The organism is Gramella sp. MT6 (assembly GCF_019357415.1).
In the GTDB taxonomy this organism is placed as follows: domain Bacteria; phylum Bacteroidota; class Bacteroidia; order Flavobacteriales; family Flavobacteriaceae; genus Christiangramia.
In genome coordinates this window covers 3,269,215-3,326,885 of record NZ_CP048410.1, presented here as the reverse complement: position 1 = coordinate 3,326,885, position 57,671 = coordinate 3,269,215, and the positions used below count along the sequence as shown (strand labels likewise).

Here is a 57,671-nt window from a genome sequence, read left to right as displayed (position 1 = left end):
CCAGGAAAGGCTCAAGTTTGAATAGCTCGATAAGCCTCAGGTCATCAGCTTTTTTATAGGATCTAAGGTCTTTGATCATGCGAATTAATTCCCGAACTGTAAGGTTTCCTGGAAAATTCGCGATCTGGGGCAGATAATCAATATTATTTCGGTATTTCCAGTCGTTTTTTACTGATTTTCCATTGATTTTGATACTTCCCGAATTTGGAACTACCATCCCTAAAATACTTTTTATCAGGGTGGTCTTTCCGGAGCCATTAGGCCCAAGCACGGCAAATATGCCTCCCTGTTCGATGTTAAGATCAATGCCTTTCAGGACTTCGTTCTTGCCGAATTTTTTGTGAAGGTTTTCAATTGATATCATGAGAGACGGGTTTTAATAATGGATTTTGATCCATCAGGTTATCTGGTGTAAATACCGGGGAAACCTTTTCCGAAAAATCGATAATGTCGATGAACAGACTTCTTAAAAGGATGATGGTTTCCGGGGTTCGGTTTACGATGTAGGAAAACAGCTTTACTGGTCGGTACGGGACATCGCCCAGGCCGTCCTTGTTGAGGTCATAACCCGTATAGCTGCTCCAGTAATTTCTGTCAAAACTGTTATCATTTAGCTTGCTGTTATAGGAAATGTCGAATGAATTGTTGAAGAAGTTATTCTTTGTGAAAATGTTCGAATAGCAGGCGCCGCGCACTTTTACAGCCCAGCCGTTATTTCTGAAATCATTATTGTTATAGTTGATGCGGTTCGAGCCTTCGATATTGATACCTACTGTATTTTCTTCAAAATTATTATTGCTTATTTCTGAATCATTGATCTCTTTGAGCAGCAATCCGAAGGAAGCCGGTCCCCAATTCTTGCGGAAGATATTTCCCTTCATCGTAATGAACTTGGAGAACATCACAGCTACGCCTGCACCATTATTTTCAAAAATGTTGTTTTCATAGGAATCATTATTAGAAAACATAAAATGAAGTCCGTAACGAAGGTTGTCCTTGCTAAGATTATCCTCTATGAGGATGTCATCTGAAAACTCCAGGTAAATCCCATCACGTACTTTTTGGATCTTATTGCCGGTCACTTCTATATCTTCGCAGTACCAGAGCTGTATGCCATTACCGGAACTGTACTCCTCAACCGCGTCACCCAGAATTGTATTGTTTATCACCTTGCCCTTTTTGGCTTTTTCAAGATATATTCCGAAAAACAGCTTTTCCAGCTGGAGGTTTTGAATAAGAAAGTTTTCGCTTTTCACCACCCGCACAGCAGCATAATCGGTTGTATAGCTGGTACCTACATTGATGATCTTAAGTCCGTCGATGGTCACATTATCGGATTCTATAGTAATGATCTCGCCTCGGTCCTCACCGTCTATAACGGGATGATCCTCCCCGATAATAGTGAGCGGTTTGGTGATCTGTAAATTGAATTCCCGGTAGGTACCCTTTTTTATCACGACGGTATCACCGGCCGCAGCACTTTTAATAGCAGTCTTAATATTTTTATACTCACAGCTATTGCATACTTCAAGCTGTTCTGCCTTTGCATTACTGAAGGAAAGTGCCAAAAGGATCAATATGAAAACAGGGAGTCTCAAAGGTTAGTTTTTACCGATAAATGGTTGAATTTCATGCCAGTCATATATTTCTCCTCCATGAGTTGATTGGATCTCTCTAGCAGCAGATTCATCATAAAAAGCTGAAAGATTTGCGCCCATTGGACTCGAAATATTTTCACTGATCAGGAATGTAGATATAGTAGCATCTACAAGCTCTCCCGGATTACTGAAATCAGTAACCAGGTAAAGAGCATATTGAATATCCTTGTGATCTTTCCTGAAATTGACCATGCATTCAATCGCATCGAATTTATAAACCTTGCCTTTACTGGTAACCAGTTCGGCAGCATGCTGTCGATCAACGATGGTCATTTTGCAGTATTCGCAGCCATCTTCTCCATAATGGATGGGTTCTGGACCTATTTCGCAGGAGATCAGGCTTAAGGCTAAAATGAGTATGTAAATTGAACTTTTCATGATCTAAATTTTTTGAGTTTTCCATTCTCTTTTTCCAACGAAGAATGCAATGAGAGTAAGTAGCATTCCAGCAAACAGCATATAGCCTCCTGTATGCGGATAGGAATCCACGTCAAAATTCAGCATTTTCTGGTGCCCGAACAGAGGTGGCTTGTAGGTCATTGGCGATCCGTCTGGATGTGTCATTTTCATGATGGCATTCGGGTCCAGGTCGGTACCATATTCGGTAAGCCAGAGATTGAAGTCATACATTCCAAGAACTCCAAGGATGCTCATCAGGATAAGCCAGCCCAGGAACCACCTAAAGCTTAGTTTTTTGAAAATGCCTAAAAGACCTATTACCACTCCCAGGATCACCATTCCCAAAATCACCTTTGGAAATACATCAAACTCCCACATTTCTTCAGGTTTAGGGATCTTTTTCATCCCTATATAATGGTTAAGGCCATCTATGTTTTGAATATCGAACTCGTGAACTCCTTTAATCCCCGTTATGTGGATATTCATTCCAAGAGGATCAGGATATTGCGGAGCACCCAGCATGATATTCCACAGAGGGAACTTAAACAGGCCCAGCAAAAGCAGAGAGCCAATGATCATTATTATTCCGGCTTTTTTCATCGTTATATATTTTAAGAGAAAGGCGAGAGCTCATCAACCTCCCGCCTTACGGAAACACACGCCGTCTCATTCATGCATTTCCAATCTAACTAAACATCAATCTTCACCTAGTGACCAGCTTAGTTCTATGTTTGAGTCAGCAGGAGAGACTCTAACATATCCCTGCATTTCCTGGTGCAGTGCTGAACAGAAGTCGGTACAGTAGAATGGCCACACTCCGGGTTGTTTTGGTTCCCAGACGAAGGTTTCGGTCTGTCCGGGCATAATCAACAATTCAGAGGTGTTGGCACCGATCATACTGATTCCGTGGGGCACATCGTAATCCTGTTCGTGATTGGTAACGTGGAAGTACACTTTATCTCCAACTTTGATACCTTCAATATTGTCAGGTGTAAAGTGGCTTCTAATCATGGTCATATAAACATGAACCTCATTCCCGTCTCTTTCCACGCGGGCATCTCCGTTAGAAAGGGTTGCGTGTTCGTGTTTGTTCTCATCCAGTTTATAGATCTTCTTGGAATTAGGTTTGATAATATCTGCCGGAATACCTGCCGCGTAATGCGGTTCTCCAATAGTTGGAAAATCAAGTAGTAACTCCATTTTTTCTCCAGAGATATCATAAAGCTGTGCAGAATGAGTTACCTCAGGACCTGTAGGCAGATAACGATCTTTAGTGATTTTGTTCATTGAAACAACATACTTACCGAATGGTTCAGCAGAGTTTCCTCCTGGAATCATTACGTGCCCTACAGAGTAATAACTAGGTTTTCTGTCTATTACCTCCTGGGTTTCAACGTTCCACTTTACAACTTCAGAAGAGATGAAGAAAGAAGTATATCCGTTTCCTTTACCGTCAAATTCTGTATGAAGTGGTCCCAGACCTGCCTGTTTAACAGTTCCTGCAAGAACGTCCTCAAATTTCAGGATCGGAATTCCGTATGCATCTCCGTCAAATTTTTCATTCTCTATTGCATCTATCATCTTAGAATAGGAGTGAACGGTAAGGTCGGCTGATAGTTTACCGTTCCCAATGATATACTCTCCTGTTGGATCCACATCACAACCGTGAGGGGATTTAGGAGTAGGTAAAAGGAATACTGCTCCAGGAACTTCCAGAGGATCTACTGTAAGCACCTCTTTCTTCATTGTTGAGGTTGCCGTATGAGTTTCCTCGTCGTAGATATTATGAGCATAATTTGCCGGCACTTTATTACCACCGCCGTTATTCACATATTCTTCGATCTTCTTCCAATTAACCGCCGCGATAAAGTCCTTATCGTTCTGTGAAGAGTTAACTTCCATAAGGGTGTTGGCCTCTTCGGTGTTATAAGTAGAGAAAAAGAACCAGCCGTGGGATTTTCCACGTCCCGGATGAGCAAGATCATAATCAAATCCAGGCATCATTAGTTGGAATTTGATGTCCATATGCCCTTCTTCGGGTTCTACGCTAATGAATGTAAGCGCACCTTTAAAATTACCTTTGTATTCATTTATAGGCATGTCGCGCTGAGGTACTGGTACAGAGAACCTGGTTCCTGCGACAACATATTCAGTATTTTCAGTAACGAAAGATGAACTGTGGTTTCCTGCAGAGTTTGGTACTTCAATGATCTCTGTAGTCTCGAAAGTAGTAAGGTCTATCTTGGCAATTCTCGGCGTATTGTTACCGTTAATAAATACCCAGCGTCCATCCAGTTTTCCAGCGGTTTGGGAAATGTCGGGGTGGTGAGCATCATCCCATGGGATAAATCCGTGGGAAGTGTTTAACATAGGTTTTGTTTCCTCGTTATATCCCCAGGCCTTTTCAGCGTCCTGAGAAAATACAGGAATAACCTTTAATAACCTTCCGGAAGGCAGACCGTAGACAGATAACTGTCCGCTAAACCCTCCTGAGATGAACGCGTAGAACTCATCATGTTCTCCGGGCGCCACGTATGTTTTTTCAGCGGCACTGGATGCTAAGGCTCCACGATCTCCATTTTTGGAGTTTTCACTGTTATTACAGCTAATGAAAGTTGCTGACATGAACAGCGATATTATAAATAAAACTGATTTTTTCATGATTGTAAGATTGATTTATAGGCTTATTAATTTTCGGGAATTATTACTTTGTCAACCACGTGTACAATCCCGTTGCCGGCAGGCACACTAGCAATTATTTTAGCTCCACCCACATACACATCTTCACCTTTGACTTCCACGGGGACGCTAAGGTCACTGGCCTGTCCCAGTTTTTTGAACTTCTTGAGAAACTCCTTATCGTATTTTCCCGGCGTTACATGGTGTTTTAGTATAAGTGAGAGCTTATTTTTATTCTCAGGTTTTAAAAGATCATCCACGGTACCTTCAGGTAGTGCTTCAAACGCTTCATCGGTAGGGGCAAAGACCATTAATGGCCCTGCGTTAACCAAGGCATTTTCCAGTTCGGCGGTCTGTACGGCTGCCACCAGGGTCGAGTGGTCTTCAGACTGTATTGCAATGTCGAGAACAGTAGGCTCTGAAACATCATCCTTTACAAAAGCCTGGCCCTGCCTTTCTTCACTGGCTTGTTCTGTTGAAGCAGAAATATCCTCTTCTTCTGCTTCGCTGCTATTTCTGCATGCGGAAATACCCGCAATGAGAATTGTCAATAGAAAAAATTTGATAATTGCTTTCATATTTAATTGATTTAGTTAGCTGTTTCTAGGCTTTAGTCAAGCGTCCTAAAGTATTCCAGAAGCTGTCTGGCATCTTCCTCGGTCAGGTTTTGATTGGCCATGGGAGAGCCGTTGTGTTCTATTAATAATTGTTTTGCGATAGGATCTTTAAGGATCATTTCCTCAGGATTGAGCATCATGTTCATCACCCATTCCGGGGACCTTCTGTCCAGAACTCCTTTTGGGGCAGGACCGATGAATTTCTTATCGGGTTTATGGCAGGCCATACATTTGGAATCGAAGATGGCTTTACCCTTAGCTGCCATTTCATGGTCTATCTCATCAGGAATTTCTATTTTTTTGATAGGCCCGATCCCTTTGTTGCTCATGTCATTCATGTCAACATTAGCAGATGATGCTTCAGGCTTTTTCACTTCTTCTTTTTTAGCGTAGTTTCCCAGCTGAATTTCATCAGATTCCTTCTTTTCTTCTTTTCCGCCACAGCTAATGATTATTAACAAAATCAGTAGACCAAGAGTTTTTAGTACATATTTCATGGTGATAGATATTTAAATGTTAAATCAAAAATATAGTGGAAGGGAATCAGAAAATATGACAAATATCATATAAAGGACAATTTTGTCCTTTATATGATATTTATTTTTAATTGCTTTATTATTGGAAACTGAAAATTGGGAAATTACTCTGATCTAATTGGTGGGAAAATCCAATAAAATTAGGAAATAAAGCTCAGCAAATTGCCGCTGCATTTCGCTAAACAGCTACATTTCGGGCAAAGAGCTTCGCTTTAAAAGTCTTGGACACCATCCCCGATCTTAGGCCTACATTTCGCAAATCCAAACCTATTAAATAAATTGGATTACTCCCTTCCATCCACAATCGAGAATGGAGTCCGCTTAAGCGGAATTCCATTTAAATATTTGAGGTGGCTTCCCATATTATCATATTTCACATCGTCCTTTAGAAAAACTTCCACGCCTTCACTGTCTCACTCTTTTTTTTGACAGCAAAATACCAACATTTGGAAATTGACGGACTGCATAAGCCAGTCGCAAGCTCCTTTTTATAAGTCCTTTTCAATTCCAAATATTGAAAACTGTATAGCAACAAAAAAAAGGTAACAGCGAAGGCGCTACGGGAAGTAAATCTAAAATGGACATCATGAAATCATACGATAACATATCAATGGAAGCCGCCTCAAAAACAACAAAAAAGGAAAACGCTCCAGATACAAAAAGTAAATCATATAAAAGCAAAAGCCTGAAAGGTTCAGGTAAATTATTAATCTTAAATATTATAATCATGAGCACTTTAAGAAATCATGTACAGTTGATCGGGAATGTGGGCCAGGAGCCACAAATCACGAACCTTGAAAGCGGAAAGAAAGTTGCCCGTTTTTCACTTGCCACCAATGAGTTTTACAAAAATGAACAGGGTGAGAAAGTTCAGAACACCGAATGGCATACCATAGTAGCCTGGGGAAGAACCGCGGAAATTATCGAGAAATATGCCAGCAAGGGAAAAGAGATAGGGGTAAGCGGAAAACTGAAGTCCAGAAGCTACGAGGATAACGAAGGCGTAAAGCGATACGTTACTGAAGTGGAAGCCAATGAAATCCTTCTATTAGGTGCAAGAAATGACGAATCAGTCAGGTAGTTAAAAAATAAGAGGGCGGGTACTTGTTCACGGTAACGCCCTCTTTTCACTTAACCCTTAAATACGATTAATATGAAAACTAAAGTTAATGAAATATCGATAAAATATAGAGGTAGTTTTAAAATTACAGAGGCTCCAAAGATCACCTCTTCTGAAGATGCAACCGCGGTTTTTTACAAGACCTGGAATAAAGATAAAATTGGGCTACAGGAATGTTTTAAGATTATGTTACTCAATAACGCCAATAGGGTTAAAGGTATTTATGAGGTTTCCAGCGGTGGAATCACCGGAACTATGGTAGATCTTAGAATAGTTTTCGCCGTTATACTTAAGAGTTTAACAACGGCAGTAATTCTATCTCATAATCATCCCAGCGGAACATTAAAGCCTAGTGAGGCAGACAAAAGGTTAACCGAAAAGATCATAAAGGCTGCCATACTTTTGGATATAAAAGTTTTGGATCACCTGATCTTAACTCCAGACGGCCAGTTCTTCAGTTTTGCAGATGAAGGACTTTTATAAACCATAATGATCTAATTATAAGACCTGATAAACTCAGGTCTTTTTTATTCCTTAATTTATAAAAATCGTATATTTAGAAAGCTGTAAACCAGCGAATTTAAATACTATGTTGAGCCTACTATTCTGACTTTCGCTGCTCAACATCATTATCAAAATTTTTATTTAATAAGATGCAATTCACCCTTGCCGGGTTTGTATGAAATTTTTGTCACGCCTGCGCGTGACGGAAATGGAATAGCAAGAGGATAACACGCTACGCGATGTTACATGTTCCATTTTCTTTCTAAACGCCAGGTTTTTCAGTTGATTTCAAATTCGGGGAATTTTGATTTTTCATCGATTTGCGGCAAATCGATTCGAAAGCCCTGTAAACAGGCATCGATTTGCGGCAAATTTCATAATAAAGTGAAAATATGGAGCCTTTTAAAAACATTCGATTTAAGAAAGAAACCGCGGAACGTTTTCAGGAATTTTCCCGTACCCATTTCAAAACCCATACAGAAGCACTTTCTACCATGCTCGATTTTTTCTTCTTTAACGAGATTTCTCCAAAGGAAAGATTGGGTCCTACAGGAAGAAAAATAGAAAACTCCCTGAAAAAAAGAACCAATGCGATCATTGCGATCATGAAGAATGTAGAGAAGAATAAAGCAAATCCTACCTTGGCTATTTTGCAATCGCTACTGGAAGAAAATGAACCCAAAAAGAAACCCCTGATCCTGGAAAAAAGGGATCCAACTTTACCTGAAAAGAAGTTATAATATCAAGACCATTAAAATGTATATCACCATCACCCCTCAGAAATTAGGAAGTACTTTTTCTCAAAGTGCAGCCGATTATGTGGAATACTTGGAGAAGGAAAACCAGAATCTCGAAATAGAAGAAATGGAACATTTCTTTAACCAGAGTGGGGAAAAGCTAAGCGCCCATGAAGTTGTTAGAGAGATAGATGCCAATACTTCAAAATTAAAAAAAGTAGAACCTAAATTCTATTCCATCACGGTGAGCCCGTCGCAGTATGAGCTTCGAAGATTACAAAATCATAGCCTGGACCTAAAGACCTATACCCGTGAGATCATGAAAGATTATGCGGCCAGTTTTAACAGGGAAATCAATGGAAAAGCTATAAGCGTTCAAGACATAAAGTATTATGCGAAAATAGAACACCAGAGGACTTTTAAAGGTACCGATGTTCAGGTCCGGGAAAATCAGCCGTATGCTACAAGAATATTGAAGTGTAAGGATGAAATTCAAAAAATCAAACGCGGAGAAATAAGTGGAGATGTCTCAAAACTGGAAAAAATGATAGCCCGACTTGAGAAGGAGGCGCCGCATCAGTTAAATGGACAGCGAATTACCCAAGGCATGTTAAAAGCGGGAAACCAAAGCCATATCCATATCATCGTTAGCCGAAAGGATATGTCTAATTCCTTTAGCCTTTCCCCGGGAAGTAAATACAAATCTTCTGAAGTCGAGTTTAACGGAAAACTTGTAAAACGGGGTTTTGACAGAGACGCCTTTTTCAACAGGGCAGAGCAAAGCTTTGACCGCCTATTCAAATATGAACGAAATTTTGTGGAAACTTATGAGGCCAGGAAACAATTTATTAAAGATCCCAAGATCTATTTTTCCGTGCTGCTGGGTTTACCTGCGAATGAAAAAGCGATTGCTTTTAAAATGCTAAGAGAAAGGGGAGTGCCTATGATTCCTGCTATCCCGGTCAATAAAGCGCAACTGGCACTTAAAATCTTCAATAAGCTGAAGCGCGGAATAGATACAGCGATAAGTTCCGGTTCCATCGGGGTTTAATTAATAATGTTATGACAGCCATTAATATTATACTAGTTGTATTCGGACTTTACCTCCTGTTTTTCCTGAATTTCCGGATCTTTAAAATGGCTTATTTATTCAACCTGATCATTAGTTTTTGTCTTCTTGTTTACCTTGTTTATCCAGAGCTGGATCTAAATTATATTTCAGAATTAAGCTTATACCTTGGATGTCCTTTGCTCTTAGGAAATACCATATTTTATGTTTTCCATCAGGATAAAAGGAAGGAGAACGTGGACATGAAATACCAGGTGACTTTTAAGACAAATAAGGGTGAATTCTCGATCAATAATATTCGGAGGGGAGTTTCCATAATAGGTTCAGCTGGTAGCGGGAAAACTGAAAGCCTTGTACATGGTTTTCTTAAACATTTCAGTAACTATTCATTCAGCGGGGTTATACATGATTACAAAGATTTTGAACTGACCGAAATGGCTTATCCCGTTTTTAAAAGATCACAGATTCCTTTTTATATAGTTTCCTTCGATAAGATCGTTCATCGGGTCAATCCCATTGCTCCAAGGTATCTTGAGAATGAGGAAAGCGTAAACGAAATTTCCAGGGTGCTCATTGGAAATCTTCTGGAGCAAAAAGAAACAGGGGCCACGGGAACCAATAAGTTCTTTAACGATGCGGCTGAGGGTTTGATTGGTGGATTGATCTGGAAACTGAAAACCTCCTATCCCCAGTTATGTACCCTGCCTCACCTGATCATGATCTTTCAATTACTGGATACCGAAAGCCTGATCGCTTTCCTGGATACAAATCCTATCTCAAGAACCATGGCCAATGCCTTTATTAGCGGAAAGGATTCTGAAAGACAAACTGCCGGCGTGAAAAGTACCTTGTCTAATGCCCTGAAGAAAATCAGCACCAAGCACATATTTATGGTCCTTTCGGCAGATGAAATCCCGCTGAATATCAACCACCCGGAAAATCCGGCGGTAATAAGCCTGGTGAACAATCCCAAATATGAAACCGCCTATTCGCCTGTGATCGCGACCATCATGCATACCATCACCAAACAAATGAGCGTTAGGAGGTCCAATCCTTCTTTTCTCCTGATGGAAGAAGCTCCTACCATCAGGCTACTCAATATGCATCGTATCCCGGCCACTTTAAGGAGCTACGATATCGCGACTGTTTATGTTATGCAGGATAAGATCCAGAATGATATGATGTACGGTGATAAGGCAAGCAAGGCGATCCTGGCTAACCTTTCTTATCAGTTCTTCGGAAAGGTGAACGACCCTGATACCGCCAAATATTATGAACGCTTTTTTGAGATCATCAAGGATCCTACGCGAAGTATCAGCCGTGGCTATACCCTGGACTTTGACACCCGGGTGACTACCGGTGAAAAAGAGGTGCCAAAGATCAGGGCAGATGTATTTTTTAGGTTGAAACAGGGAGAGTTTATTACGTATGCTGATGGACAGGACAGAAAATTGCAATTTCTAAACCCTTCCATAGAAAGAAGTTTGCCGGACTCATCGGTATATTACTCAGAAGAAGAGATCGAAGCGAACTTTAAAAAAATACTTGCTGAGGCGCATTCGATCTTTGGAAAATAAACTTCCAGCCTATCACTTGATTTCCTGTTGATAGCTTTTTATATTTTAGATTTTAAGATTTGGATCTTCTTTATATCTTGTTAAAAATTTATAAGGGGAAGTTATATTTTATGATTTTCCATTTCAGAGAGTGTTCCCTACTAGCTCTCTGTTATTAAACTAACCTCATTTCTGCATGCAGACGGAACAGGAAACCAATTCAAAAAGTTTCAATATACTCAAACCAAGAAAGGCACTTAATAAGGCCTTTTTAAAGGTAAAACCCAATCGCTCCCGCATAGAGAGCTTTAAAGAGAACCTTAAACAATTACTGGATCGAACCAATGATTCCGAGTCTGAGGAATTTCATAAGAACCTGGTCACCGATTTCCTGAAAAAGACCTATTACGATCCAGACCATTTCATTAATACTAAGGGGCGCAACGACCTGGTGATCCATAACGGCAAGAAGGCGAAAAGTACGGTGGGGGTGATCATTGAGGCTAAAAAGCCTAAGAATAAGAGTGAAATGATCAGCCGGGAAAGGATCAATGTAAAGGCTTTCCAGGAACTGGTCTTGTATTATCTAAGGGAACGAATCAGCCAGAAAAACCTGGAAGTGAAATACCTGGTAGCTACCAATATCAACGAATGGTATATTTTCGATGCCAATATTTTCGAAAAATCTTTCGCACAAAATAAGAAACTGGTAAATCAATTTGAGGATTTTGAGGCTGGGAGACTGGCCGGGAAAACTACCGATTTCTTTTACCGGGAAGTTGCCGAACCTTTTATAGCTCAACTGGATACATCACTGGAGTTTACTTACTTCGATATCCGGAATTATGAGAAGCCACTTCGAAATAATAACCCGAAAGACGACAATAAGTTAATTACCCTTTTCAAGCTTTTTTCTCCTGAACATTTGCTCAAACTGCCTTTTACCAACGATAGCAACAGCCTGGACAAAAGATTTTATGGCGAATTATTGCATATCATAGGCCTGACCGAAACCAAACAGGGAGGCAAGAAGATCATCGAACGGTAGAAGGAAGGTAAGCGCAATACGGGATCTTTCCTGGAGAATGCCATCATACAGCTGGATAGTACCGATAAGATAAGCCGACTGGAGAATCCTTTACAGTTTGGAGCGAATCAACAGGAACGCCTGTTTAATGTTGGTCTTGAGCTAAGTATAACCTGGCTTAACCGAATCCTGTTCTTAAAATTGCTGGAAGCCCAGCTGGTTACCTATCATAAAGGAGATAGATCTTATGAGTTCTTAAACATGGATAGAATTCATAATTATGATGATCTAAACAGTTTATTTTTCCAGGTGCTGGCGAGACAACACGGAGAGCGAAATGAAGATGTAAAGGCATTGTTCGAAAAGGTGCCTTACCTGAACAGTTCGCTTTTTGAACCAACCGATATAGAACATTCCACCTTATTTATAAGCAACCTACGGGACGATAAGATCCTTCCTATTTACAGTGCCACCGTCCTCAAGGATAAAAAAGGAAAGAAGAGAACCGGAGAGCTGAATGCCCTGGAATACCTGTTTGAATTTCTGAATGCCTATGACTTTAGCAGTGAAGGTGGGGAGACCATACAGGAGGATAATAAAACGCTTATCAATGCCTCGGTGCTGGGGCTTATCTTTGAAAAGATCAATGGGTATAAAGACGGGTCTTTCTTTACTCCCGGTTTTATCACTATGTATATGTGCCGGGAAACCATCAGGAAAGCGGTGGTGCAAAAGTTCAACGAAACCAAAGGCTGGAATTGTAAAGACCTGGATGAACTATACGATTGTATAGAAGACCGTGAGGAAGCCAATAAAATTATAAACAGTCTGAAGATCTGTGATCCCGCTGTAGGATCTGGACACTTTTTAGTTTCTGCTTTAAATGAAATGATCTCCATTAAGAACGACCTGAATATCCTGCAGGATCGTAGTGGCAGAAGATTAAAGGAGTACCAGGTGGAGGTGGTAAACGACGAACTGGTGGTGACCGATGAAGAAGGCGAACTATTTGAATACAATCCTAATTCTAAGGAAAGCCAGCGGGTACAGGAAGCGCTTTTCCATGAAAAGCAACAGATCATTGAGAACTGTCTTTTTGGTGTGGATATAAATTCCAACTCTGTTAAGATCTGCCGCCTGCGATTATGGATAGAGCTATTAAAGAATGCTTATTATAGAAATGAGACCGAACTGGAAACCCTGCCCAATATCGATATCAACATCAAGTGTGGGAACTCCCTGATAAGCCGTTTCGACCTGGATGCCGACCTGAGCAAGGCCTTAAAGGATAGCAAATGGAGCATCGACAGCTACCGGGTGGCGGTGGATACTTACCGGAATGCCGAGAATAAGGAGCAGAAGCGGGAGATGGAGCGCATCATCCACGATATCAAGAATGATTTTAGAAGCGAGATATCTTCTAATGACCCCAAAGTAAAGAGGCTGCAAAAGGTGAAGGGAGAGATCTTTATCATGGCCAACCAGACCAAACTTTTTGAACAATCTAAACGGGAAAAAGCGGCCTGGAACAAAAAGCTGGAGAAACTGACCAAGGAGAGTAAAAAGCTGGAAACCGAGATCGCAGAGATCAAGGACAATAAGATCTATGAAAACGCCTTTGAGTGGCGCTTTGAATTTCCCGAAGTATTGGATGATGAGGGGGACTTTAGAGGTTTTGATGTGGTAATTGGAAATCCACCATATATGAGAGTGCAGGAGATTCAATCATCTCAACCTCAAGAGAAAAATTTTTATGAATCGAATTACGAAAATGCAAAAGGAGCTTATGACATAGCAAACATTTTTTTTGAATTGGCTAATAATATTTCCTCTCTAGAGGGCAATAATGCTTTTATTTTCCCTCATAAATTTTTTAATTCGGCATCATCTGAAGTGTTTAGGGAATACCTCGAGAAGGGACATTTTATTGAAGAAGTAGCACATTTTGGTGCGAACATGGTCTTTGAAGATGCTGATACTTACACTTGTGTTTGCCAGTTTAATAGGAGACCGAAAATTGGATTCCTCTTTCAACGATTTAAATATAAATCAGATTTTAGGAATTTAATGTTAGATAAAAAGCTCTATACCTTCATTACTTTTGAAATGATTAAAAGATCATCCGAACTTTACGGAGGCAATCAATGGGTCCTTTTTGAAAAAAATTTAGGTTTTAATGTATTTAATAAAATCTATTCTGAAGCTAGATTATTTTCTGAAGTTTTTGAAGACATCTTTGTAGGATTGCAGACGAGTAGAGATTCTCTCTTCGTTTTAGAGAAAGTGGATGGTTCAGATTTTACATTGCGAGTACCTATCAGTGACAAAACTTATGATTTAGAAACTGATTTATTTAAGCCATTTTTAATGGGTAAAGATGTACATCGTTATGGGCATCTTGTGACAGATAAATACGTGTTTTTTCCCTACCGAATTATTAATAATACAGCTGAGATAATTTCTCTTGATGAAATAAAGAAAAAATTTCCTGAGACCTACAATTACGTTAAAGACCATGAAAAAGTATTTAAGGCAAGAGAAAGTGGGAAAGCTGGTAAAAAGCTTCACTGGAACGCTTACATATATCCCAAAAACCTAAGCAAATTTGAACAACCAAAATTATCTTCAATGGAAATTTGTGCAACTCATCCCAATGTTACATTAAATAAGAAAAATTTATACCATACCACAAAAGTTTACAGTTGGGTCAAAAAAAGAAAATGTCAAAGAATCTTACGAATTTCTTTTAGCTATAGCGAATTCAAAATTGTTATGGTGGTTTCTCAAAACTACTGGTGATACTTTACAAGGAGATGCCAGAACCTTTAAAACTAATTATCTGAATCCCTTTCCTTTGCCCAAAAAGGTGGCACCAGAAATAGAAGATAAATTGAAGTCTCAAGTTGCCAGCCTGCTGAAAATAAAAAAAGAAAACCCTAGCGCCGACAACTCTTCTTTGGAAAAAGAAATCGACCGGCTGGTTTATGAGCTATATGGGTTGACGGAGGAGGAGATTGAGATTGTGGAGAATTCATAATATAATGGATAAAACAGAAAATATTACGAATTCGAAATTTAGTGCAGAACAATTAAAAGGTTGGGAAGAGTATAGATCATCAATTTACGATCAACAAACTAAAAGTCATGATTCCTTTGAGAAAGCCATGACATTTATAACCTCTGGAGCCCTAGCTTTAACTCTTACTTTTCATGATAAAATAGTTCCCGTAGGTAATGCAAAAGCTATATTCCTAATAGCTGCTGGCTGGGGACTTTTGGCAATAACCCTTTTCGTAAATCTGGTAAGTCATTATTTGTCGAGCAAATCATTAAATAAGAGTGCGGATGAAATAGATCAGGTTATATCTTATGATTTAACATTTGATGATTTCAACAGCAACCTTGAAAACCGAAATAGGAATATTGATAGGTTGAATAAGATTACAATATGGTCACTAGGAATTGGTTTAACAGCAATAATTATGTACGTAACAATAAATATTTATAATGGCAAAAAAGAACAATCAGGATCAGAATTCAAAACCTCAGAACAGGCAACAACCCAAACCCAAAAATTACGAACAAAAGGGACAAACTATACAAAAACCAGATTCGAAACTTAATAATAATTCCAAAAATAAATAACCTATGGCTAACGATAAAAACAAAAGCGAGACAAAAAAAGGAAAAATAGATTTAGGTAACCCGATTAAAAAACCTAGCAACAATTTAAGGCCGACAACTGATAAAGAAAACAAAAAATAAACATATGGCTGAAAATAAAAAATCCATTTCAAAAGAACCCAGTATTGGAAAAAACACAAATTGGGACAGTCCATTGAAGAAGTCTCAGAATGGAGCAAATATTCCTAAACCTTCAACCAGTTTGAGGCCTAAGGAAGATAATTCGAAATAGGCGTTTAAAATGGACTCCGTTCCCGTAAACCGGTTTCAGTTACCTTCCATTTGCCATTCTGCTTGATCAGTTTAAAAGTCTCCGGCCGGTCGGCATAGGCAGAATTAAACTTTACCCAGGCAGTATCACCATAGATGGTGTCTTTGACAACCTTGAAGTTCGAGCTTCCATTTTTGCCATTGGTCATCTGTTCCTGGACGGCCATATAAGAGTTATAAAGACCGAGAGTGGTATACTCCTCCAACTGTCCATTGTTTCGCTGGTAAAAGCTTTCCACCACGATTTGGGAAGTTTCTACCGGTGTTTTGGGGCTTTCGCTACAAGAGATAAGGAAAGTCAGCATTCCTATTATAAGAAGTCGTTTCATAGTTGGTCAATTAGGGTTATTAATAAAACGGGGTTTTACAATTAATTCTACAGCACGCTCCCCGTTGAGTTCTTTGAGTTCCACTAGCAATTGTTTGTCATTGGCCAGGGAGAATTTTGGAACTACAAATACCATTCTCCTGCTTTGCTGTTCCGGGATCATCACCGGAAGCCTGTACACATAAAGCGGTTCTATTTCCAGCTTTTGAATGGATTTCTTCTTTCCCTGTTTCCTGGTCTGGGTATAGAACTTTAAAAAGTCCAGGTCATAATCCAGCGTTGAGCCATTATCGATCTCAACTACAAAATACAGGGCTTCCTTCTGGAAAACGATATTTTCTACACTTAGACTAATACCGTTTTGTCGCTTTTTGATCCTGCCTATTCGCTGGTTTCTACCAATTAAAAATTCACTAAATCTTTTAAAATAAGTATCTATATTCCCGGCCTTTTGTGCCGTTACCTTCGTTTGGAGAGTATCCTCATTGGCAGGTCTTAAACTGCCAATACGTTGATCTTCGGAGATAAAATAATTCAGCCTTTCGAGCTGATTTTTATAAGCTACAATATACGAAAAAACCGCGCCACTACTGCTGATAATGAGCAAATTACTTTCATCTCCCGGCTGGGCCTGTAGCAGACCAAAATTCTGTTCTTTTTCCCGGTTATAGGTAAATACAAAGTTTTCTGATCCCGTAATTCCCTGCCTGATAGGGGCAGGGAAGAACAGGGCCACATTCTTGGAATCATTGGCGAAAATGGTATCCAAGACGTGACTACTTGGTCGGCTGGAAATTGTTGCCTGGGCAAATATATTTCCAGCAAGAAAGGGCAAAAAAAGGATTTGGGTTATTAATAAAGTCTTCATAATTCGTGGATTTAATTTCTTTAGTTAGGTTTTAAAATGAGTTTATAATTATTGGTGACCGTTACCCTGATGTTCCGGTTATTACGCTGGAAGACATTTTTGATCCCGCTCACCTGGGGTACACCGGCGATATTGATATCCTGGATTAGATCATCAACTACTTCCCGGGTGGCCTCGGCTCTCATACTGTTTTCTATATAGATGCCTTCGCTACCGTCCTGCAGGTCAAAAGCCCTGAGTTTTACCGGCTGGTGATCTATGTGTTCAATTTCGATAAGGGCACGGTTAGGCTGAAAGCTGATAAAGCCATATACCAGGCTATTTTTTGTATAAATCCGCCCAGCTATTTTTGCATCCTCGCTAAGCCGCATACGTAACCTGGAATTCTTTTTTACCACCTGGGTACCGTCCACTTCAGCATAGATCCAGTTATTGGTATTCGGGTTGTCCATTCCCACTATAGGAGCAGGGTTCGAGCTAAAGAAAAGCAGATGTTCAAGCCCCAGTTCCCGGGCAGAGAGGGGTTGTTTTATTTCAGCATTGATTTGTTCCTCAGGGTCATTCAGGGTAATTTCAGGTTTGATGATTTCTTCCTGCTGCCATTGCTGGTTCAGCTTCTCGCTTCTCAGGCTTCCCAGCTCATAAATGCTATCGATCATCCTTTGTTTTACACGTTCACTAAGTTCAGGATCATAATAACCGGCGGTATCTATCAGGCTTTCATCATAAATACTGGGTGCATTGGTTTCTCTTATCTCCTTAAGCGCATTAATGGCATCTAATTTTGATTCATATTCTTTCTCTTCGCCCTCTAATTTGGGAACTGTTGTTTGATCCAGGTTTTCAGTTTCATTTTCATCTTCAGAGTATACCATGTAGGTATAGGCGGTTATGAAAATGAGTACTACGGCCAGTACACTGGCAAAAACCACCTTGTTCTTTTCAATTTTCATAATTCAGTTTTTTTAAGGATTCTTCGAAATAATTGGTGATGAGAAAGCCATGGGTATTATTCGGGTAATTTCGATCTACCAGGATGATGTTCCCGGTCGAGATCAGTTCGTAGGTATCGGTGATCGTACCGCGATTGATCTCAAAAATGGTTTTGGTTCGGAATAAATAGGGTTCCACCGACAGGTCAACTTCAGATTCTATGCTCAGTACTTTCTGAACCAGGGAATACTGAATGAGCCGGTTATAGACCCCATCGGCTTTTTTCTGGCGGTAAAGATCATCTACTGAGCTGTTACCCAGCCAGAGAGCCTTATCCAGGTTGCTTTTATAATTACTGGCATCTATATTATAGAAGTAGGTATGAAAGAGTTCCAGGTGGGCCAATGCTTCTACTTCCATATTTTCTTTTTGCTTTACCCATTTTAATGGAATTACAGATCCGTCTGTATTAACCGCGAAAGAACTGTTGATGGCTTCCTTGTAAATATTATAGACCATCCAGCCAGAGAATCCGCTGGAAACCATGGCAAGGATCACTACACTAATCACTACCAGCCGGTTTAATTTTAAAACTGAATAGATATTTCGGTAAGCTGTTTTCATAATTGGTTCGGTTTAAGAGTTGAAGAGTTTAAAGGTGAAAGAAGTGGCCCGGCTGTAAAGTTTGAATTTCAGGAATACGATAAAACCTATGGATCCGGCCTCTACTATGATCCTGATGATATTATTGTCTGTCGAGTTTCCTAAAAGATTAGACCAGAAGTTAGTATTGATCTCTGAATAAAGGTTGTTTACAAATACATTGACCAGGAAGAAGGCGGGCACCAGCATATATACCGCGGCGTACAACTTGAAAAAATTATAGGCCATATCCCTGAATTTCTCGAAAACGGCCAGGCTGATGACCAGGGGAAAGAATGCCTGTAAGATCCCCAGCAGGAAATAGCGTTCAGCCAGGAAGAGCGGGTAAATGAATAGATCTAATACCCATAGGAACAAACCAACAATAAAAGAAATGACTTTTACGGGATACAATGGAGTTACCAGGGCATCATGGAGTAATGCCATCGCTTTGGTGGCGACCTCAAATGGGCCAACTTCGGTTTCCAGGTCTATATCCTGAAGCTGCAGAGGGATCAGGGCAGAAGCAGTATCTTTATATTGGGTTTCAATGGAGACCAGTATACTATCGAAAAAATCAAGAACCTGCGTTGAAAAGATCACCAGTAGTACTACTGCAAAATTTTTTGCCAGTTCTCCAGGGCTCAGTCCCCAGGTATAGCCATCTTTATCGGCGATCCCCTCGTTATACTTTTTAAGGATGTTTGCCAGGAAGAACAATACGGCAAGGGTTTTCATACCGGCAATGGTATACTGGGAGAAATCACTGTTCTTAATGACCTGGAAAACAGCGTCTACATATTCCAAGCCGATTCCTAAAAAGATGCCCATCAGCTCACTTAAAACCCGGTTTCCCGATTATTGATCTTATCCTGCATCTCCCTGAAGGAAATGATATCACGATAGCGCTGGGTTTTAAGCTGGATTTCAGAAACCATTTCTTTGGACTGAATTTCCTTTTCTTTTAAAATGGCGGCACGTTCTGCATCGGTCATTTTTAAATAATCACTGGAAAGGATCTGATCTATAAAAGCAAGGTCATCCAGGGAATTCTGGATAATTGAATTAAAGGATTCTGAAATGCGGTTAATTTCTTCCGGTTTGATATAGGGAGAATTAAGTATCTCTTGAAGATCCTCTCTTACCAGGTCAAAAAGCCGTTGATTATTCTTGGTAATTTCCTGTACAGCCTGTAATTGTTTGACCACATTATTAACCTTTTCGAGGTTTTCTTTTTGCTGCCTTAGAAAATCTACCGTTTTGAGCAACTGGGATGTTTGTTTAGCCGATTCGATTAGGGATTTTGCCAGGCTTAGAAAATTAGTATTATCATATACGGGCATCCCTTGTGCGGTTGCTCTTCCAGGCATTATAAAGGTAAATGCCAAAGCCAGTACCAGGGTGAAAATCTTGTTTTTCATTGTTATCGGGTTTTTGAGATAAATTCATTAATTGCTTGTTCCATGGATTTATGTTTTTCATAAAGAGCCATTATCTGCTCGTTTTCAGATCCATCGGTGAGATAGGCTGCATATACTTCTCTGGGAACTTCCAGGCGAAATACATTGCTTTCCTTACCTATTTTTATGAATATCTCGGTGTATTTTCGATCACCGGTAAGATTGTTTCGTATCGATTTTAACTGGTTTAGATCATGGCTTGACAACTTTAATCTCCTAACCAGTTCCTCATATCCTTTTTCATTATGAAGGCTATAGATCACCTGGGTATTCTCAAGGATACTTGCTGAAGTACTATTCTCCGGAAGCTGATTTATGGATTGCAGGATAATGCCAATGGCACCGTTCTGTTTCCGGATGGCCTGGTAATAGAACTCCACGCTTTCCAGGACATTCTCGAACTTTAATTGCTTGGCAAATTCATCAAAGAGGATAATTCCTTTCTCTGACCTGTTTCTCCAGATTGTTCTCTGGATAGCCGATTTGATAAGCTTCAACATGACGGATAGGATTTCCTTGTTATCCTTTACTTCATCCAATTCGAAAACGATCAGTCGTTTATCTTCAATCTTATATGTTTGGTCCTCATTTACCTCGAACAGGAAACTGTAGAGACCGTCATCTACATATTCAGACATGATGTGGAGAAAGTTTGAAATATTGAAGTAATCCGCATGGATCTTCAGACCCTCCAGGAGATCCTTTTGGTTGTTTTCAATAAAATGATAAAAGTTATTCAGGGAATGATTAGCTGGAAGACTATCGTAATAAAAGCGCAATATCTTTTTGATAGAAACCGATTCGGCCTTGGTGATCTTATGGCCTGAGGCCAATAGTTCAAACAGGAATACCGAAAGTTCTTCCAGGCGTTCTGGGCTTATATCTGAGGTGTCATGGACATAGAAGGGATTAATTCCTAAATTCTTTCCGCTTTCGTAGCGTAAAACGGTGAACTTACCAGGATAAAGTTTAGCAAACTTGGTATAAGATCCTCCTAAATCGATTATGACCAGGCGAACCCCGTTTTCAAAGTACTGCCGAAGGATATTATTAGCCAGGAATGATTTTCCTTCTCCAGTAGGAGCGAAGATCGCGAAGTTTCGTGCTTTGATTCGTTTCTTGGCTTCATCCCAGACATCTTTAACAACAGGAATGTTATGCTCCCGGTCATTGAAAATAATGCCTTCAGGATCTGATTTATAATTTGTGTTATTTAGTAAGAGGCAGAGTCCATGTTTAAGATCGGTTACATATAGATCCTCATTCGAAAAGTTAGAAGAGAAGCAACAGTAGCTATTCAGAATGTAATTTTTGCGTTCTGTTCCTTTCGGGTAATAGGGAACGATGTCAAGCTCCTTGAATTCGGTTTTAATTCTTGAAGCAATCGTATTCAGGGTTTTGATCTCCTGATCCCAGAAAATTATGTTCAAATGCCCCCTGATGATCCGGGAAGTATCATCGGCGTTGATCTGCTCCAGGATATCCTGAATTTTCCCAAGGATTACCTTGTTCTGAGATCCGAAATTGGAGCTTTTTTTTAATTCCTCGACTTTCTTATCAAGCAGTTTTCTCCATTTATGCTTGTCGTCTAAATAAAGAACCTGGTTAACAATATGATTTTCTTTTAAGGCAAGTCCAAACCCGTCAATAAATCCCTGATGAAATTTAAAGTCATCTGAAGTGAACCTATCATTGGTCTTGCTAGTTTGAACGTTTTCCCCAAAGCATAGCTCACTATTGACAGCAAGCACATCAAAATAGTTTTTTCCAATGTTGAACTGTTCCTTATCCAGGAGTATATCGGTATCAAAACCTTCATTAAACCCATTGAAATAAGCATTGGTCAGGTTCTGGATCATACCTTCTTGCGCTGGAATTAGGTTGATCTTGCGACTGTTATTGATAAATGAAACCGCATCTCTAACCGAGTTTAAAAAGGCCTTTACATTTTCATCCAACTCGCTGATAACAGCTTTCTGAATTTGCCGGAAAGGATTTACGAATTTGGGATTATTAAGTGCCTTATTACGGCTTGAAATGAAAAAGAGGTAAGAGCTATGATCAATATAATTTCGCCTTTTGAAATATGTATGTGTTGCCTCTGCTAAATAGGTAGATTTAGGTAAACGTTCCGAAGAATAAGACTTCTTCAGATAGATATCCTGTTTATGAATTACCGTTCCGGCCGGTAGGCTTTTAATTGCCTGGAACCAAATATTGTGCAGATCTTCAAAATCCTTTTCAGATAAGGAATAGATTTCCGGTAAAATTACCTCATAGCAAGCCACCACATTACCGTTAGTGGAAAAGATGATATTCTCCTGAATATCTGAAATTGGATGGTATGCAGAAAGTTTAAGGCTTTTCATAATAGAGGTTTGATTGTTTTCTATTGCTTATGATTTCCGGATAGGAAGCTTTTATCAGAAAGAACCGGGGGGTGTTGGTTAATCTGAGCAGGGAAATATATAGTGTGGTATTGAAGCAAAGAACTCCAATCACCATGATGAAACTGAATGAAAAAATTATGACGAGTAAACAAGCTATGATGGAAACCATCATCAATGCAAATGAAGATAATGGCAGGCCAAAGATCATTGCCTTCTTACGGATGTTCTTATATGGCTGAAAGCTTTTCATTAGACCACGATTGTAATCAGGTAAGTGAAAATACCAACTACAGCTCCAGCGATGAGAACAAAGACCAATACCCGGGTTATCCCTTTCTTAAGGTCGGCGTTTTCGCCGAAAAAGTGGCCTGCATTGAAAAGGAAACCCACCAGGAAGATCACGCCAAGGATGATGGGGAAGATGGTTCTAATGGTATCAGATACATCATTAACAGAATCTTCAATTCCACCTATCTGTGCAAAAGCTGAAGAGGAGGTAAAAGTGATAAGACTGATTAGAAGAAGAGTTTTTTTCATAACGACTCGGTTTTAGTTTGGGTGAAAATATCGTTATGAGAAAATTACAAATAGAAGGCTTTAAAAAATTGTAAATCAGCGTTTTGTGGATAAAATAAAGATTGAGTTAGGCTGTGCTTTTTTGATATTATTTAGCAATAAATTCTATGGATTTTTTAGGTGGGCTTGTTGATAACTTAAAACCGGAATTTTCGAGAGAATTATAAAACGTCAATTTTACCATCTCCTTCAAGGAAAATAAGTTTCATTTATTACGCTTAATATACTGCATGATAAAATCTATATCCTCCCGAAAGGTAAGGTTATGGTGTTTTGACGATTATTATATCATTTATAAATGACAAGCATCTTCTTCTATCTTCTCTTGCGTTTTATATTATTTTAGTTCTTTATAACCTATTGTTAAACAGCAACCTAATAATTGATAAGATGATTTTTTATTACCAAATAAAGGATAAACGAAATTATATTTTGATATGTATAATTTCTATTTTATTCAATAACGGATCTTTAATAGCTCAAAAGGGAATACGTAAAAATAAGACTGACTATTCAGTTAATATACCCTATCAGAAATTTCATGAACTTGAGGAGAATGCTCTGGCTGAGTCGAATTTAGGTAATCTTCGGGAGATTGTGAAATTTCATCTTAGGAGGGCCAAAAAAGAAAATAATAACATTGAAATAGGCAGAGCCTTTTATTATAGAATTTTAACTGAGGAACCTGAACTAGGATTGATTTATTCAGATTCCATGATTAATATTACCGAAAACAGCCTACATCCAAACTATCCGACTCTTGGCTATATTCTTAAAGGAAACATTCTTTATGATCAGGGAAAATTTCAGCTTGCCCTGGATAACTTTTTAATAGCTTATAATCTGGCCATACAAAAGGATAATATTGAAGATCAGCGCGATATTTCTCTGGCCATCGCTGCCATAAGGAATATTAACGGACAACATGATGCCGCTGTTGATATATATACGCGTGTACTTAATTTATTAAAGGAAAAATCAAGTCCAGTGGAATTCTACGACGACTTTTCTACTTTATATTATAATCTCTCCCTTACACATTTGAGATTATCCCAACTCGACTCTGCAAAATTTTATGTCCAACAGGGCATTGATTTATCCAGTATAAAGAATAAGAAAGAAGATTTTAAAGATTTTGTCCTGGTGGATGCGCAAATAAATTATTTCAATAAGGATTATAATAGGTCGAAAGATACACTGTTGAAATATATTAATGGATTAGAGGGAACCAGCAAGGCTATCAAACTTTACTATTTAGGAAAAATTGAAAACTATAAGGGGAATAAAGAAGCGGCCATTAATTATTTCGAAAATATAGATTCGATAGTCTCATCGACACAGGACCCTTTTGAGGAAGTTAAAGATGTTTATCACCAATTAATAATCAATTCGACTTTAAATAATCATGCGAAAGAACAAATAGGATACATTGAAAAGCTTATCTATTATGATAGCATCCTATCCCTTGACCATCAAAATGTAACCAATAAGGCTGTAGTTGGATATGATATTCCAGATCTTCAAAGACAAAAAAACAAAGCTGAAAACCAACTTAAGGCACAAAGCCAATATATAATTTTAGTCGCCATTCTGGCCGTTCTAGCAATTTTTACTGTTATATACTTACATATTCGATCACAAAAAATGAATGCCAGATTAAAACTTCTCATGAAAGGACAGGAAATAGAGGAGGAAAAAAACATTACAATTAAAGACCACCCCTCATCCGTACCAGAAGAAATCAGAAAGGATCTTTTAGAAAAACTGGTTTTATTTGAAAATTCAGAGCAATTTATGAGTAAAGATTTAGATATGTATAGTCTTGCTCAGCACATGAGAACCAACACCACCTATTTATCGATTGTTATCAATCATTATAAAAAGATGAATTTCCCAACCTATATAAAGGATTTAAAGATTAAAATGGCAATAAATCAGCTAAGTAAAAACCCAGACTTATTGAAATATAATTACCAAGGCCTGGCGGAAATTTTTGGTTTTAAAACAGGAGAATCATTTTCGAAAGCCTTTTTTAAAAAAACAGGGGTTTACCCTTCAAAATATTTAAAGGAATTAAGAATACGCTAGAAAAATTGTAAACATAGGAGGGAGAATCTAGCTTTCTGACCGGTGGGAACAATGAAAAAAACCTAGTTTAAATTTTATTTATGTTAAAAACTAGAAGTAAGATTGTAAACAATTTTACAAACATTAATAACTTTGAATTAGGATAGTATAATTTCTATATCCTAATATTCCATTTTTAATTGGGGATAATTTTTTTAGGTATTAAAAGTTTTTTAAGTACCAATTAATTATATGAATTTCCAAAATGGGAATGAAACTACCGGTGATTATAATGAAACCATTCGCCTTTTTAGTAAGATTTTCAGTTTTGGCAAATCCAATCTGGATTATGAGCCTTTAACCAAATCCCTCTAATTTTATTATAAAAAGTATCTCCAATCGTTTATATATGCCGGCCTTCAGTTTATAAAACCAGATTTCTAATTTTATGAAAAGTGACTGAATCGCAGGATATTTAAGGTGGTATTCCTTAAATATCGATTTATGGTTTTGGTTACTGAAAATGAGGTGAAGAATGAAATCCAGGAAATTGAAGAAACCTTCCTGAATAAGAATACTATCTACTTAGAAGTAATTAAGTATTGCCGAAATATTTTAGAAAAATATAGAAAGGAAATTTATTTGAATGGCTTTCCTGATACTCCTTCCGAAATTCTTTTCTTTAAAGTTCAAAAGCAAATCCCTTTAACTTACTTGGTTTACTATTCTAATCTGTACTCTTACCTTAATAATTTTCCAAAAGGCGGAAAGAAATTCCAGGAAAATTTTATAGAACTCGAAATAAATAGGCTCAATAATTTTTTTCAGCACGAATCAGAATTCTCACGATACATGGAATTAAATCACAATCATTTTGATGAGTTCTACTTCACCAGAAAATATAATTTTTCCTTATCCTGTAAAACCCATCACTATTTCAGAGATCTTAATTTCAGTACTTCTCATGATTTAGTATTAAGTGAATTAAACGCAAACGGCCTGTATTTAAGGTTTTTGAAGAAAGAGTTAGAAAACATAAATGATTCCAATAAAGCTAACATCAATATCGCGAAAAAGCTGGAATGGACAGAAAGTAAAGCAGCATTAATTGAACTCATATATGCGCTACATGAGCAAAAAGCCTTTAATGGGGGCAGAGTGGACCTCAAAGACATTGCAAGTTTTTTTCAAAATGTTTATGACTTCGATAATGCAGATATGTACAAAACTTTCACAGAATTAAAATCCAGGAAAAAGAGCCAAACACAATTTTTAGATGAATTGTCCTTCAATCTATCTTCCCGAATGAGGGAGATCTAACACTTCTTTTTTTTTGTTAAAAAACGACCGTATACGGTCCATCTCCGGTTTTTTTATTTTCAACTTGAAATCATAAATAATGGACTCATTAAGATGAAAATTTCAGCTAAATTTCATTTTAAACCCTCTGATTTAGTGCTATTTGTTCACTGTTAAATTTTAACCGGAGTCCGGTCATCTTGTGATTTTTATTCGGTAAAACTCCACAATTTTGTACAACGAAAGTCAATCTATGTTAGGGGCTATCAATTAAAAAGTTTTAACCATTTGGTAGCCTCTTCCTTTAAAACCCTTTGATTATGGCAAGCAATATTATCACCACAGATGACCTAAGAGAATTTAAACTTGAATTGCTCGAAGAATTTAAAAGTATTCTTTCTAAGCAAAATACCCAGTTAACTCTTAAACGATACTTGAAATCGTCTGAAGTCATGGACCTTCTACAAATCAGCCCTGGGACGTTACAAAATCTTCGAATCAATGGTACACTTCCCTACACTAAAATAGGCGGGATCATTTATTATGACGCCCAGGAAATTCAACAAATTATGGAAGAGAACCGGGTGCAGCACAATTTTAATTTTTAGGCTATGAACTATATTAAATTACTTACTGCGGCGTTTGAAAATTTCTACCATGATCAACGCCTCAATCCGTCACATATTAGTTTGTATATGGCTCTGTTCCAGACATGGAATGTATGCAGATTCACCAATGAATTTTTTGTGAACCGCAAAGAAATGATGCAAATAGCAAAGATCGGTTCACCAACAACTTACCACAGATGCATCACAGATTTACACTCCTGGAATTATCTCACCTACTTTCCGTCAAACAATCCTTTTAAAGGCAGTAAAGTTAAGATGATCGTATTTTTACCTACTGATGATACTGTAGCGGGACCCTACAATCCCATTTTAGATCAAGTTGCGGAACACTACGATCCAATTTCAGATCAAGTTGCGGAACACTACAATTCCATAGATGATAAAGTACTAAACTCATACCATCCCAAAATTGGACAAGCGCTGGTATCTAATATAAACATTAATAAACAGAATAAACATTATAAACCACCAAACAGGAAGGCTGTTTTAATTTTTTTTAAAAAAATGGGATCTGATGCTAATTATGCAAAAACATTTTTCGAGTACTATGAGTCTCATCATTGGCATACAGGCGATAAGCAACCAGTTTATAACTGGAAAGCTTTAGCTTTAAGTTGGATAGAAAGTAGCAAATCTATAGGCAAAGTGAAAAAAGAAAAACAAAAGCTAAATTCTTTAAAGGACGAAAATCTAAAAACATCTAAAAATAAGAACTATGGAGAACCCCTCTAAAATCATGGAAGGTGGCGTGGAATATTCGCTGGGCAAATTCGACGGGCAATCTGTAAAATATGATTTTCCAAAGATCTTGGTTTATCTCGGTGCCAAAGGGAAATTGCTGTTTGGAAAACGGTTCAAGATCTACAAGGGGGACAAAGAAATACTTCTTAAACTTTGCTCTTATTTCATCAAAGATCCTATTAACTGTAAAAAATATGAAATAGATCCTAACAAAGGTTTGCTGCTCTCAGGGCCTGTAGGTTGTGGAAAGACCAGCCTCATGAAGCTTTTACCAAACCTGGTGCCTCACCAGCGAAAATATGCAGTAATGCCCTGTAGGAACATCGTATTCGCTTTTAATCACCTGGGATACAAAACAATTGAGGATTATGGAGAAAGCGGTGTTTTCTGTTTTGACGATATGGGAGTTGAACCGATTGGAAGACACTATGGAAAAGATTGTAATGTAATCGGAGAAATTCTGCTTTCCAGATATGAATTATTTTTACATACACCTTTAAAAACTCATGGCACAACAAACCTGAACGCCGATGAGTTAGAAGAGAAATATGGAGAACGGGTAAGAAGTAGAATGCGCGAATTATTTAATCTAATAGCCTTTGAGCAGAATACTCCTGATAAAAGGAAGTGAGAAGTTTGGTGAGCTATACTGAATTTATCCGTTGTTTTCTTTTTATATTAACGGAATGCGAATCTGAGACGTAATTAAATTAAAATGGTCAGACTTCAAGGATAACCGTCTATATTATGTAATGGAAAAAAATGGTAAGCCATTAAGCCTTAAAATTCCTGATAAGGCTAAGACTATCATTGATTATTATAGGCCGGATAAAAAAATCAATAATGGATATTTATTTCCCTTTTTAAGGGATGTAGATCAAACTCAAGCTGAATAAATTTATACTCGGACAAAAAGCACTACTAAACTCCTCAATAATTATTTAAAAAAATAGCCAAACTTTGTAATATTAATAAAACATTATCGAATCATATTGCCCGTCATAGTTTCGGAAATATTGCAGGGGATAGAATCCACCCTTTAATGCTACAGAAATTATATAGACATAGTGACTTAAAAACAACTTTAAATTATCAGACCAATTTTATTCATCGCGATGCAGATGATGCTTTGGATAGTGTAATTAATTTTTAATAAAATTTTCGAGAAAACTACAATCAAATTTTATTGAGTATTTTTTTAATGTTCATTAATTGCTGATTATTCTAAGTATAATGGTTTTTCCATTTGTGAACCTATAAATGGTATTCTGGGAGCTAGAAAATATCCTGTTAAACTAGCAAACAATATAGGGATAAAGTAGGTGAAGCCTGTAAGAGTAGCTAGTAGGATTGTGGTACTCATGGGAGTTCTTGTAACGCAAGAATTTATTGCTGCCATGCAGGTAATTACTGCCAGGGACAAATTAGTTTCAGGAAATAAATGGTGAATAATCAATCCTAATGTAGCCCCAGTAAAAAATAATGGAATAATAAATCCTCCACGCCATCCGGAAGTTACGGTAACAGCAATGGCAATTATTTTAAAAACTAATATCGCAAGAAGGAACTGTAGGGAGAGATTATTCAGGAGGAGGTCATTTATCTGATGGTGTCCGAAGTAACGGGTGAGCGGATAATAGAAAGCAATTACTCCTAAAATCACCCCACCTATTAAGGTTTTGATATATATAGGAAAATTAATTTTTTGAAAAGCAATTTTTAAAATTTTAGTACAGAAAATAAAAGTCCAGGCAATGATGGTTCCCGCCACGCCAAAAAGGATCGCATAGACAAAATCAAATTTATCCTGCATTTCATAAGAGGGTAGGTCCCAAATTGGACCAAGTCCTAAATGTATGATTAACGCGAATATAATATAGCTGAAGCAACTGGCCACAAAGGCTGGAATGATTGCTTTGTAATATTCTACGGCATGTTTGTGATGCAAAATTTCCAATGAAAACAAACTTCCTCCCAAGGGAGCTCCAAATAAAGCAGTAAAGCCTGAAGCCATCCCGGCTATACTCATAGACCGAAGCTCTTCACCTTTCATTCTCAATACTCTCCCAAGCCAGGTTCCGGTAGATCCCGTTACCTGTACTAAAGGAGCTTCGGGTCCAAGGCTACCGCCAGAAGCCACACAAAGTAAAGATGAAAGCACCATAGACGGATTGTTTTTTGGATCTAGTTTACCTTTATTAAACCTGATATTATTGACGATTAAATGGATTTCCCCCGGATCTCCAATAACATGAATAATAAAACCGGCCAGAAGCCCGGCAACCGCCATTGTAGGGATCACCAGCCAGCCATCAAAAAAAGCCAAGCCATGGGTTAAAAATTCTAGTATAATCCAATAAGTACCGGAAATAAGTCCGCCAAGAATACCTAGAAGTGCCCAGAGAAAAAATGTTCTGCTGAATAGAAAAGGATTAAACTTTAAGGGCTGATCTAAAATATTTAGATAGGTAATTAGTTTCCGCTTGTTCTTTGTTTTCAAAAGGGGTAAGATTTGGTATTATGCAAATTTACAAATCATTTAATATTAGGGGTAGTTTATAATTTTTAAACGGCAAGTAAAAATCTTCTTTTAACCAATAAAAAAAGGCTCAAATTACTTGAGCCTTTAAAACTAAATTGTTCTTGATCTTTTCTAATCTTCAAACTCCTTGATTACAGAACCGGATTCGTCGAAAATCACAGTTATTTCTTTTCTACCATCTTCTAGTTCAACTTCATAGGTAGTTTTTTCATTTTCTTCCTTGATTTCAATATCATCAATTTTATATGAAGCGTAAGAGCTACTGATTTTAGATTTAATAGCTTGAGGCAATTCTGTAACCTTCAATTCTTTTTCTATTTTGGTCATTCTCCCGGATGCATCATACCAAAGCTCATATTCGTTGCGGTCCATGTCAAATTCCACTTTGTACAATTCGTCTTCTTTTTCCCATTCTACATCTGTAGCGTTAGCGTACTCTTTTTCGAAATTAGACATCAAATCAGATGGGACTTCCTCCTTTTTTAAATCCTGGGCACTTACTGTTGCAGTTGCAAGTAAGGCAAGTGCAGCTACTTTTAAACTTTTCATATCTTTCTTATTTTTAACCCTCATTGAGGGGTTTGATTCCCGAGGCTTACCTCGTATTTTTAAATTAATTCAAATTCAAATCTCTTGGACTTTCCGTGAGGTTTTTGATTTTGACACAAATAAAAGCACCAAAACTGGAAAAAATTAGGAATGTTTAAAATTGTAATTCCCAAATCTTTCTAGATTTCGAACGTATTTTAGCTCCAAAGCTGCAGAACATGAAAATACTAATTATAGAAGACGAACAGGAAATGCTCGAAAACATGCAGAATTCTCTAGAAAAAGAAGAATTTGTGGTGGAAACAGCTAGCAGTTACAGGGAAGCTTTTTCGAAAATTGGTGTTTACGAATATGATTGTATTTTACTGGATATCTCTCTGCCCGATGGGGATGGGTTTCAGATTCTTAAGGAGTTAAAAAATAAAGGAATTTTAGACAGTGTGATCATAGTTTCAGCTAAAGATTCCCTGGACGATAAAATTAAGGGACTGGATCTGGGCGCCGATGATTATTTGCCCAAACCTTTTCATATGGCAGAATTACATGCCAGGATCAATGCGGTTTTAAGGCGGAAAAAATTGGAAGGTTCCAATATTCTGCAAATCGGAAATGTTTCTATAGATATGGATAAACATGTGGTGTCTATTGATAAAACTGAAATCACTTTAAACAGAAAAGAATTTGATATCCTGATGTACCTTGCCACCAACAAAGACCGCTTGGTCAATAAATCGGCGCTTGCCGAGCATGTTTGGGGCGATTATATTGACCAGTCAGATAATTTTGAATTTATCTATTCGCAAATAAAAAACTTGCGAAAAAAGCTGAATGAACAAAACGCAGAAATTGAAATTAAAGCCGTTTATGGAATTGGATACAAATTAATAGGCTTATGAAACTGCTGAATTATACCACCCGGTATTTTGCAATTATCCTTTTGATCTTGCTTTCAGTATGGGCTGTTTTATTCTATTTTGAAATGCTGGATGAAATATATGATAGCATGGATGATGGACTTGAAAACCAGAAAATGTTGGTGATACGTCGTGTGAAAGAAGATGCTGCTATTTTAGAGAAAAATGAGTTCGGGGAAGGCTATTATACTATTAAAAAAGTGGAATTAGAAAATGTTCAAAACCTCAAGGACAATTATCGCGACACCTTAATGTATATGCATAATGAAGAAGATTTTGAACCCGTACGCTTACTGGAAAGTGTTTTTCAGCAAAATGGGGAATATTATAAGTTAAAGGTGATTACCTCCATGGTAGAGGAGGACGATCTTATTGAAGACCTGTTGTATTCTCTGCTGTGGTTATATTTAGGACTAATATTTTCTATTATTCTTCTGAATAACATTGTGCTAAAAAAAGTATGGAACCCTTTTTATAAGCTTATAAGTGAGCTTAAAAATTTCAATATTGAAAAAGATGAAAATATAAAGGTCGAAAAAACTTCTATTGAAGAATTCAATTTGCTTAATAAGCAAATTCAGCAGCTATTGCAAAAATCCAAAGATAGTTTTACCGGGCAAAAGCAGTTTATTGAAAATGCCTCCCACGAGTTACAGACCCCTTTGGCAATTAGTATTAATAAACTGGAATTATATATTGAAAACAACGAGCTAAACGAGGATGAACTAAAGCAAATCGCTGCGGTACTTAATAACCTGGAGCGTTTAACCCGATTTAATAAATCTTTATTGCTATTAAGTAAAATTGAAAATCAGCAGTTTGTTGCCGAAGAAAGAGTGTCTATAAATACCATTATCGAAAATCTGGTGGATGACTTTTCAGATTTTTCAAGGCATAAAAATATGGAGGTGGTTATGGATCTAAAGGAAGCGATAGAATTTGAAATGAACAAGGATCTAGCAATTATTCTTTTCACCAACCTCATTAAAAATGCCATTTTTCATGGTGAAAGCGGAAGTAAGATTGAAATTAAAACTGATAATAGCATAGTCAATATTTCCAATTTTTCGGAAAATAAAGAACTTAAAAAGGAAAAATTATTTACCCGGCTTTATAAAATAAGGGACAAAAATTCAAACGGACTTGGCCTGGCAATCTCAAAAGCCATAGCCGACGAATATAACCTCGCGCTGTCATATCACTTTGATGAAAAGCATATTTTTAAAGTAGGGTTTCCCAAGAAATAAACCTTTTCTAAAATCTATCTCAAGGAATTGAATTTCTGATTCTTTCCAGTTCCCACTCTTAAATTTTTTCAAAGCGTCCATTTTACGGATGGCGAAGTATCCAAGCCATAATTTTCTATTCCAAATTCTTTCCAGTTTTGGGTCACACCTTTGTTTTAATTTAAAAATGTAAATCATAAAAATATGAAACGGATAATTTTAATGACAGCGATTTTGGCAGGTATGTTCATTTCCTGTGATAATGACGACAGTCCCAATGTTGAAACACCTTCAGTAGTATTAAATACTTTTCAGCGTGAATTCCCTGATGCTACAGATGTAGAATGGGAAAAACTCCAGGAGGATTACGAAGTGGAATTCGAAGTTGATAATATAGACCACACAGCCATTCTTAGCAATGATGGGAATTTACTCAAATATAAATATGACATTTTAATATCTGATTTGCCAGGACCGATAACAGAAATCATCAACACAAAGTATGAGTCTAATGAAATAGACGATACTGAAATTTTGATAATTGACGGGGTCACTTATTATCAGGTAGAGTTTGAAAGAACGCTGAAGGATGAGCAGGCTGTTTATAATGTTTCCGGAGAGGTGAATCCTGATATAGAATATTTGGATTAATTATAAAATGAAATCATGAATAAGTCAGCTGTATTGATCGTACTGGGAGTTGTTGTTTTTGCGGGTGGATTGATTTTTTCATTTGATCGTAAAGCAACACTTTCCAAAGAAAAAAAATACGAGTATAAAATTGAGTCTAAATGGGAACTTCCCAAAATTCTAGATGAAGTTTCCGGAATAGAATGGCTGGATCAAAATAGAATTGCATGTGTCCAGGATGAAGACGGGATCGTCTTTATCTATAATCTTGAAACTTCTGAAATTGAAAAGAGAATAGATTTTGCCGATGCCGGCGATTATGAAGGTCTTGCCATCAATGGAAACACCGCTTACGTGGTGCGCAATGACGGAACTATTTTTGAAATCTCAAATTTTGATAGCGAGGATCCAAAGACCTTCAAATTTGAAACTTTTTTAACGGAAGCCCATAATGTGGAAGGACTCTGCCTAGATAAATCAAATAACCGCCTAATGCTGGCTATTAAGGATAAGGAAAACGATAGCGAAGAATACAAGGGGGTATATGCATTTAATCTAAAAAATAAAGAACTGGCTAAAACGCCCGTTTTTAAGTTAAATATGAAAGACAAGCTTCTGAATAATTCCGAAAAGAAAATGAGTAAAAAATTCCGCCCTTCAGAAATTGAAATCCATCCTGAAACTGGTGAAATCTATCTTCTGGATGCCAAAGATCCCAGGTTGCTCATTATGGATGCAGGCGGAAAATTTAAAAGTGTGTATGCCTTAAGTAAAGATGAATTTAATCAGCCGGAAGGTCTCACTTTTAAACCAGAAGGCAGCCTCTATATTTCGAATGAAGCTGGGAGCGACCCTGCGAATATTTTAGAAATTGAATTGAAAAATAAATAGAATATGAATACTACCTCCCTGGAAACTGCTTCGGTAGAAAAAAGCAAAACTCCACTTTACATTTCAATTTCTATTGTGATCCTGATTATTGGTTCTTATTTCTTTATACCCAACGTTCAAGAATTTCTAAATGAAAGCTGGAATGTGCTCACCAGTAATGATAACCAAAAAATCCAGAATTGGGTGGATGGATTTGGCTGGTTTGGGCCACTTCTGCTTGTTGTTTGTATGGTCGCGCAAATGTTTCTACTGGTGATTCCATCCATAGCCCTGATGGTGGTTTCGATTTTGGCCTATGGTCCTGTTTGGGGAAGTTTTATATTGTTGGTGTCTATTTTTACCGCTTCTTCTATCGGATACTGGATAGGCCGTTATTTTGGGCCGGTGATTGTACAAAAGCTGATAGGACAAAAATCAGAAAGGAAAATTGCCGGTTTTCTCCAAGATTACGGGTTTTGGGCAGTGATTGTTACAAGGCTTAACCCATTCCTGTCAAATGACGCGATTAGTTTTGTTGGGGGGATATTAAAAATGGGATATTGGCGTTTTATTGGCGCCACTTTGGTTGGGATTGCTCCGCTAACAGTTTTTATTGCGATAATTGGCGAAAGCACCGATGCTTTAAAAAGCGGATTATTGTGGGGTTCCCTGGTAAGTCTGGTAATTTTTGGAGTCTATGTTTACTGGGATAAGAAAAAGAAGAAGAAATAAAAGGATTTTTAGTTCTAAAATGAATGCCTTTAAACAGGAAAGTATCATTTCCATTTAATTCTTCCCCACCTTGTAGGTAACTGGTATAAAATATAGTCTCAGAACTTTAGATTTTACTCAGGTATACCTCCATAGGTGCTTCCATAAAAAGTATTTTTTGAATTTCAAGAGTTTCAAATTTAATAGAAGTGGTCTCCGATAATCCTAATGCATTTCTCTTATCCAAAATTTGATCCCCGATTTTAGCCATGCTCTCAAAGAAAAAAATATATACGCCATTTCAATCTTTTTTTTAGATATATTTCTTTATGGTTCTTTTATCGAAATTAGCCATGTGCAAACAAGCGTCCTGGTATATTCAAACGCCTTCATCATATCTATTAAGTAAAAAAATTTGTTGAAATTCATCTTGCGTCGAACTATCCGATATTATTGTTATACGGTCGTAGCGAAGCTCTACACTTATTTTATTCGAAATTTTCCGGTCTCTAAGTTTTACTGGATGAATTTCATAATTTTTAATAAACTTTATTATTTGAAAAAGATTAATTATGATCTGCCTTTTAATCTAACTTCAATTTTCTTTTTTTTAACAGTTAGCCTTTTCATTAAATCCATTAATTTGGGATCGCTGTTTTCTTTGTAAATTTCATTTATTCCCAAAATTAGTTCCTTTGCTTCACGGGAAGCAGCAACACGGTCGCTCATCGACATATTACTCATTTTTTTCCTTTCGAATTTATTCGCTTTATTAATTATGTCCATTAGATATTTTACTTTTTTCTAAATTAACGCTGGAACTTGACCGAATTCCAAAATAGGTTTAACGAAACACACTCGTTTTTTTCTTTATATTAAAAAAAAACTTAGGTGTTACATTATCCGTTTTTAATAGTGCTTTTTATTGATATACTTGCTCTAAGCATCCAGGCCATTTCTTCATGTTCCATCATTAATCCGGTAAGGAAATCGGCTGTACCTGCATCATTGTGTTTTTCTTCTATCTCAGAAATTATCCCCCTAACGAATTGAATAATAGTGTAATGATCTTTTAAGAGTGTCTTAATATAATCCTGGCTAGAATTGCCATTTATAGAGTTTTCGTTTAAATGAGTCAAGTCCAGAAACTGCTGTAAAGTGGCAGGAGCGTAAGATCCGATTTTACGGATTCGTTCAGCAACACCATCGATGGTTTTCTTGATGCTGTTATAATGCTCTTCGAAAAACAAATGTTTCGTATGGAAGTCGTGTCCTTCAAGGTTCCAATGTGCACCTAGAGTTTTTGTGTAAAGCACGAATTCATCAGCCAAAAGTACGCTCAGTATTTCTGCTACTATTTCTCTATTTTCTTTTGTAATTCCAATATTTGTATTCATTTAATTTATTATTTATACTATTCGAATAATTAAGCCGTTTGCTCAATTATCTTTTTTATTAATTAATCTTTCTTTAACGCTCAACATTCCATAACCTTACTTCCTAGGCTATTTTGTTGAGTAAAGTGAACCTATCTTTCGCCTTTTGAAAAAAATTATATTTTAACCTGCGATATTTATCCAGATGATAGAGGTAACTTCGTCTATAGTTCTCGTGTTCAACGACAAAATCCATATCACATTGAGCATCTTCACATTCTAAAATACTTTCTCTTGAATCCTTATATTTTAGAAGCGCATTTAATAAAGTTTCGCTTTCTATATATTTTTTTTGAAGTTTCTGGAGCAGTCCTTCATCATCAAAATCTTTGTCTAAATCTTTGTTGCAAATCCCTATAAGATTGATCATTTCCTTTTTTACATATTTTAAATGACCAATCCAGTAGTCCAGTTCTATAGTGTTTAATTTATGCGTCACCTCAATTTCTGTATCATATTGATATATTTCTGGTTCTAAATTTTTCATTATTTAAATTTTTATAGAAATTTTTTTTTCGCTTTTTTCTTGTTTTACATCAGTAATTTTTAGTTTCTGACTGCCCGAAGGAAAGTTATATTCCATAATATCTCCTTTAGAATGACCAAAAAGAGCAGCTCCCAATTGAGTAAGAACGGATATTTTTCCTTTCTTTCTGTCCTGTTGGGATGGAATCACAAGTTCTAAGTTTTTTTTACACGCTTTTTCAGAGGATATTCTGATTTTGCTATTAAACCGAATTACATCATCTGGCATATCGGTTTCATCTACTATTTGAGCATTTTTTAATTCATTGATTAACAGCTGCAACGATTTCTGAGTTTCAAAATCTTCAACATATCCTGAAATATTGAGTATACGCTTTAAATACACATACTCTTTTTTTTCTATTATTAAACTACCATACTTCATTATATAAATTATTATTGTTATTTAATTTAAGGGAAAACCCCAAATTGTAATTAAGCTTTTTAAATTTCGTGACATCACATCCACAGTTTTTTAGATTTCTATAATTAACCAACTCAGCTTTATTTCTTCATTGGAATTTTTCCCTTAGAAGTTACAGGAGTGAGATTAAATACATATTGTTATTTTAAAATGGATTTTTAAGTAAACCTCTATTTCTGAGGTGACGTTTATTTGCTAGCCTAAAAGGACTATTACGTACAGTAGAAAAACTAAGTTTGGTTTGCTTTTCATTTTTTCCTGTAAGAAACGTGGTTAAATCGTGTAAAATCATTTTTATTATATTATTGTTTTAATAGAATTATTTAATGTTATTGAATCAAAACCCTTGATGAATTAATTGAAGAAGTTGGATCCCGGATATTTTCCTCATATTCACTACAGGACCATACCTTGCTTTTCTGAGAGGTAAGTACACAGGAATTCTTATGAATACAGGTAGGGCATATATTGAAGTGATTGGATTTCATAGTATACATTAATTTTATATACTAAAGACAATCCATATGCCACTTAGAGAGAGCTCTGAGCTATATAGTTAAAGAAGCTGAAAAAACCTTGTTATACAAAGCTTCGTGTTTTATTAATAGATTTTAGAGAGAATTATAGGGTGGGACTAATTTACCCGGAAGGGTAAATAGGTATCATTGAAAATAGACTTAACCTGAAAGTTTTTGCCTGATGGTTTTTCTATCAATTCCTAAAATTTCGGCTGCTTTTGTTTTATTATTATTGGTTGCATTCAAAACTTTTTGGATATATCGTTTTTCCATTTCTTTTAAAGGATGAAGTTCCTGCTCAGGGAAGTCTATATTGTATTTTAAAGAATCAGGAAGATGTTCGACCGTTACAATTTTATCGCACATAATAACAGCTCGCTGAATCACATTTTCCAGTTCACGTATATTACCTGGCCAATCATATCGAAACAAAATAGCTGAAGCTTCCGGATCTATTTTTATAAAGCGGTCTTTATATTCCACACCATATTTAAAAAGAAATTTTTCAGTTAATAAAGGAATATCATCTTTACGTTCCCGCAAAGGTGCTACCTCAATTTCCACTACAGTCAAACGATAATAAAGGTCTTCTCTAAAACTACCTTTTTTAATTAACTCCTTCAGGTTACTATTGGTTGCTGCAATGATGCGCAAATCTATTTTTTCTGCTTTCTGAGCTCCTACCTTAACAACTTCTTTTTCTTGTAGTACTCGTAGTAAACGGGATTGAACGGTAGTGGATGCGTTTCCTATTTCATCGAGAAAAATCGTACCCCCTTTAGCCGCCTGGAAGAATCCATCCCGGTTCTTTTCTGCTCCTGTAAAGGCACCTTTAGTATAACCAAATAATTCCGCTTCCAATAAGTTTTCCGGAATACCGCCGCAGTTGACTGCAATAAATGGTGCTCTGGAAAATTTCCCTTGATAATGTATAGCACGTGCTACAAGTTCTTTCCCCGTTCCACTCTCGCCCTTAATGAATATGGTTGCTTTGTTATCTTTTACCCGCTCAATAATCTGGATAATATCATTTATCTTTTCTGAGTTTCCAATAATTTCACCATAGGCTTTGTCAGTTTTGATTTCCGAATTTAATCTAGTACCATTAGTCTCATTATTAATTCCTAAAGATTTATCGACCGCTTGTTTTAACTCATTTTTTGTAAAAGGCTTGGTTAAATAATCTACCACGCCAGACTTAATGGCAACCAATGAATCCTGAAGTGATGGATAGCCAGTCACCACTAGTTTGGGCAAGTGTGGATAATGTTCTGATACAAATTTGATAAGCTCCATACCGTCTATTTCGGGCATTTTAAGATCGGTAATCAGTAAGTCAATCTGTGTATCGCGCAATATTTGAACAGCTTCTTTAACCGATACTGCTTTGTAGGTATGATAACTCCATGAGTGCAAATGACGCTGCAATAATTCAAGGATTTGGATGTCATCATCTACAATTAATATATTTTCTTTTTTAAATTTCATGGAGTGATTCAAATTATTAAGATTTAGGCAAAGTTACCGTGAAAGTGGCACCTTTACTTTTATTGTTTTCTACAGCAATAAGCCCTTTATGACTGGATATAATTCCATGCACGACACTTAAACCCAGCCCGGAACCATCACCGGTAGGTTTTGTAGTAAAAAATGGTTGGAAAACTTTTTCCAATGCTTCTTCGGATAAACCAGGTCCTTCGTCAGAAATTTTTAAAATGATATGATTTTTAGTTTGCGAAGCCTCAATGGTCACCAGGCCATCTTTAGGTGAGAAATAGATTGCGTTGATTATTAAATTAAAAATGATTTGGGTAAGCTGTATGGTGTCTGCCCGCAGAATAAGTTTATCATCGTCTAATTTCACAATGTATTTTACACCCGCCTTTTTAAACGATGCATCTAATAATGAAAGCGAGTTTTTTATGCTGGGAACCAAGTTTACCATTTGCATTTCCTGAGGCATTTCGCACGCAAAAAACATTAATTTTTTTACCACCTCACGAGAAAAAATGGCATTTTCAATGATTTTATCTAGATCTTGTAAAATATGTTTATCCTCATGAAATTCATCTTTTAATAATTCAGCAAAACCGAGTATATTCGCCAGAGGAGTATTGAGTTCGTGTGCTATGCCCGCGGTAATTTCGCCTAATATTCCTAAGCGGTCAACACGTTCCATCTGTCGTTTTAAGGAAGCTTCATTTTGCTGAATTTCTATCCGTTCTAAGAGGTTTCCAATTTTTAAAGCAACATTATCCAGGAGTTGCTTTTCCTCTATTAAGAATGAAGTTTCTCCATTTAAATATGCGATAATGCAACCCTTCTGTTCATTGAAAACCTGAATTTCAGAAGTCAATTGAAAGGTGTCGTTTATTTGCTTTGCTTCGACTGAACAAATAGGAGTTTCAATGGCTATTTCAGTTTGATCAGGATATTGAAATCCTTTTTTTAGGCTCAGGGCTATTGCATTAAAACTTTCATGCAACTGACTAACCTCTGTATTTCCAATTATAGAAGATACTTCGTATAAACAGGTAAGTTCTTTAATTCGTTCTTCGAGCTCTTTTCCCGTATTTTTCATTTACATTATCAATAATTTTAAAGATACTATACACTCAAAATCTTTAAAACGGTTTTTCTGCAAATAAAGGTAATGTCTTTAAGTCTTTTAATTAAATTCCTCAAGCAAAACTCTATAATTTTTATTGAAAAACTTATCCTGATCAAAACTAAATATTAGGTTTCTTTTTTTAATCACTTTGGGGTTAGGTATATTTAATGTTTTCAAAAATTAGCTTATTAAAGTCCGTGAACAGTTTATTTTGATTTCAGTAATCGTTGTTATTAGCATTATAAGCATCACTATATTCTGGCAACCAGTTATATGGCTTTTTCTATTGGTTGTTCCAATAATATTAATGGGGGTATTTGATATTTTTCAAAAGTCTCATACTATACGTAGAAACTACCCTGTGATTGGTCGTTTTAGATATATGTTAGAGTCAATCAGACCTGAGATAATGCAGTATTTTGTTGAAACCGGCACTGAGGGAAGACCACTCAATCGTATTTTGCGTTCATTGGTATATAGGAGGGCAAAAGGGGAGAATGATACGGAGCCATTTGGTACTCTAATGGACATTTATCATTCTGGATATGAATGGATGGAACATTCTATGTATGCAAAAAATAATCCTAAGAATATTGGTGAATTTCCAAGGTTAAAAATTGGAGGTAAAGATTGTAAACAAACGTATTTCTCAAGTTTATTAAATATTTCGGCGATGAGTTTTGGTTCTTCAAGTAAGAATGCAGTTTTGGCAATGAATAAAGGAGCTAAAATGGGCAATTTTGCCCAAAATACCGGTGAAGGTGGTATTAGTGACTATCATTTAGAACACGGTGGGGACCTTATATGGCAAATTGGGACTGGATATTTTGGTTGCCGAAAAGAAGATGGAAGTTTCAATGAGGAAACCTTCAGGGAAAATGCCCTTAGGCCTCAGGTGAAAATGATAGAAATAAAATTGTCTCAAGGAGCCAAGCCTGGTCATGGAGGTATATTACCAGCTGTGAAAAATACAGAAGAAATTGCGAGAATAAGACACATTAAACCTGGAATTGCGGTACATTCTCCTCCATCTCACTCTGTTTTTTCCGATCCTATTCAGTTTATGCATTTTATTAAAAAGCTGCGGAACCTTTCAGAGGGAAAACCTATAGGTTTTAAACTGTGTTTGGGGCGTAAACAAGAATTTATGGACTTCTGTGAAGCAATGCTGTTTACGAATATAAAACCTGATTTCATTACTGTAGATGGGGGAGAAGGTGGTACTGGTGCTGCACCTGTAGAATTTTCAAACTCTATGGGAATGCCCCTGCTCGAAGGTCTCATTTTTGTACACGATAGCCTGGTGGGTTTTGGATTAAGAAAAGAAATTAAAGTGATAGTGGCCGGAAAAATTATAACAGGATTTCATATGGCCAGAGCTATTGCACTGGGTGCAGATGGGTGTAATAGCGCTCGTGCAATGATGCTTTCTGTAGGTTGTATTCAGGCTTTACAATGTAACAATAATACCTGTCCCGTGGGGGTGACCACTCAAAATAAGGCCTTAGTTAAGGGATTGGTGGTAGATGATAAAGCGCCAAGGGTTAAAAGATATCATGAAGCTACAATTCATAGCTTTTTAGAATTAATTGCGGCAGCGGGGCTCAATGGTCCGGAAGAATTAAATCGTAGCCATATTAGCAAAAGGGTAGGGATGTATAATGTACAGACCTATGACGAAATATACCCCTATACAGAGAAAGATGTCTGGTTAATATAGATACAGTGCCTAAAAATTATACAAAGTTTTTTCAACATACAAGATTGATGAAATAAAGGATTGTTTTAGATTAGAATCTGTTTGTCTTAACTAAAAGGTTTATAAGTAAGCTTACGCACTCAATAGGTGGTAATCCGAGGATCTTAAGACATATGAAATCTTTTAATATATGAATACTGTTATCTGGTCGTAACGAGGCTTTACATTCATTTTATTGGGGATTATCCAAATCTGTAAGAACTTTACAGGTTTATCCGGATTGTTGTTTGATTCAGAATGCATTACGCCCGTTCTAGCACTCATCACCTTGATATCTCCTTCCTTGATAATGGTTTAATTCACCATATTATCCTGGTGTTTCAAATCACCCCCAACTGAATGGATACGATTTCCATATCTCTATACGGATGGCTGCCAAATCCCGTATCTTCTGAAACAGTATCGTCATTAAGAACGCGTACCACTCCAAAATTCATACGTTCCGGGTTATGGTATTTGGCAAAGCTGAAGCTGTGTTTTGAATATAACCATCCATGATTGGCATCTCCTCTAGCTATTTGCTTTATGATATATAGTTTTCATTTTCTGGTTTAAAGAGTTTGATATTCAATTATTTATATTTTCACTTAATGGGTTTGGTCTTTTAATGTCTAATCGATTCTAGGGTCTGGCATGGTCCATATTACGGGCCAGTATAGAATAGATCACAAGACTTAAAATTGGTAGAAAAAAAGAAATCACAATCCCTGAAAAATACAGTATCAGTAATATATTCAATCTTTTATCCTTGCTATAAACCTTTCCAGTACTGAAATTTTTGCCTTCAATCTGTATAACGCAATACACCATAATTTTATATGTCACAGCGTCCATACACAACACTGTTCCTTAGATTGCCGTCGGGTTTTCTTCGAATTGATTTTTCCCCATCCAATCTGTTTCAAACGGAAAAAGTGAAAGCCAAACCAGCAAATTCAGGTTGGCCCACAAAATTTTTTCATTTACCTTATTTACGGCTTGCAGTAAATGATGATGATTATTCCAATAAATTCCGAGATATATAAAGCTTAACACATAGGTAAGAAAAATGAGGAGTATGAGTTTTAAAGCATCAAAAGTATAACCGTCTGGCGCGCTCATGCCCAAAACCATAATGGTTATGATGATAGCAAGTACGCCATTGCTAAGGGCTTTCAATATACCTGTTTTCATCGAATGCGCCGTTTTTGGTTGCGGCACATAATCAACCTCGTCTCCAACTACTTTTGGAAAAGCATCCAAATCCTTATTTTCCTAATCTTTTTTGAATTTTTCAATAACCTCCTTATCAAAAATCACAAAATTTCAATGGATATTACGTTCCTCCTCAAAGAGAGTGCCCCCCCAAAAATATAAATGGTAGTTTCAGCCTCCATTTCAAAAGAACAAAGGCTACTATCTTTGGCTACGAGAATTTGTTTGAGATCGTAATTATATTCATCGGCTTTAATACTAACCTCTAAAATATACAAAGCACTTTCTCCATAAAGGTCTTTTTCTATATTGATTTGCTGTTTTTTGCTGCTTTTTCTTTCAATAAAATACAATTCACTATGTACAGGAGCAGGGGATGTTTTATTAAAAGCCTTGCCGGCTATTAATTTGAATTTTGCTCCTTGTTCTTTCCAATGTGGAACTTCTTTTTCTTTAATATGTGCTAAGCTGGTTCTGATTGTTCTAAATGTTTTGGCAATGCTACCCAAATCTGTAATCCGTGTAGCGACTTTTCTTTGCCCCGCAAATATTCTGGTGTTCTTTCCGAATGAACCACTCCTTTTCCTGCAGTCATCCAATTAACAGCTTCGGGTTTAATTTCAATATCGGAGCCCAGGCTATCTTTGTGCTGAATGGAGCCTTCAAATAAATAGGTGAGGGTAGATAATCCAATAGGTGGATGCGGCGCCACATCCAGATTGATTTCCTCGTCCATTTCCGCCGGTCCCATATGATCGATAAATGAGAATGGGCCAACAGACCTTTTTTGTCTAAAAGGAAATAATCTTCCCACCATAAAGTTCCCAATATCGGCGGCGTGTTCTTCTTTAATCAATTGGGTATTTGACATATCATGAATTTTAAATTTTAATAACTGGTTTTAGCATTGAATTTATGCCAATACGTCTTTTATGCTTTCATCTTTATTAAACCTACTTTTTGCATACGGACATAGCGGAATGATTTTCAAGTCATTTTTTCGGGCATATTCCACACCTTCCATAACTAGTTGTTTTGCCATGCCTTTCCCGCCAAACTTGTCTTCCACGCCGGTATGGTCAATGATAAACTTCTTCTTTCCTGCCCAGGTAAAGGTCATTTCGCCTGCATATTCATTATCTGCATAAATGATAAATCGACCTTTTTTACCATTGGCTTCGCGCTCTATTCTTGCCATAATTATTTATTTTTGATAGTTTTCTAAGCTGAATTTTAATTTTTCCTTGTCCCATTAATTTCTTTCTTATCTTTCATTACGATGGTTCGGTAAGGAAACGGTATTTCAATACCTTCTTTATCAAATCGTTTTTTGATACTTTCTAATACCGAAATTTTAAGTTCAAAACAGTCATCAAAAGTTTTTCCCCAAGCCCAGGCGCGTATAGTTATGGAAAAATCATTTAAGGAAAGGACGGCGGTTTTAACAATTGGGTGATCATCTTTTTTATCCAGTGCAGATCTATTGTCATAAATGAGCGGATGATTTTCACATTCTTCTTGCATAATTTTTTTTGCTAAATCAATATCACTGTCGTAGGAAATTCCAATTTCTATACGCTCACAACATTTGAGTTCGCCAAGATCATAATTGATCAGTTTTTCTTTATTGATGATCGAATTCGGGATTACGATCATCTTGTTTTCAAAGTTACGAATTACGGTATGGCGCAAAGTGATATCGGTTACGGTGCCCACCATGGTGTCCGTGACTTTTATAAGATCACCTACTCTAAACGGTTTAAAGGAAATTATAAAAACGCCCCCAACCAGGTTTGCCAAAGCCTCTTGGGAAGCTACACCAATCACGATTGCAACAACCCCTGCGCCTCCAAGTGCGGTTTGGGCAACACCACGAAGTGAGGGAAATGCGAGTAATCCAAATAAAATTCCAGTAAAATAGATAGTAAATACAGCCACATACCTTAGAAATTTAAAACTGGTAGGATCGTATTTGTTTTGTATTTTTTTATTGATACTTTTTTTAAACCACAAATTGGTTGAAGTAGCTGCAACAATAGTAAAGACCGCTAAAAAACCTAAATAGAGGACAAGTTTGAAATTTGATATTAAAGAATCATATTTTTCTTGCTCAACAAAAATGAAGCTTAAAGCTATAAGGCCAAGAACTAGCCATAATGTATTCAGCACACGTTTTACCAAATTTACCGGTGCTGTTTTCTCACCAGGAAAATTTTTATGTTCCTGCCTTACCAACCATTTATGAAATAAGTTAGTTAGAAGATGCAATATTACAACTGCAGCAATTATTATAGTTGCGTAGATAATATGCGGTTTATAAGCTTCAAGAAAATCTTCCATTTCTTATTTTTAAAATTTATATGTTTTTAAATACAAACTAGCTTTAGGTCAAAATAGCTGGGTTCTATAAAGCGAACATAACCAATAATCAATCTAAAGTCTGCACGCCGCCACCATTAACAAAAATCACTTGTCCGCTGGTCCAGCTGGAAATGGGCGCGGCAAAATATAATACCGCTCCGGCAATATCTTCGGGTTCGCCTAATCGTTTAATAGGTGTATGCTCCAACATTTTCCTTTCAATTTCTGGGGTGAGCACCGTACTAAGAGCGTGGGTCTTTACTGCTCCGGGTCCAATGGCGTTGATACGAATTTCAGCCGGGCCATAATCGAAGGCGAGGTTACGTGTCATGTGGTTAATTGCGGCTTTGGAAGAAGCGTAAGCACTAATCGCCGGACTCTTATTGATAGAAGCCATGGAGGACATGTTAATAATGCCACCATAACCGGCAATTTTCATATGTGGTGCCACCAATTGGCATAATCGCCACATACTAAAAACGTTCATTTCGTACACTTTTTTGAATTGCTCCACATTCATTTCAAACGGACTTTCTTTTCCGGCACCGCCGCCACCTACGTTATTTACCAGAATGTGAATCCCACTGAATTTGTCGATCGTTTTTTCGACCAAACTCACCAGTGCATCATCTTTAGTCACATCGCAATCTATGGCGATGGCTTTTCCACCTTCATCATTAATTTCTTTGGCAGTTTTTTTAGCGTCTTCCAGGTTATAATCTGAAACCACAACGTTAGCACCGTATGCGGCGAGTATTCTACAACTGGCTTTGCCAATTCCGTTTGCACCACCGGTTAAAATGGCAGTTTTACCTTGCAAGTCAAATAATTTTGAGGTATTCATATTCCTTTAATTTAAAGTTAATCTTATTTTTATTCAAAATATACCGCTTCAAAAACAGCTAAAGATGCTCTTTTGCCAACATTTAGCCTTAAGGTATCTTCATTGACGGTGTAATTATCTGCCGTTTGAAATACTTTAAGAAATTCAGTCTCATTTATATCAACATTTGGACAGACTTTTAGAGTAGCTGCCATTTGTGAAAAACGGATTCGATTTTCTTTTTCTATAGAATAGGTTCCATTAAAAGAATTACAGCCAGCAAAACCCTGAACTCTGTTTTCTTCAGTTTTAAGTCGGAAATAAACTTCTTTCTCCTGATTTTCGACCATTTTTACTGGTTGTCCTTCCAATTCTACTAATTTCCAGTGCTTTTCGGTAATCTGGGGTGTGTTTTTTATAAAAACTACCAAAGTTGCCCGCCGGCCAATATGTAGCCTTAATGTGTCTCCGGTAATTGTATAATTATCGGTAATTTCAAAGATTTTTAAAACCTTGGATTCATCAATATCTGTTTTTGGACAAGCCATTCGAGTAGTGGCGATTTTTGTAAAACGGATTTGGTTTCCGTGTTTTAGAGAATAAGTCCCCATCATATTATTACAACCTGAAAAACCGTTTAATTTCTTGTCTTCAGGGTTTAGCATAAAATAAACCGACTTATCTTGTTGAGGCACTTACCGTTTTTCCAGTTTTATAAGTGTCCATTTTTCTCCGACAATTGCGTTTTGATTTTTTTTGTTTGATTCGGTATTCTTTTTAGTTGAATTGCAGCCTAATGCGGTTATCATTAGAAGCACCAGTGCAAATATTTTATTTTTCATTCCAGTTGCTTTTTATAATATTTTATTTGTAATCATTTATTTTTTGAAGCAATTTTTCTTTATTCGGCTTTTTAATTTTAGGAGGTTTAGCAATTTTTATAGTGATAGTAAATTAAAAGGGTGTGGTTGTGATATGCTCAACATTTTTTATCTATTGGCTTAGTTTTTTAGGTTAAATTAGATTTTATAGTTCTTAAGCCAAGTCATGTCCCTTTTATCGAAAGATTAATATTTTATTTTTCTATAATTATTTATAATTCAGTTGGAAAAATTAAATGAGTTATCAATATCAAGATAGACTTTAGATATTGAAATGAGTTAAGAGATCCTCAAAATGAAGAAAAACAGTAACAGTTAATTATTTAAAAGCTATTTAAATAATTCTTAAGGAGTCTATTAATATTAGCCTTTCCTTCAGGATTAGTACTTTGAGATGCCCATGGTGGGGGAGGTAAATGATTCTTCTGACAATAGTCTACGAGCCATTTCGCACAATCATATCCCGTTGGTGTTTTTTCTCCTAAATCATAATCAAAACATATGGCACCGGGCAGTCCATTATTCTGAATCCAGTTTTTAAAATCAACATAATTTTTCACCCATACCACATTTACATTTCTGCCAATAGGACTGTAAGCCAACCAATCCATTCTTCGTTCCAGAGGGTTAATTCTATCATCTAACCACAAAAGTGTGATCGTCTCTTTATTTCCTGATAGTAGTTTTATATTTCCTTCTTCTGGTTTAGGAATTTGCTTTAAACTTTTTGTGCTTAAAAGATTCCAGAATTCAGATGACATCATTTTTTTTAAGATGGATAAATTCAATGCTTGTGGTATTAAATTGTATATGAAATTATTCAACCTGGATGGAATGGATTTAGGTTATTATATTCATACAATTGTATTTCTACAGATATTATAACTATAGAATAAATCTTTTAATCATTATCAATTTCAGTAAATTTTTGAAACCTGATTACTACGAAAATTAGTATGGCAAATAGAAATCCTAGAAATAAAATTGTTATTTGATTTTCTTCCCACAGTCTGCCATAAAATTCTTGATTAAAATAGAAAGATCTGAAGAAAATTATTGTGAGTACAATAATTAAGGTTTTAATAAATTTATTTTTCATAATTTTTAGGTTTAAAAACCAGACAGGCCTGATACTTTTGCTGAAATTTTAACTCCCTCTACATAGATGTATGAGAAGATTGTATCTGGACCTATCTGGATCAACTAAGACAAGTCATTATTTGATATTGAAAACTTTTCTATACTGTTTTTCAAATAATTGAATGCAGAATACTTTATATCTCTTAACTCACTTATGTGGTTTTCAATTTTTGACCGTAAGGATAGATGAGTAGTAAGATAAACATGGTCACATTGAACATCTTCGCATTCATTCATTTCCTCTAATTTTGGATGAAATGTTTCACATCCTTGAAGAATTGTACCATTTGTTTCTCTCAGATTGGAAAACTGTTCATGTATATATTTAGCGTCTGCCTGATTAATATTAATTTTTTTATTTAAAAAAGACTCAAAAATATTAAGGTAGAATTCAATCTCATGAGTTAGAAAATTTAATTCTAATTTCCATTGTTTTATTTCATGTTGAAGTCTAATAATTTCTATTTCCTCACTAGTGTGATGTTCTTGAATGTTTTTTATCATGATTCATTTTCATTAATTCAGGTTCAATTTGTTTTACATCTTTAATCTTAATGTGGCTCTCGCCCAGAGGAAATGTCCAGGTGATATGATCTCCCTTAGCATAACCGAAGAGAGCCAAGCCCATAGGGGCCAATACAGAAATTTTATCTTTTCTGATATCCCCTTTTTCTGGAGTGACGATTTGATATGTCTTCTCTACTTCATTAAGTGTTTCTATGGTAACAATTGAATTCAACCTAATGACATCTGCCGGCATCTTTTTATTAGTTACAATTCTTGCATCTTTTAGTTCCTCATTAAGTTTATATATTGACGCTTTATAAGAAGTGTCCTTATAATATTTTGCCAGCGACATGATTTGTTTTAAAAAATCATATTCTTTCTTTTCTATAATCAATTCTCCGTATTTCATTTCATTTCTCTTTAATTAATTATGATTAAGGGAAGATTCCTCTTTGAACATAAGCGGTCTCTACTCTGGATATAGCAAGTATAAAAGCTGCTGTTCTCCAATCCACTTTGCGTTTATTTACTTCAGCATTAATTTTGTGAAAATTTTCAGTAAGCTTTTTCTCAATTTTTGACATCACTTCGTCCAGTTGCCACAATTCACCATTTCTATTTTGTAGCCACTCAAAATAACTACCAATTACTCCTCCTGAATTACAAAAGATATCAGGGATAATAGTGATCCCTTTTTCAAGCAATATTTGTTCTCCTTCTTTATCTGTAGGACCATTAGCTCCCTCGGCAACTATCGAAGCTTTGATCTTAAATGCATTTTCTGCAGTTATTTGATTTCCTAGGGCAGCAGGGATGACAAAATCACAGTCCAATCCAAAGAAATCATTTGCCTGCATTTCATCTGCTCCGTCAAATCCTTTAATCGAACCCTTTCTGGGTTCGCAATGTTGTGCCAGGGCTTTAGTGTCTATTCCCTTAGCATTGTATAATGTGGCGTGAGCATCCTGCACTGCTATTAACTTAGCGCCATCTTGAGTTAAAAAGTGAGATGCCCAATATCCAACATTCCCAAAGCCCTGGACTATAAATTTTTTATCTTTTAATTCCTCATTTTTTGTTTTTAATAACAATTTGATACTTAGATAGACTCCAAATCCTGTAGCCCTATCTCTACCTTCCAGCCCTCCGGCACCAACCGGTTTTCCAGTGACGACATGTTGATTGTGTGATCTTTCTGAAGAAGAAATAGTAGACATATAAGTGTCTACGATCCATGCCATTGTCTGCGAATTAGTGTTTATATCGGGAGCAGGAATATCATGTTCGGGTCCTATGTTTTCACCTAAAGCATAAGTAAAACGTCTTGTTATACGTTCTAATTCTGAATCGGAATAATTTCGTGGATCGATTTTTATTCCGCCTTTAGCCCCACCAAACGGAAGACCAGCCAGGGAAGTTTTCCAGGTCATCCACATCGCCAATGCTTTGGCGGCATCAATATCTACCGTATCATGATAGCGTAAACCACCCTTATAAGGTCCCAAAGCATTGTTGTGCTGAACCCGGTATCCTGTAAAAATTTCTACCTTGCCATTGTCCATTTTTACCGGAAAATGCACGATAATTTCATTATTAGTTATCCCTAAGATCTTACGAATGTTAGGGTTTAGATGTATAATATCTGCCGTTTTATTGAATTGGTTCATTACGGTCTCATACATCGATTGTTTGATTACTTTTTTAGTGTTTATCATTTTATCTTATTCAAAGTGTTCACAATAAATTTTTCTATTCTCTTTCCAGGTACAGGTTTTACGATGATCGCAATTAAAACAGAGTCCCTTGAGTATTTCTTGGGTTAGACCATTATGATATTCTTTTTGGGAAAAGGTGGTTCGTGTTTTATCCTTAATCAAATTCATTTGGATTAGATTTAACTTCTTTGGTTACAGAAAGTCAAATGCTATGCCCGCTAATAAGAATAAATTGGTTGTAATAATGTAAAACCCTTGTATACAGTTGATTGAGTCAGTGTAAAAAATATTTTAGGAATTTTTTATCGAGGAGAAAAGACCCGGTAGGGGAGAAAAGTACCGGAGGACTTTGGCTTTAACTAAGTTTTTCCGGAGAGTTTTCCGTACAACTTAAAAAATCATAGTAGTTTTTGTCTACGTTAACATATTTTTTAAAATATGTTCTTTTTCAACACGCTGCAAAAGTTTTGAAATGAAAGCGAAGTAAATAAAAATTTAATCACTCATTATAACTGCTTTCATTTTCCATTTATCTCATATTGAAGGAATTTCGGATTAATACCTTCATTTATTTTCCACAAATTCGGGACAATCTAATCGAATATCAGTATTGAGTAATTCTTTATTCAACAAATTACAATGATCTTTATTTTCTTTTCTTTTATAAAACTTACATGCATAACAAGTACGTTGAACCGTTAGGATGCCGTTTTTGTTGAGTTGATAGATTAATTTGCTTAAGGTATCAAATAAACTTTTTAAATCAGTTTGAGATATTTCCTTTAGTTCTTTGTTGGCCACTGGCTTGTCTATAAAATTTCTGTCAGATAAACTATTCCATATATCCATCCTAAATATAGAATTGTATATGTCAAAGAATATGAGATAGACGAAAATATGTCTCCGAAAGTTTTGTCTGATTTGCTAAAAACTAATTTTAGAGCTCTAAAAAATATCCAATAGAGCATCATGATAATTATAAATAAAGAGAACCAGAAAATTGCTTCTAATAAGATTAATAATACAATCATTGCGATTGTCATCAATATCCATAATACGATGGATAGGATTAATCCTGCAATTCCATCTCCCACATCTGCATCTGGTGTTTCTATCGTTCCTGGATGAGTACTTCCAATAAGATCTTCTTTTTTAAAACTTCTGTATTTTGGAAAATTATCTTCTATTCCAACTCCTTTGTATAGTCCGTATGTCATGAATAGAAATAGAATTACACCTATTATGGAGAGTGATAAATATAAATTAGATGTTATTTCTCTGTTGTAATTTACTCCAGTCAGCCAAACCGTTAAGAATGTTGCTAGAATTACAATCATTGAAACTATAAAGACGGTTTTTCCTTTTAAGTAGTTTTTCTTCTTAGTTAATTTCATTTTCTTGCTTGTGGCCAACGGTTTACGGTTATCACAAGTTGCGGGAGTAGGGACCCGGGCTTGTCGGATTAACCATTAGTTTGTTGGTTTCTAAAATTACAATTTTTCGATTAAACCCGTAATTTGAGATGAACCGCTGTTGGCGGTTCGTTTTTTATTCTTTTCGTTTGTAATGCAGTTGTGCTAATCCTGTTTCAAATGTTTTTGCTTTTACAAATTCTAGTGACTGTTCGGGTCGTTCGTCTTTAAATAATCTTGTACCATTACCTAACAAAACTGGAACGACAGAGATAATAAATTCATCAATCAAGTCATCTTTTAATAGTTCATTAATTACTTCTGCACCACCATCACAATAAATGTTTTTTCCGTTTTCAGATTTGAGTTGTTCTACCAAATCGGTCAATTTTCCTGTGTGAAAAGTTGTTCTACCAACACTTGGTCTAGGAGTTCTTGTTATCACATACACGTCCCTTTGTCCATTGTCGTAAAATGATGAACCAATTTCCTTAAGGACATAATCATAAGTTTTTCTACCAATAATTAAAGTGTCAATGGTATCCGTAAATTCTTTATAACCATAGTCTTCACCTTCTTTTTCTACGAGTTTTAAGAAACTCAAATCGTCATTAGGTTTTGCAATGTAGCCGTCTAAACTTGTGGCAATGAAAAGTGATATTTTTCGCATCTGTTTTAAATTTTTAATGTTTTGGCAAAATTAATTTTAGACAACCAATTGCGCTTTGTATAAATACGACATTTCAAGCTGTGATGGTGGAAGTCCTGTATTTCGCTTGATTTCATTATTAAGATGTGAATGGTCATAATAACCACACTCAAATGCAATATCTAAAAGACTGCGATTTTCACTTGAATTTTTGATTACGTTCAAAGCATTTTGAAAGCGAATAATGTTCGAATATTCCTTTGGTGACAGTCCAATGAACCTTTTAAAGTTTCGCTCCAATTGTCTTGTCGTTATGAAATGTCTTTTTGAAAGTTCATAAATACTCATTTGTCCGTTTGTTAAATGAATATCATCAATAACGTTTTGTAATTCATTGGCTTTGGTAATTAACCTTTCGGAATAAAAAAGGTCAAAATAATTAAATGGATTCTCTATTGTTTTATCAACATTAAATGAATTAGATTTTTCAAATTCAACGGTGTCGTTAGTCAGTTCATTTTGTGAAGTATAGCAATAAAAATTTGAAAAAGTTGCAGGTTTTAAACAAACACCTATTAGGTGCGTATCGTTCTCAATAAAACTGTCTTTAAATGAAGTCATTGCTCCTACAACATAAGTTTTCCCAAATTCCATTTTAGTCGATCCGTTGTCAGTCAAACAAGTGTCTCCCAAATTCATTACAATACCGGCACAGCCATCTGGAAAAACCCGTTCCCATTGTCTTTCAACTTCGTTTCCTTTCAGTTCCCAATAGAAATGAATATAGGGTTCTAATTCTTTGAAAGGTTTTACTTTTTTGTACTTCATTAGATTCTAAGGTGTCGTTAGGTAGAATGACCGCCAACGGTTTGCGGTTATCGCAAGTTGCGGGAGTAGGGACGCGGACTTGTCGGCTAACGCTTTAGTTTGTTAGGAATCTAATTTAATTCTTTTTTGTAAAACCCGGAATTTGAGATGAACCGCTGTTAGTGACAGGTTTTAATCCAATTCCAGACTATCAAAAAACTCTGTATTGATACTACCTGCCATCATAGTGTATGGATAATTGTAATTGTCAAGATCATATCCTAAAATAATATAACCTCTAATATTGTTATTTTTTTTGATATCATTGACGATATCATTCACTAGTGCATTTCTCGTTGCTCTATCTGTATTGATATATGGGAAGCCTGCTATTACATATTGCCTTCTTTTCGGTCCCACCCCCATAAGCATATAATTGTATTTTTTAGGACATTTACCTTGAACTAATCTTGTAGAGAGTTCTTTCAAATTTTTCTCATATTTTATTTGATCTTCCTTTGGTAAATTCAACAATATATAGCCAGCCAAAAGCCAATTTTTAGCCCTTTTTTCAATCATGGAAAGAAGATCCACCCAATATTTAGATTTTTCGAGCGCAGGTTTTTTTACTTTTATTCCTCTATACTTGCCTATAAAATAAGGGTCTAGTTCTTTTGATTTTAATGTTAGATTAAAATACATATTTCCCTCGTATTCCGTTTCTCCAATATTAAATCCATTATCTAAATAGAACCCGAAAAGATCCATCTCATCACCTTGAAAGTTTAGATGAGCTTCAAATTCTCTTCTCCTTGATAAATAATGAATTTTCTCCGACTGAAATGTGAGTATTTCAAAAATAATTTCTAGATCAGTATAACTAATAGATGGAGCTAATTCATCAATTGAATGTGGAATTATATTTGCTTTTATTAATTTTTTCAGATTACAACCTACCGACCCAAGATTTGAGAGAGTTATCCCGAGAGGGACATAATATTTAACTTTTGTATTATCTATTGTATTAATTTCACCCGATCTGGTCTTGAATTCATTAATTTGTACGTTTTCTTTTAAATAATTTTCAAAACGAATTGCTTGCTCCGATGGATCAACGACCAAGTCTTCCATAGTTCTAAATAGTCTTTTTGGAGCTCCACGTTTTGCAGGAGGTGTGACAGTTCCCGATTTTGATTCAACTATTATTACGAACTCTTCTAAGACCATAATCAGGTCGTTTTCAAAAACTTTATTCTCTTTTCTACATTCCCATTGGCTACCTATATAAATTTTTGCATTGGGGAATGATTCTCTGAATAAAGTTTCAACCTTATTTTCTAAAAAATGTCCCTTCCTTAAAGCATATTTTTCTCTTAATTTATCGTTTTTAGATATAAAAGTTTCAAGAATTTCTATTCCTAAATGAGTAAACATATGAGCTATTATTGAAAAATAGCTGTTGTCCGATACCTTTATAAAAGGTTTAGTGTGGATAGGATTATTTAAGAATATATGATCTTTATTAATTTCTGATAGACTCTGAAATTTTAGACATAAACTATTCATTATCTGAGTAATTTCTTCTTCTAAAAATTTACCTTCGAAATGTTCATATATTTCATGTATGTCGTGGGTGAAAACACCTTGTAAATTATAGTCAGAATGTTCCATGATGGAAGCTTTCAGAAGTTTTATGTTTTTTCCTGTTTTCTCCCAAATTGTTTTCCTTTCTGAGGAGGTTGTTTTTTGTACGTCTTTAAAAGCTTCTTCATATTTAGTGAAAACCTTGTCGTAAGACTTTTCTTTGACAAAGCTGAATATCTTCTTATGGTGCGCGTTGATTTTTCTTTCGGTTAAAGAAACTAATCCAAATAAAATTTCTAATAATGATATTGGGTTAAAACCAATTTCATCTTTGAAATCATCTTTTATAAGATTAGCGAGTTCATAAGAAACCTCTTCCATTTGTTGTACATAGGCCCAGTTTCTAACGGCTAAAGTTTGAACCATCATATCGGTTCGTAGCATTATTGCACCAATATCTTTTTCATCTTTTGCATTTTCTGCTAGTTTAAAGTATCGAGCGGACTGACTTTGGTTTACCGTCTGAATTAAAGTTTTAAAATTTTCGACATTTTCATGTAGCGGTTTAGGATTAATTGTTCTCTTTTGAATTAAAGCTAAACATTGTAGAATTTCTAAATAAAAAGGAGGGAAATCCAAATAGCCATTAATTGCTTCTTCATCAATTCCCTCTTCTTGTTTAGCAAAATAGTATGCGGCAAAAGAGCATAAATATAGAGCATCATAATTTCGAAAAAAACTTAGCAATTCTTTGAATTCATCTTCAAATTCAATAGAAGCCTTATTTGCAATCTCAAGTAGTTTTTCCTTTCTTTCTTGGAATGAAATATTCTCAGTTACAGGATTTTCAAATTTTACAAATCTTTGCTTTACAACCTCATATGGTTGGTATTCTTTTTTCCTTGATTGTTGCTTTTTCTTCTTCTTTTTTATTTTTCGTTTTCTACTCTTAGGCATTTTCTTATTGAAAAATTATTAGATGATAATCTCGTGTAAAACTTGTCACTAACGGTCTCGGTTATCGCCAGTTGGCGGAGTAAGGGACGCGGAGTTGTCGGCTAAGTATTGGTTTGTTGGTTAAGTTAATTATTTTCTTTCTAAAGCTGCCGCTTAATGGCGATTAACCGTTGTTGTTGTGCGTTTATAAACCGTAATTATGATCTAAGTTCATATTAATTGAATCAGATTTTTGGATGATTTTTGTATCAAGTTCATAGAGCATCTTGATTTGCGAAAAATCTTGATTTAATGATACACAAGTGGAATTGCAATTGTTTACTAGATTAATGTTATTTATAGGTGGAATCAAATCATCCATTTCTTTTAAAGTTAGACCTATCATTTCGTAAAAATCCAGGTAAAATACTTGCTCTTTTTTTGACTTATTAATCTCTATTATTTCATTTTCTTGCCTAAGCGTAAATAATGGAGCATTCAAAGAATCATTGATAACCATTTTCCAACAGGAAAAATTTACATCAGAACCATGATGTTTTTTAGTAGAATCTACTATCTGAAGCCTTACAAGATTATCTGATGTGAAGTTAAAAGTGAATTTTATCTTATTAGGTCTTAAACCATCCCATTTGTGATACCTAATAAATTTTATTTGTTCAAGTTTTGCGGCAGTAGAGCAAATAGGTTTTTCTGATTCTATTTGGTTACCCTTTTGATTTTTACAACCAACTTGAAATAATGATAAAAGAAAAAAGAATCTTAGAATTTTCATATTATAAATGCACTACAACGGTCTCGGTTATCGCCAGTTGGCGGAGTACGGGACGCCGATTTGTCGGCTTTGTAATGGTTCGTTGGTCAAGTTAATTATTTTCTTTCTAACGGTGCCGGCTATTGGCGATGAACCGTCTTAAGTTTAATTTCTCTAAATTTTGATTGTATAACCAGAAAGAACAAAAGAGAGGAATAAGATTACATGAACCGTGGGAACTTGAGATTCCGTCAACAATGATAATCCCCTCTCTTTTCTACTTTAATTTCGTTTAGTTCTGTGAGACCTAGATCTCGTTTTTAAGTCGATGAAAACCAAAGTAGCTGTTCTTTCCAATCATTCTCATATGGATAAATTTAAACATT

Annotated in this window: 62 protein-coding genes and 3 pseudogenes (2 of these 65 only partly in view); 24 read left to right on the top strand and 41 right to left on the bottom strand. The window is 36.1% G+C overall.

The features are described from left to right. The 7 genes from G3I01_RS15020 to G3I01_RS14990 form a co-directional block, all read right to left on the bottom strand. Positions 1-364: the 5' portion of an ABC transporter ATP-binding protein gene (locus tag G3I01_RS15020; protein ID WP_219549161.1), read on the bottom strand. It extends 347 nt beyond the left edge of the window; only the first 364 of its 711 coding nucleotides appear in the window; the start codon lies at positions 362-364; its stop codon lies off the left edge, out of view. Further along, positions 351-1,598: a nitrous oxide reductase family maturation protein NosD gene (locus tag G3I01_RS15015; RefSeq protein ID WP_219549159.1), complete on the bottom strand. Its 1,248-nt coding sequence runs from the start codon at positions 1,596-1,598 to the stop codon at positions 351-353. The genes G3I01_RS15020 and G3I01_RS15015 overlap by 14 nt, the downstream gene beginning before the upstream one ends. Before the next feature lie 3 nt (positions 1,599-1,601). Then, a complete protein-coding gene (locus G3I01_RS15010; RefSeq protein ID WP_108172013.1) occupies positions 1,602-2,036 on the bottom strand; it encodes a nitrous oxide reductase accessory protein NosL in 435 nt (144 codons plus the stop codon). A 3-nt stretch (positions 2,037-2,039) separates the two neighbouring features. Further along, positions 2,040-2,657: a hypothetical protein gene (locus G3I01_RS15005; RefSeq protein WP_219549157.1), complete on the bottom strand. Its 618-nt coding sequence runs from the start codon at positions 2,655-2,657 to the stop codon at positions 2,040-2,042. Between the two features lie 96 nt (positions 2,658-2,753). Beyond that, positions 2,754-4,718, bottom strand: coding sequence for a Sec-dependent nitrous-oxide reductase (nosZ, locus tag G3I01_RS15000; protein ID WP_219549155.1), 1,965 nt, complete (start codon positions 4,716-4,718; stop codon positions 2,754-2,756). A gap of 26 nt (positions 4,719-4,744) precedes the next feature. Further along, a complete protein-coding gene (locus tag G3I01_RS14995; RefSeq protein ID WP_108172010.1) occupies positions 4,745-5,314 on the bottom strand; it encodes a fasciclin domain-containing protein in 570 nt (189 codons plus the stop codon). Between the two features lie 32 nt (positions 5,315-5,346). Then, positions 5,347-5,850, bottom strand: a complete 504-nt coding sequence (locus G3I01_RS14990; RefSeq protein ID WP_219549153.1) for a cytochrome c — start codon at positions 5,848-5,850, stop codon at positions 5,347-5,349. Between the two features lie 766 nt (positions 5,851-6,616). Between G3I01_RS14990 and ssb the strand changes: the two genes are divergently transcribed. From ssb to G3I01_RS14945, 10 genes are all read left to right on the top strand, one after another. Beyond that, positions 6,617-6,970 carry a single-stranded DNA-binding protein gene (ssb, locus tag G3I01_RS14985; RefSeq protein WP_026914924.1) on the top strand — a complete coding sequence of 118 codons (354 nt, stop codon included), beginning with the start codon at positions 6,617-6,619 and terminating at the stop codon, positions 6,968-6,970. A 72-nt stretch (positions 6,971-7,042) separates the two neighbouring features. Beyond that, entirely contained in the window at positions 7,043-7,492 is a 450-nt protein-coding gene (locus G3I01_RS14980) for a JAB domain-containing protein (RefSeq protein ID WP_219549151.1), read from the top strand. A gap of 413 nt (positions 7,493-7,905) precedes the next feature. Continuing rightward, positions 7,906-8,253, top strand: coding sequence for a BfmA/BtgA family mobilization protein (locus tag G3I01_RS14975; RefSeq protein ID WP_219549149.1), 348 nt, complete (start codon positions 7,906-7,908; stop codon positions 8,251-8,253). 16 nt (positions 8,254-8,269) lie between these two features. Continuing rightward, entirely contained in the window at positions 8,270-9,301 is a 1,032-nt protein-coding gene (mobB, locus tag G3I01_RS14970; RefSeq protein ID WP_219549141.1) for a MobB family relaxase, read from the top strand. A gap of 11 nt (positions 9,302-9,312) precedes the next feature. Further along, a complete protein-coding gene (locus tag G3I01_RS14965) occupies positions 9,313-10,896 on the top strand; it encodes a type IV secretion system DNA-binding domain-containing protein (protein WP_219549140.1) in 1,584 nt (527 codons plus the stop codon). A gap of 175 nt (positions 10,897-11,071) precedes the next feature. Next, positions 11,072-11,923, top strand: coding sequence for a hypothetical protein (locus G3I01_RS17170; RefSeq protein ID WP_257710645.1), 852 nt, complete (start codon positions 11,072-11,074; stop codon positions 11,921-11,923). 180 nt (positions 11,924-12,103) lie between these two features. Next, entirely contained in the window at positions 12,104-14,701 is a 2,598-nt protein-coding gene (locus G3I01_RS14960; protein ID WP_257710644.1) for an Eco57I restriction-modification methylase domain-containing protein, read from the top strand. A 67-nt stretch (positions 14,702-14,768) separates the two neighbouring features. Further along, complete coding sequence (locus G3I01_RS14955; protein ID WP_219549138.1) at positions 14,769-14,939, top strand: hypothetical protein; 171 nt, start codon at positions 14,769-14,771, stop codon at positions 14,937-14,939. Positions 14,940-14,943: 4 nt separating this feature from the next. Next, a complete protein-coding gene (locus G3I01_RS14950) occupies positions 14,944-15,525 on the top strand; it encodes a hypothetical protein (RefSeq protein WP_219549136.1) in 582 nt (193 codons plus the stop codon). A 146-nt stretch (positions 15,526-15,671) separates the two neighbouring features. Then, positions 15,672-15,818, top strand: coding sequence for a hypothetical protein (locus G3I01_RS14945; protein ID WP_219549134.1), 147 nt, complete (start codon positions 15,672-15,674; stop codon positions 15,816-15,818). A gap of 4 nt (positions 15,819-15,822) precedes the next feature. Here G3I01_RS14945 and G3I01_RS14940 read toward each other — a convergent pair whose 3' ends face one another. From G3I01_RS14940 to G3I01_RS14910, 7 genes are read right to left on the bottom strand one after another with little or no spacing between them, the layout of a single operon-like run. Further along, positions 15,823-16,185, bottom strand: a complete 363-nt coding sequence (locus G3I01_RS14940) for a DUF4878 domain-containing protein (protein WP_219549132.1) — start codon at positions 16,183-16,185, stop codon at positions 15,823-15,825. Between the two features lie 6 nt (positions 16,186-16,191). Continuing rightward, on the bottom strand, positions 16,192-17,052 hold the full coding sequence (locus tag G3I01_RS14935) for a DUF4138 domain-containing protein (protein WP_219549130.1): 861 nt from the start codon (positions 17,050-17,052) through the stop codon (positions 16,192-16,194). A gap of 20 nt (positions 17,053-17,072) precedes the next feature. Further along, positions 17,073-18,005: a conjugative transposon protein TraM gene (gene traM, locus G3I01_RS14930; RefSeq protein ID WP_219549128.1), complete on the bottom strand. Its 933-nt coding sequence runs from the start codon at positions 18,003-18,005 to the stop codon at positions 17,073-17,075. Continuing rightward, on the bottom strand, positions 17,995-18,609 hold the full coding sequence (locus G3I01_RS14925) for a conjugal transfer protein TraK (RefSeq protein WP_219549126.1): 615 nt from the start codon (positions 18,607-18,609) through the stop codon (positions 17,995-17,997). Before G3I01_RS14925 ends, traM begins: the two co-directional genes overlap by 11 nt. A gap of 12 nt (positions 18,610-18,621) precedes the next feature. Beyond that, positions 18,622-19,458: a hypothetical protein gene (locus tag G3I01_RS14920; protein ID WP_219549124.1), complete on the bottom strand. Its 837-nt coding sequence runs from the start codon at positions 19,456-19,458 to the stop codon at positions 18,622-18,624. 8 nt (positions 19,459-19,466) lie between these two features. Continuing rightward, positions 19,467-20,048 carry a conjugal transfer protein gene (locus G3I01_RS14915; protein ID WP_219549122.1) on the bottom strand — a complete coding sequence of 194 codons (582 nt, stop codon included), beginning with the start codon at positions 20,046-20,048 and terminating at the stop codon, positions 19,467-19,469. Between the two features lie 2 nt (positions 20,049-20,050). Beyond that, entirely contained in the window at positions 20,051-22,456 is a 2,406-nt protein-coding gene (locus tag G3I01_RS14910) for a TraG family conjugative transposon ATPase (protein WP_219549120.1), read from the bottom strand. Positions 22,457-22,527: 71 nt separating this feature from the next. Between G3I01_RS14910 and G3I01_RS14905 the strand changes: the two genes are divergently transcribed. Next, on the top strand, positions 22,528-22,716 hold the full coding sequence (locus G3I01_RS14905; protein ID WP_219549118.1) for a hypothetical protein: 189 nt from the start codon (positions 22,528-22,530) through the stop codon (positions 22,714-22,716). A 10-nt stretch (positions 22,717-22,726) separates the two neighbouring features. Here the strand turns inward: G3I01_RS14905 and G3I01_RS14900 are convergent, their stop codons facing one another. Continuing rightward, a complete protein-coding gene (locus G3I01_RS14900; protein ID WP_219549116.1) occupies positions 22,727-23,014 on the bottom strand; it encodes a hypothetical protein in 288 nt (95 codons plus the stop codon). Positions 23,015-23,326: 312 nt separating this feature from the next. Here G3I01_RS14900 and G3I01_RS14895 point away from each other — a divergent pair, with 312 nt between their 5' ends. The 6 genes and pseudogenes from G3I01_RS14895 to G3I01_RS14870 all read left to right on the top strand — a co-directional run. Then, positions 23,327-25,141: an AraC family transcriptional regulator gene (locus G3I01_RS14895; RefSeq protein WP_219549114.1), complete on the top strand. Its 1,815-nt coding sequence runs from the start codon at positions 23,327-23,329 to the stop codon at positions 25,139-25,141. Positions 25,142-25,624: 483 nt separating this feature from the next. Next, entirely contained in the window at positions 25,625-26,440 is an 816-nt protein-coding gene (locus G3I01_RS14890; RefSeq protein WP_219549112.1) for an RteC domain-containing protein, read from the top strand. 299 nt (positions 26,441-26,739) lie between these two features. Beyond that, complete coding sequence (locus tag G3I01_RS14885) at positions 26,740-27,027, top strand: helix-turn-helix domain-containing protein (RefSeq protein ID WP_219549110.1); 288 nt, start codon at positions 26,740-26,742, stop codon at positions 27,025-27,027. Between the two features lie 3 nt (positions 27,028-27,030). Further along, positions 27,031-27,780, top strand: coding sequence for a hypothetical protein (locus tag G3I01_RS14880; protein WP_219549108.1), 750 nt, complete (start codon positions 27,031-27,033; stop codon positions 27,778-27,780). After that, positions 27,764-28,420, top strand: coding sequence for a cell division protein ZapE (locus tag G3I01_RS14875; RefSeq protein ID WP_219549106.1), 657 nt, complete (start codon positions 27,764-27,766; stop codon positions 28,418-28,420). The genes G3I01_RS14880 and G3I01_RS14875 overlap by 17 nt, the downstream gene beginning before the upstream one ends. Before the next feature lie 31 nt (positions 28,421-28,451). Beyond that, positions 28,452-28,942, top strand: a pseudogene (locus G3I01_RS14870) (tyrosine-type recombinase/integrase); the annotation flags it as partial. A 66-nt stretch (positions 28,943-29,008) separates the two neighbouring features. Here G3I01_RS14870 and G3I01_RS14865 read toward each other — a convergent pair. Together G3I01_RS14865 and G3I01_RS14860 are read right to left on the bottom strand one after the other, a co-directional pair. Then, complete coding sequence (locus tag G3I01_RS14865; RefSeq protein WP_219549104.1) at positions 29,009-30,289, bottom strand: chloride channel protein; 1,281 nt, start codon at positions 30,287-30,289, stop codon at positions 29,009-29,011. Between the two features lie 153 nt (positions 30,290-30,442). Then, on the bottom strand, positions 30,443-30,904 hold the full coding sequence (locus G3I01_RS14860; RefSeq protein WP_219549102.1) for a PepSY-like domain-containing protein: 462 nt from the start codon (positions 30,902-30,904) through the stop codon (positions 30,443-30,445). 194 nt (positions 30,905-31,098) lie between these two features. Here G3I01_RS14860 and G3I01_RS14855 point away from each other — a divergent pair, with 194 nt between their 5' ends. The 5 genes from G3I01_RS14855 to G3I01_RS14835 all read left to right on the top strand — a co-directional run bounded on the left by G3I01_RS14855 (position 31,099) and on the right by G3I01_RS14835 (position 35,252). Beyond that, complete coding sequence (locus tag G3I01_RS14855) at positions 31,099-31,776, top strand: response regulator transcription factor (protein WP_219549099.1); 678 nt, start codon at positions 31,099-31,101, stop codon at positions 31,774-31,776. Beyond that, positions 31,773-33,041 carry a HAMP domain-containing sensor histidine kinase gene (locus G3I01_RS14850; RefSeq protein WP_219549097.1) on the top strand — a complete coding sequence of 423 codons (1,269 nt, stop codon included), beginning with the start codon at positions 31,773-31,775 and terminating at the stop codon, positions 33,039-33,041. Before G3I01_RS14855 ends, G3I01_RS14850 begins: the two co-directional genes overlap by 4 nt. A 183-nt stretch (positions 33,042-33,224) precedes the next feature. Beyond that, positions 33,225-33,671 (top strand): hypothetical protein, encoded by a 447-nt coding sequence (locus G3I01_RS14845; protein ID WP_219549095.1) that lies wholly within the window; start codon positions 33,225-33,227, stop codon positions 33,669-33,671. Between the two features lie 15 nt (positions 33,672-33,686). Beyond that, complete coding sequence (locus G3I01_RS14840) at positions 33,687-34,541, top strand: SdiA-regulated domain-containing protein (protein ID WP_219549093.1); 855 nt, start codon at positions 33,687-33,689, stop codon at positions 34,539-34,541. Positions 34,542-34,544: 3 nt separating this feature from the next. Continuing rightward, entirely contained in the window at positions 34,545-35,252 is a 708-nt protein-coding gene (locus G3I01_RS14835; RefSeq protein WP_219549091.1) for a TVP38/TMEM64 family protein, read from the top strand. Between the two features lie 549 nt (positions 35,253-35,801). On the opposite strand, the gene G3I01_RS14830 is transcribed toward G3I01_RS14835, so the two are convergent. From G3I01_RS14830 to G3I01_RS14800, 7 genes are all read right to left on the bottom strand, one after another. Continuing rightward, entirely contained in the window at positions 35,802-36,017 is a 216-nt protein-coding gene (locus tag G3I01_RS14830; protein ID WP_219549089.1) for a hypothetical protein, read from the bottom strand. A gap of 113 nt (positions 36,018-36,130) precedes the next feature. Continuing rightward, positions 36,131-36,628, bottom strand: a complete 498-nt coding sequence (locus G3I01_RS14825) for a DNA starvation/stationary phase protection protein (protein ID WP_219549087.1) — start codon at positions 36,626-36,628, stop codon at positions 36,131-36,133. 103 nt (positions 36,629-36,731) lie between these two features. Then, the gene (locus tag G3I01_RS14820) at positions 36,732-37,154 is read right to left on the bottom strand and encodes a hypothetical protein (RefSeq protein WP_219549085.1); all 423 of its coding nucleotides are present in this window, start codon (positions 37,152-37,154) and stop codon (positions 36,732-36,734) included. A gap of 3 nt (positions 37,155-37,157) precedes the next feature. Beyond that, positions 37,158-37,577: a GreA/GreB family elongation factor gene (locus tag G3I01_RS14815; protein ID WP_219549083.1), complete on the bottom strand. Its 420-nt coding sequence runs from the start codon at positions 37,575-37,577 to the stop codon at positions 37,158-37,160. Between the two features lie 368 nt (positions 37,578-37,945). Further along, entirely contained in the window at positions 37,946-38,104 is a 159-nt protein-coding gene (locus G3I01_RS14810) for a hypothetical protein (RefSeq protein WP_219549081.1), read from the bottom strand. Between the two features lie 189 nt (positions 38,105-38,293). Then, on the bottom strand, positions 38,294-39,622 hold the full coding sequence (locus G3I01_RS14805; protein ID WP_219549079.1) for a sigma-54 dependent transcriptional regulator: 1,329 nt from the start codon (positions 39,620-39,622) through the stop codon (positions 38,294-38,296). 16 nt (positions 39,623-39,638) lie between these two features. After that, positions 39,639-40,715 carry a HAMP domain-containing sensor histidine kinase gene (locus G3I01_RS14800; protein ID WP_219549077.1) on the bottom strand — a complete coding sequence of 359 codons (1,077 nt, stop codon included), beginning with the start codon at positions 40,713-40,715 and terminating at the stop codon, positions 39,639-39,641. A 439-nt stretch (positions 40,716-41,154) separates the two neighbouring features. Between G3I01_RS14800 and G3I01_RS14795 the strand changes: the two genes are divergently transcribed. Then, positions 41,155-42,465, top strand: a complete 1,311-nt coding sequence (locus G3I01_RS14795) for an FMN-binding glutamate synthase family protein (RefSeq protein ID WP_257710643.1) — start codon at positions 41,155-41,157, stop codon at positions 42,463-42,465. Between the two features lie 174 nt (positions 42,466-42,639). Here G3I01_RS14795 and G3I01_RS14790 read toward each other — a convergent pair. The 17 genes and pseudogenes from G3I01_RS14790 to G3I01_RS14720 all read right to left on the bottom strand — a co-directional run. Next, positions 42,640-43,047, bottom strand: a pseudogene (locus G3I01_RS14790) (pirin family protein); the annotation flags it as partial. 306 nt (positions 43,048-43,353) lie between these two features. Next, on the bottom strand, positions 43,354-43,605 hold the full coding sequence (locus G3I01_RS17165; protein WP_257710854.1) for a TMEM175 family protein: 252 nt from the start codon (positions 43,603-43,605) through the stop codon (positions 43,354-43,356). Positions 43,606-43,689: 84 nt separating this feature from the next. Next, positions 43,690-44,569, bottom strand: a pseudogene (locus G3I01_RS14785) (pirin family protein); the annotation flags it as partial. A gap of 42 nt (positions 44,570-44,611) precedes the next feature. After that, the gene (locus G3I01_RS14780; RefSeq protein WP_219549075.1) at positions 44,612-44,896 is read right to left on the bottom strand and encodes a GNAT family N-acetyltransferase; all 285 of its coding nucleotides are present in this window, start codon (positions 44,894-44,896) and stop codon (positions 44,612-44,614) included. A gap of 35 nt (positions 44,897-44,931) precedes the next feature. Continuing rightward, the gene (locus G3I01_RS14775) at positions 44,932-46,038 is read right to left on the bottom strand and encodes a mechanosensitive ion channel family protein (protein ID WP_219549074.1); all 1,107 of its coding nucleotides are present in this window, start codon (positions 46,036-46,038) and stop codon (positions 44,932-44,934) included. Positions 46,039-46,126: 88 nt separating this feature from the next. Beyond that, a complete protein-coding gene (locus tag G3I01_RS14770; RefSeq protein WP_219549072.1) occupies positions 46,127-46,903 on the bottom strand; it encodes a glucose 1-dehydrogenase in 777 nt (258 codons plus the stop codon). Between the two features lie 29 nt (positions 46,904-46,932). Beyond that, the gene (locus G3I01_RS14765; RefSeq protein WP_257710642.1) at positions 46,933-47,577 is read right to left on the bottom strand and encodes an META domain-containing protein; all 645 of its coding nucleotides are present in this window, start codon (positions 47,575-47,577) and stop codon (positions 46,933-46,935) included. Further along, entirely contained in the window at positions 47,578-47,724 is a 147-nt protein-coding gene (locus tag G3I01_RS17160; protein ID WP_257710641.1) for a hypothetical protein, read from the bottom strand. Positions 47,725-48,086: 362 nt separating this feature from the next. Then, positions 48,087-48,527 carry a cyclic-phosphate processing receiver domain-containing protein gene (locus tag G3I01_RS14760; protein WP_257710640.1) on the bottom strand — a complete coding sequence of 147 codons (441 nt, stop codon included), beginning with the start codon at positions 48,525-48,527 and terminating at the stop codon, positions 48,087-48,089. Positions 48,528-48,966: 439 nt separating this feature from the next. Next, positions 48,967-49,407, bottom strand: coding sequence for a hypothetical protein (locus G3I01_RS14755; RefSeq protein ID WP_219549070.1), 441 nt, complete (start codon positions 49,405-49,407; stop codon positions 48,967-48,969). Beyond that, on the bottom strand, positions 49,376-49,819 hold the full coding sequence (locus tag G3I01_RS14750) for a GreA/GreB family elongation factor (protein WP_219549068.1): 444 nt from the start codon (positions 49,817-49,819) through the stop codon (positions 49,376-49,378). The genes G3I01_RS14755 and G3I01_RS14750 overlap by 32 nt, the downstream gene beginning before the upstream one ends. A gap of 25 nt (positions 49,820-49,844) precedes the next feature. Then, a complete protein-coding gene (locus G3I01_RS14745) occupies positions 49,845-51,125 on the bottom strand; it encodes a Glu/Leu/Phe/Val dehydrogenase (protein ID WP_219549066.1) in 1,281 nt (426 codons plus the stop codon). Between the two features lie 809 nt (positions 51,126-51,934). Continuing rightward, a complete protein-coding gene (locus G3I01_RS14740; RefSeq protein ID WP_219549063.1) occupies positions 51,935-52,519 on the bottom strand; it encodes a hypothetical protein in 585 nt (194 codons plus the stop codon). A 154-nt stretch (positions 52,520-52,673) separates the two neighbouring features. Further along, positions 52,674-53,207 (bottom strand): dihydrofolate reductase family protein, encoded by a 534-nt coding sequence (locus G3I01_RS14735; RefSeq protein WP_219549061.1) that lies wholly within the window; start codon positions 53,205-53,207, stop codon positions 52,674-52,676. A gap of 36 nt (positions 53,208-53,243) precedes the next feature. Beyond that, positions 53,244-54,014: a helix-turn-helix domain-containing protein gene (locus tag G3I01_RS14730; protein ID WP_219549059.1), complete on the bottom strand. Its 771-nt coding sequence runs from the start codon at positions 54,012-54,014 to the stop codon at positions 53,244-53,246. Positions 54,015-54,185: 171 nt separating this feature from the next. Beyond that, on the bottom strand, positions 54,186-56,534 hold the full coding sequence (locus G3I01_RS14725; protein ID WP_219549057.1) for a hypothetical protein: 2,349 nt from the start codon (positions 56,532-56,534) through the stop codon (positions 54,186-54,188). Between the two features lie 184 nt (positions 56,535-56,718). Then, positions 56,719-57,306 (bottom strand): hypothetical protein, encoded by a 588-nt coding sequence (locus G3I01_RS14720; RefSeq protein ID WP_219549055.1) that lies wholly within the window; start codon positions 57,304-57,306, stop codon positions 56,719-56,721. Positions 57,307-57,652: 346 nt separating this feature from the next. On the opposite strand from G3I01_RS14720, the gene G3I01_RS14715 reads away from it, so the two are divergent. After that, on the top strand, positions 57,653-57,671 hold the beginning of the coding sequence (locus tag G3I01_RS14715) for an IS110 family transposase (protein ID WP_219552817.1). The gene runs 947 nt beyond the window's last position; 19 of the gene's 966 nt are visible here — the first part of the coding sequence; it begins with the start codon at positions 57,653-57,655; its stop codon lies beyond the right edge, outside the window.

What these genes read in the sequence shown, in the direction of transcription:
- G3I01_RS15010 (WP_108172013.1), bottom strand. Translation starts at nt 2,036, where the DNA reads ATGAAAAGTTCAATTTACATACTCATTTTAGCCTTAAGCCTGATCTCC.
- G3I01_RS15005 (WP_219549157.1), bottom strand. Translation starts at nt 2,657, where the DNA reads ATGAAAAAAGCCGGAATAATAATGATCATTGGCTCTCTGCTTTTGCTG.
- nosZ (WP_219549155.1), bottom strand. Translation starts at nt 4,718, where the DNA reads ATGAAAAAATCAGTTTTATTTATAATATCGCTGTTCATGTCAGCAACT.
- G3I01_RS14995 (WP_108172010.1), bottom strand. Translation starts at nt 5,314, where the DNA reads ATGAAAGCAATTATCAAATTTTTTCTATTGACAATTCTCATTGCGGGT.
- G3I01_RS14990 (WP_219549153.1), bottom strand. Translation starts at nt 5,850, where the DNA reads ATGAAATATGTACTAAAAACTCTTGGTCTACTGATTTTGTTAATAATC.
- ssb (WP_026914924.1), top strand. Translation starts at nt 6,617, where the DNA reads ATGAGCACTTTAAGAAATCATGTACAGTTGATCGGGAATGTGGGCCAG.
- G3I01_RS14980 (WP_219549151.1), top strand. Translation starts at nt 7,043, where the DNA reads ATGAAAACTAAAGTTAATGAAATATCGATAAAATATAGAGGTAGTTTT.
- G3I01_RS14975 (WP_219549149.1), top strand. Translation starts at nt 7,906, where the DNA reads ATGGAGCCTTTTAAAAACATTCGATTTAAGAAAGAAACCGCGGAACGT.
- mobB (WP_219549141.1), top strand. Translation starts at nt 8,270, where the DNA reads ATGTATATCACCATCACCCCTCAGAAATTAGGAAGTACTTTTTCTCAA.
- G3I01_RS14965 (WP_219549140.1), top strand. Translation starts at nt 9,313, where the DNA reads ATGACAGCCATTAATATTATACTAGTTGTATTCGGACTTTACCTCCTG.
- G3I01_RS17170 (WP_257710645.1), top strand. Translation starts at nt 11,072, where the DNA reads ATGCAGACGGAACAGGAAACCAATTCAAAAAGTTTCAATATACTCAAA.
- G3I01_RS14950 (WP_219549136.1), top strand. Translation starts at nt 14,944, where the DNA reads ATGGATAAAACAGAAAATATTACGAATTCGAAATTTAGTGCAGAACAA.
- G3I01_RS14945 (WP_219549134.1), top strand. Translation starts at nt 15,672, where the DNA reads ATGGCTGAAAATAAAAAATCCATTTCAAAAGAACCCAGTATTGGAAAA.
- G3I01_RS14940 (WP_219549132.1), bottom strand. Translation starts at nt 16,185, where the DNA reads ATGAAACGACTTCTTATAATAGGAATGCTGACTTTCCTTATCTCTTGT.
- G3I01_RS14935 (WP_219549130.1), bottom strand. Translation starts at nt 17,052, where the DNA reads ATGAAGACTTTATTAATAACCCAAATCCTTTTTTTGCCCTTTCTTGCT.
- traM (WP_219549128.1), bottom strand. Translation starts at nt 18,005, where the DNA reads ATGAAAATTGAAAAGAACAAGGTGGTTTTTGCCAGTGTACTGGCCGTA.
- G3I01_RS14925 (WP_219549126.1), bottom strand. Translation starts at nt 18,609, where the DNA reads ATGAAAACAGCTTACCGAAATATCTATTCAGTTTTAAAATTAAACCGG.
- G3I01_RS14920 (WP_219549124.1), bottom strand. Translation starts at nt 19,458, where the DNA reads ATGGGCATCTTTTTAGGAATCGGCTTGGAATATGTAGACGCTGTTTTC.
- G3I01_RS14915 (WP_219549122.1), bottom strand. Translation starts at nt 20,048, where the DNA reads ATGAAAAACAAGATTTTCACCCTGGTACTGGCTTTGGCATTTACCTTT.
- G3I01_RS14910 (WP_219549120.1), bottom strand. Translation starts at nt 22,456, where the DNA reads ATGAAAAGCCTTAAACTTTCTGCATACCATCCAATTTCAGATATTCAG.
- G3I01_RS14900 (WP_219549116.1), bottom strand. Translation starts at nt 23,014, where the DNA reads ATGAAAAAAACTCTTCTTCTAATCAGTCTTATCACTTTTACCTCCTCT.
- G3I01_RS14890 (WP_219549112.1), top strand. Translation starts at nt 25,625, where the DNA reads ATGGTTTTGGTTACTGAAAATGAGGTGAAGAATGAAATCCAGGAAATT.
- G3I01_RS14885 (WP_219549110.1), top strand. Translation starts at nt 26,740, where the DNA reads ATGGCAAGCAATATTATCACCACAGATGACCTAAGAGAATTTAAACTT.
- G3I01_RS14880 (WP_219549108.1), top strand. Translation starts at nt 27,031, where the DNA reads ATGAACTATATTAAATTACTTACTGCGGCGTTTGAAAATTTCTACCAT.
- G3I01_RS14875 (WP_219549106.1), top strand. Translation starts at nt 27,764, where the DNA reads ATGGAGAACCCCTCTAAAATCATGGAAGGTGGCGTGGAATATTCGCTG.
- G3I01_RS14860 (WP_219549102.1), bottom strand. Translation starts at nt 30,904, where the DNA reads ATGAGGGTTAAAAATAAGAAAGATATGAAAAGTTTAAAAGTAGCTGCA.
- G3I01_RS14855 (WP_219549099.1), top strand. Translation starts at nt 31,099, where the DNA reads ATGAAAATACTAATTATAGAAGACGAACAGGAAATGCTCGAAAACATG.
- G3I01_RS14850 (WP_219549097.1), top strand. Translation starts at nt 31,773, where the DNA reads ATGAAACTGCTGAATTATACCACCCGGTATTTTGCAATTATCCTTTTG.
- G3I01_RS14845 (WP_219549095.1), top strand. Translation starts at nt 33,225, where the DNA reads ATGAAACGGATAATTTTAATGACAGCGATTTTGGCAGGTATGTTCATT.
- G3I01_RS14840 (WP_219549093.1), top strand. Translation starts at nt 33,687, where the DNA reads ATGAATAAGTCAGCTGTATTGATCGTACTGGGAGTTGTTGTTTTTGCG.
- G3I01_RS14835 (WP_219549091.1), top strand. Translation starts at nt 34,545, where the DNA reads ATGAATACTACCTCCCTGGAAACTGCTTCGGTAGAAAAAAGCAAAACT.
- G3I01_RS14830 (WP_219549089.1), bottom strand. Translation starts at nt 36,017, where the DNA reads ATGGACATAATTAATAAAGCGAATAAATTCGAAAGGAAAAAAATGAGT.
- G3I01_RS14825 (WP_219549087.1), bottom strand. Translation starts at nt 36,628, where the DNA reads ATGAATACAAATATTGGAATTACAAAAGAAAATAGAGAAATAGTAGCA.
- G3I01_RS14820 (WP_219549085.1), bottom strand. Translation starts at nt 37,154, where the DNA reads ATGAAAAATTTAGAACCAGAAATATATCAATATGATACAGAAATTGAG.
- G3I01_RS14815 (WP_219549083.1), bottom strand. Translation starts at nt 37,577, where the DNA reads ATGAAGTATGGTAGTTTAATAATAGAAAAAAAAGAGTATGTGTATTTA.
- G3I01_RS14810 (WP_219549081.1), bottom strand. Translation starts at nt 38,104, where the DNA reads ATGAAATCCAATCACTTCAATATATGCCCTACCTGTATTCATAAGAAT.
- G3I01_RS14805 (WP_219549079.1), bottom strand. Translation starts at nt 39,622, where the DNA reads ATGAAATTTAAAAAAGAAAATATATTAATTGTAGATGATGACATCCAA.
- G3I01_RS14800 (WP_219549077.1), bottom strand. Translation starts at nt 40,715, where the DNA reads ATGAAAAATACGGGAAAAGAGCTCGAAGAACGAATTAAAGAACTTACC.
- G3I01_RS14795 (WP_257710643.1), top strand. Translation starts at nt 41,155, where the DNA reads ATGCAGTATTTTGTTGAAACCGGCACTGAGGGAAGACCACTCAATCGT.
- G3I01_RS17165 (WP_257710854.1), bottom strand. Translation starts at nt 43,605, where the DNA reads ATGAGCGCGCCAGACGGTTATACTTTTGATGCTTTAAAACTCATACTC.
- G3I01_RS14780 (WP_219549075.1), bottom strand. Translation starts at nt 44,896, where the DNA reads ATGGCAAGAATAGAGCGCGAAGCCAATGGTAAAAAAGGTCGATTTATC.
- G3I01_RS14775 (WP_219549074.1), bottom strand. Translation starts at nt 46,038, where the DNA reads ATGGAAGATTTTCTTGAAGCTTATAAACCGCATATTATCTACGCAACT.
- G3I01_RS14770 (WP_219549072.1), bottom strand. Translation starts at nt 46,903, where the DNA reads ATGAATACCTCAAAATTATTTGACTTGCAAGGTAAAACTGCCATTTTA.
- G3I01_RS17160 (WP_257710641.1), bottom strand. Translation starts at nt 47,724, where the DNA reads ATGAAAAATAAAATATTTGCACTGGTGCTTCTAATGATAACCGCATTA.
- G3I01_RS14760 (WP_257710640.1), bottom strand. Translation starts at nt 48,527, where the DNA reads ATGATGTCATCTGAATTCTGGAATCTTTTAAGCACAAAAAGTTTAAAG.
- G3I01_RS14755 (WP_219549070.1), bottom strand. Translation starts at nt 49,407, where the DNA reads ATGATAAAAAACATTCAAGAACATCACACTAGTGAGGAAATAGAAATT.
- G3I01_RS14750 (WP_219549068.1), bottom strand. Translation starts at nt 49,819, where the DNA reads ATGAAATACGGAGAATTGATTATAGAAAAGAAAGAATATGATTTTTTA.
- G3I01_RS14745 (WP_219549066.1), bottom strand. Translation starts at nt 51,125, where the DNA reads ATGATAAACACTAAAAAAGTAATCAAACAATCGATGTATGAGACCGTA.
- G3I01_RS14740 (WP_219549063.1), bottom strand. Translation starts at nt 52,519, where the DNA reads ATGAAATTAACTAAGAAGAAAAACTACTTAAAAGGAAAAACCGTCTTT.
- G3I01_RS14735 (WP_219549061.1), bottom strand. Translation starts at nt 53,207, where the DNA reads ATGCGAAAAATATCACTTTTCATTGCCACAAGTTTAGACGGCTACATT.
- G3I01_RS14730 (WP_219549059.1), bottom strand. Translation starts at nt 54,014, where the DNA reads ATGAAGTACAAAAAAGTAAAACCTTTCAAAGAATTAGAACCCTATATT.
- G3I01_RS14725 (WP_219549057.1), bottom strand. Translation starts at nt 56,534, where the DNA reads ATGCCTAAGAGTAGAAAACGAAAAATAAAAAAGAAGAAGAAAAAGCAA.
- G3I01_RS14720 (WP_219549055.1), bottom strand. Translation starts at nt 57,306, where the DNA reads ATGAAAATTCTAAGATTCTTTTTTCTTTTATCATTATTTCAAGTTGGT.